General features: G+C 36.5%; 57 protein-coding genes (1 of these 57 running past the window's edge). 2 read left to right on the plus strand and 55 right to left on the minus strand.

The annotated features are described in order from the left end of the window. Positions 1–189 precede the first annotated feature (189 nt). From K5Q14_RS04875 to gmk, 5 genes are all read right to left on the minus strand, one after another. A complete protein-coding gene (locus tag K5Q14_RS04875) occupies positions 190–558 on the minus strand; it encodes a hypothetical protein (RefSeq protein ID WP_220734713.1) in 369 nt (122 codons plus the stop codon). 10 nt (positions 559–568) lie between these two features. Next, entirely contained in the window at positions 569–949 is a 381-nt protein-coding gene (locus K5Q14_RS04880) for a CvfD/Ygs/GSP13 family RNA-binding post-transcriptional regulator (RefSeq protein WP_220734714.1), read from the minus strand. A 41-nt stretch (positions 950–990) separates the two neighbouring features. Beyond that, a complete protein-coding gene (locus K5Q14_RS04885) occupies positions 991–1500 on the minus strand; it encodes a peptidylprolyl isomerase (RefSeq protein WP_220734715.1) in 510 nt (169 codons plus the stop codon). Between the two features lie 103 nt (positions 1501–1603). Next, positions 1604–1816 (minus strand): DNA-directed RNA polymerase subunit omega, encoded by a 213-nt coding sequence (rpoZ, locus tag K5Q14_RS04890; protein ID WP_220734716.1) that lies wholly within the window; start codon positions 1814–1816, stop codon positions 1604–1606. 11 nt (positions 1817–1827) lie between these two features. Continuing rightward, a complete protein-coding gene (gene gmk / locus K5Q14_RS04895) occupies positions 1828–2424 on the minus strand; it encodes a guanylate kinase (RefSeq protein WP_220734830.1) in 597 nt (198 codons plus the stop codon). Positions 2425–2679: 255 nt separating this feature from the next. On the opposite strand from gmk, the gene K5Q14_RS04900 reads away from it, so the two are divergent. Then, on the plus strand, positions 2680–3006 hold the full coding sequence (locus K5Q14_RS04900; RefSeq protein WP_220734717.1) for a hypothetical protein: 327 nt from the start codon (positions 2680–2682) through the stop codon (positions 3004–3006). Positions 3007–3089: 83 nt separating this feature from the next. Here the strand turns inward: K5Q14_RS04900 and K5Q14_RS04905 are convergent, their stop codons facing one another. The 27 genes from K5Q14_RS04905 to K5Q14_RS05035 form a co-directional block, all read right to left on the minus strand. Continuing rightward, on the minus strand, positions 3090–4163 hold the full coding sequence (locus K5Q14_RS04905; protein WP_220734718.1) for a metaphase chromosome protein 1: 1074 nt from the start codon (positions 4161–4163) through the stop codon (positions 3090–3092). A gap of 47 nt (positions 4164–4210) precedes the next feature. Further along, positions 4211–4561 carry a hypothetical protein gene (locus K5Q14_RS04910; RefSeq protein ID WP_220734719.1) on the minus strand — a complete coding sequence of 117 codons (351 nt, stop codon included), beginning with the start codon at positions 4559–4561 and terminating at the stop codon, positions 4211–4213. A 222-nt stretch (positions 4562–4783) separates the two neighbouring features. Then, positions 4784–5368 carry a hypothetical protein gene (locus tag K5Q14_RS04915; RefSeq protein WP_220734720.1) on the minus strand — a complete coding sequence of 195 codons (585 nt, stop codon included), beginning with the start codon at positions 5366–5368 and terminating at the stop codon, positions 4784–4786. Continuing rightward, positions 5369–5782, minus strand: a complete 414-nt coding sequence (locus K5Q14_RS04920) for a DUF948 domain-containing protein (protein ID WP_220734721.1) — start codon at positions 5780–5782, stop codon at positions 5369–5371. Positions 5783–5887: 105 nt separating this feature from the next. Beyond that, the gene (rny, locus tag K5Q14_RS04925) at positions 5888–7444 is read right to left on the minus strand and encodes a ribonuclease Y (RefSeq protein ID WP_220734722.1); all 1557 of its coding nucleotides are present in this window, start codon (positions 7442–7444) and stop codon (positions 5888–5890) included. A 99-nt stretch (positions 7445–7543) separates the two neighbouring features. Continuing rightward, positions 7544–8008: an SsrA-binding protein SmpB gene (smpB, locus tag K5Q14_RS04930; protein ID WP_220734723.1), complete on the minus strand. Its 465-nt coding sequence runs from the start codon at positions 8006–8008 to the stop codon at positions 7544–7546. Positions 8009–8099: 91 nt separating this feature from the next. Further along, on the minus strand, positions 8100–10424 hold the full coding sequence (gene rnr / locus K5Q14_RS04935) for a ribonuclease R (RefSeq protein WP_220734724.1): 2325 nt from the start codon (positions 10422–10424) through the stop codon (positions 8100–8102). 73 nt (positions 10425–10497) lie between these two features. After that, complete coding sequence (gene secG, locus K5Q14_RS04940) at positions 10498–10734, minus strand: preprotein translocase subunit SecG (RefSeq protein ID WP_010388644.1); 237 nt, start codon at positions 10732–10734, stop codon at positions 10498–10500. A 147-nt stretch (positions 10735–10881) separates the two neighbouring features. Further along, complete coding sequence (locus K5Q14_RS04945; protein WP_220734725.1) at positions 10882–11655, minus strand: TrmH family RNA methyltransferase; 774 nt, start codon at positions 11653–11655, stop codon at positions 10882–10884. A gap of 70 nt (positions 11656–11725) precedes the next feature. Further along, the gene (yidC, locus tag K5Q14_RS04950; RefSeq protein ID WP_220734726.1) at positions 11726–12643 is read right to left on the minus strand and encodes a membrane protein insertase YidC; all 918 of its coding nucleotides are present in this window, start codon (positions 12641–12643) and stop codon (positions 11726–11728) included. A gap of 51 nt (positions 12644–12694) precedes the next feature. Continuing rightward, a complete protein-coding gene (locus tag K5Q14_RS04955) occupies positions 12695–12967 on the minus strand; it encodes an acylphosphatase (RefSeq protein WP_220734727.1) in 273 nt (90 codons plus the stop codon). Beyond that, on the minus strand, positions 12945–14051 hold the full coding sequence (locus K5Q14_RS04960) for a sensor histidine kinase (RefSeq protein ID WP_220734728.1): 1107 nt from the start codon (positions 14049–14051) through the stop codon (positions 12945–12947). The genes K5Q14_RS04955 and K5Q14_RS04960 overlap by 23 nt, the downstream gene beginning before the upstream one ends. 9 nt (positions 14052–14060) lie before the next feature. Beyond that, on the minus strand, positions 14061–14750 hold the full coding sequence (locus K5Q14_RS04965) for a response regulator transcription factor (RefSeq protein ID WP_220734729.1): 690 nt from the start codon (positions 14748–14750) through the stop codon (positions 14061–14063). Between the two features lie 96 nt (positions 14751–14846). Beyond that, positions 14847–15392, minus strand: a complete 546-nt coding sequence (locus K5Q14_RS04970; RefSeq protein WP_220734730.1) for a DUF177 domain-containing protein — start codon at positions 15390–15392, stop codon at positions 14847–14849. 33 nt (positions 15393–15425) lie between these two features. After that, positions 15426–16610, minus strand: coding sequence for a nucleotidyltransferase (locus tag K5Q14_RS04975; RefSeq protein ID WP_220734731.1), 1185 nt, complete (start codon positions 16608–16610; stop codon positions 15426–15428). Continuing rightward, positions 16607–17365 carry a class I SAM-dependent DNA methyltransferase gene (locus K5Q14_RS04980; protein ID WP_220734732.1) on the minus strand — a complete coding sequence of 253 codons (759 nt, stop codon included), beginning with the start codon at positions 17363–17365 and terminating at the stop codon, positions 16607–16609. The genes K5Q14_RS04975 and K5Q14_RS04980 overlap by 4 nt, the downstream gene beginning before the upstream one ends. Positions 17366–17418: 53 nt before the next feature. Further along, positions 17419–17790, minus strand: a complete 372-nt coding sequence (rsfS, locus tag K5Q14_RS04985) for a ribosome silencing factor (protein WP_220734733.1) — start codon at positions 17788–17790, stop codon at positions 17419–17421. A gap of 36 nt (positions 17791–17826) precedes the next feature. Then, the gene (gene yqeK / locus K5Q14_RS04990; RefSeq protein WP_220734734.1) at positions 17827–18408 is read right to left on the minus strand and encodes a bis(5'-nucleosyl)-tetraphosphatase (symmetrical) YqeK; all 582 of its coding nucleotides are present in this window, start codon (positions 18406–18408) and stop codon (positions 17827–17829) included. Then, positions 18401–19039 (minus strand): nicotinate-nucleotide adenylyltransferase, encoded by a 639-nt coding sequence (locus tag K5Q14_RS04995; RefSeq protein WP_220734735.1) that lies wholly within the window; start codon positions 19037–19039, stop codon positions 18401–18403. The genes yqeK and K5Q14_RS04995 overlap by 8 nt, the downstream gene beginning before the upstream one ends. Positions 19040–19057: 18 nt before the next feature. After that, complete coding sequence (gene yhbY / locus K5Q14_RS05000; RefSeq protein WP_220734736.1) at positions 19058–19372, minus strand: ribosome assembly RNA-binding protein YhbY; 315 nt, start codon at positions 19370–19372, stop codon at positions 19058–19060. Next, complete coding sequence (gene yqeH / locus K5Q14_RS05005) at positions 19372–20520, minus strand: ribosome biogenesis GTPase YqeH (protein ID WP_220734737.1); 1149 nt, start codon at positions 20518–20520, stop codon at positions 19372–19374. The genes yhbY and yqeH overlap by 1 nt, the downstream gene beginning before the upstream one ends. Beyond that, the gene (locus K5Q14_RS05010) at positions 20510–21046 is read right to left on the minus strand and encodes a YqeG family HAD IIIA-type phosphatase (RefSeq protein WP_220734738.1); all 537 of its coding nucleotides are present in this window, start codon (positions 21044–21046) and stop codon (positions 20510–20512) included. The genes yqeH and K5Q14_RS05010 overlap by 11 nt, the downstream gene beginning before the upstream one ends. A 131-nt stretch (positions 21047–21177) precedes the next feature. After that, on the minus strand, positions 21178–22416 hold the full coding sequence (locus K5Q14_RS05015; RefSeq protein ID WP_220734739.1) for a PTS sugar transporter subunit IIC: 1239 nt from the start codon (positions 22414–22416) through the stop codon (positions 21178–21180). A gap of 82 nt (positions 22417–22498) precedes the next feature. Beyond that, complete coding sequence (locus K5Q14_RS05020; RefSeq protein WP_220734740.1) at positions 22499–23494, minus strand: D-2-hydroxyacid dehydrogenase; 996 nt, start codon at positions 23492–23494, stop codon at positions 22499–22501. 195 nt (positions 23495–23689) lie between these two features. Continuing rightward, entirely contained in the window at positions 23690–24292 is a 603-nt protein-coding gene (locus K5Q14_RS05025) for an ATP-dependent Clp protease proteolytic subunit (RefSeq protein ID WP_220734741.1), read from the minus strand. Between the two features lie 116 nt (positions 24293–24408). Then, complete coding sequence (gene whiA, locus K5Q14_RS05030; RefSeq protein ID WP_220734742.1) at positions 24409–25353, minus strand: DNA-binding protein WhiA; 945 nt, start codon at positions 25351–25353, stop codon at positions 24409–24411. Next, entirely contained in the window at positions 25353–26327 is a 975-nt protein-coding gene (locus K5Q14_RS05035) for a gluconeogenesis factor YvcK family protein (protein ID WP_220734743.1), read from the minus strand. Before K5Q14_RS05035 ends, whiA begins: the two co-directional genes overlap by 1 nt. Positions 26328–26596: 269 nt before the next feature. Here K5Q14_RS05035 and K5Q14_RS05040 point away from each other — a divergent pair, with 269 nt between their 5' ends. Beyond that, positions 26597–26719: a putative metal homeostasis protein gene (locus K5Q14_RS05040; protein WP_010015310.1), complete on the plus strand. Its 123-nt coding sequence runs from the start codon at positions 26597–26599 to the stop codon at positions 26717–26719. Positions 26720–26781: 62 nt separating this feature from the next. Here K5Q14_RS05040 and uvrA read toward each other — a convergent pair whose 3' ends face one another. From uvrA to rlmD, 23 genes are all read right to left on the minus strand, one after another. Next, a complete protein-coding gene (gene uvrA, locus K5Q14_RS05045) occupies positions 26782–29652 on the minus strand; it encodes an excinuclease ABC subunit UvrA (protein WP_220734744.1) in 2871 nt (956 codons plus the stop codon). A 114-nt stretch (positions 29653–29766) separates the two neighbouring features. Next, the gene (gene uvrB, locus K5Q14_RS05050; protein WP_220734745.1) at positions 29767–31773 is read right to left on the minus strand and encodes an excinuclease ABC subunit UvrB; all 2007 of its coding nucleotides are present in this window, start codon (positions 31771–31773) and stop codon (positions 29767–29769) included. Positions 31774–31842: 69 nt separating this feature from the next. Further along, positions 31843–34008 carry an LTA synthase family protein gene (locus tag K5Q14_RS05055; RefSeq protein ID WP_220734746.1) on the minus strand — a complete coding sequence of 722 codons (2166 nt, stop codon included), beginning with the start codon at positions 34006–34008 and terminating at the stop codon, positions 31843–31845. Between the two features lie 73 nt (positions 34009–34081). Next, the gene (locus K5Q14_RS05060) at positions 34082–34345 is read right to left on the minus strand and encodes a YkuJ family protein (RefSeq protein WP_220734747.1); all 264 of its coding nucleotides are present in this window, start codon (positions 34343–34345) and stop codon (positions 34082–34084) included. A 1-nt stretch (position 34346) separates the two neighbouring features. Further along, complete coding sequence (locus tag K5Q14_RS05065; RefSeq protein WP_220734831.1) at positions 34347–35378, minus strand: lysylphosphatidylglycerol synthase transmembrane domain-containing protein; 1032 nt, start codon at positions 35376–35378, stop codon at positions 34347–34349. A gap of 24 nt (positions 35379–35402) precedes the next feature. Continuing rightward, positions 35403–36410: an LTA glycolipid anchor biosynthesis glycosyltransferase, IagA/BgsA family gene (locus tag K5Q14_RS05070; RefSeq protein WP_220734748.1), complete on the minus strand. Its 1008-nt coding sequence runs from the start codon at positions 36408–36410 to the stop codon at positions 35403–35405. Beyond that, entirely contained in the window at positions 36411–37640 is a 1230-nt protein-coding gene (locus tag K5Q14_RS05075) for a glycosyltransferase family 4 protein (protein WP_220734749.1), read from the minus strand. It abuts the gene before it with no gap. A gap of 146 nt (positions 37641–37786) precedes the next feature. Continuing rightward, positions 37787–39568 (minus strand): ABC transporter ATP-binding protein, encoded by a 1782-nt coding sequence (locus K5Q14_RS05080; protein ID WP_220734750.1) that lies wholly within the window; start codon positions 39566–39568, stop codon positions 37787–37789. 2 nt (positions 39569–39570) lie between these two features. Further along, the gene (locus K5Q14_RS05085; protein ID WP_220734832.1) at positions 39571–41289 is read right to left on the minus strand and encodes an ABC transporter ATP-binding protein; all 1719 of its coding nucleotides are present in this window, start codon (positions 41287–41289) and stop codon (positions 39571–39573) included. 176 nt (positions 41290–41465) lie between these two features. Continuing rightward, positions 41466–43448: an ABC transporter ATP-binding protein/permease gene (locus tag K5Q14_RS05090; protein ID WP_220734751.1), complete on the minus strand. Its 1983-nt coding sequence runs from the start codon at positions 43446–43448 to the stop codon at positions 41466–41468. A gap of 31 nt (positions 43449–43479) precedes the next feature. Then, on the minus strand, positions 43480–43980 hold the full coding sequence (locus tag K5Q14_RS05095; protein ID WP_220734752.1) for an NUDIX domain-containing protein: 501 nt from the start codon (positions 43978–43980) through the stop codon (positions 43480–43482). A 57-nt stretch (positions 43981–44037) separates the two neighbouring features. After that, positions 44038–44688 carry a YfbR-like 5'-deoxynucleotidase gene (locus K5Q14_RS05100; protein WP_220734753.1) on the minus strand — a complete coding sequence of 217 codons (651 nt, stop codon included), beginning with the start codon at positions 44686–44688 and terminating at the stop codon, positions 44038–44040. A gap of 75 nt (positions 44689–44763) precedes the next feature. Beyond that, a complete protein-coding gene (gene mprF / locus K5Q14_RS05105; RefSeq protein ID WP_220734754.1) occupies positions 44764–47316 on the minus strand; it encodes a bifunctional lysylphosphatidylglycerol flippase/synthetase MprF in 2553 nt (850 codons plus the stop codon). Then, positions 47303–48040, minus strand: a complete 738-nt coding sequence (locus K5Q14_RS05110) for an alpha/beta fold hydrolase (protein WP_220734755.1) — start codon at positions 48038–48040, stop codon at positions 47303–47305. Before K5Q14_RS05110 ends, mprF begins: the two co-directional genes overlap by 14 nt. Positions 48041–48091: 51 nt before the next feature. Then, a complete protein-coding gene (gene yajC, locus K5Q14_RS05115) occupies positions 48092–48448 on the minus strand; it encodes a preprotein translocase subunit YajC (RefSeq protein WP_220734756.1) in 357 nt (118 codons plus the stop codon). Between the two features lie 84 nt (positions 48449–48532). Beyond that, positions 48533–49750 (minus strand): tRNA guanosine(34) transglycosylase Tgt, encoded by a 1218-nt coding sequence (tgt, locus tag K5Q14_RS05120; protein WP_220734757.1) that lies wholly within the window; start codon positions 49748–49750, stop codon positions 48533–48535. 96 nt (positions 49751–49846) lie between these two features. Further along, positions 49847–50458 carry a JAB domain-containing protein gene (locus tag K5Q14_RS05125; protein WP_220734758.1) on the minus strand — a complete coding sequence of 204 codons (612 nt, stop codon included), beginning with the start codon at positions 50456–50458 and terminating at the stop codon, positions 49847–49849. A gap of 27 nt (positions 50459–50485) precedes the next feature. Further along, the gene (locus tag K5Q14_RS05130; protein ID WP_220734759.1) at positions 50486–51886 is read right to left on the minus strand and encodes an MFS transporter; all 1401 of its coding nucleotides are present in this window, start codon (positions 51884–51886) and stop codon (positions 50486–50488) included. Beyond that, a complete protein-coding gene (locus tag K5Q14_RS05135) occupies positions 51874–53064 on the minus strand; it encodes a bifunctional folylpolyglutamate synthase/dihydrofolate synthase (protein WP_220734760.1) in 1191 nt (396 codons plus the stop codon). Before K5Q14_RS05135 ends, K5Q14_RS05130 begins: the two co-directional genes overlap by 13 nt. A 125-nt stretch (positions 53065–53189) precedes the next feature. Continuing rightward, the gene (gene cshA, locus K5Q14_RS05140; protein ID WP_220734761.1) at positions 53190–54803 is read right to left on the minus strand and encodes a degradosome RNA helicase CshA; all 1614 of its coding nucleotides are present in this window, start codon (positions 54801–54803) and stop codon (positions 53190–53192) included. 42 nt (positions 54804–54845) lie between these two features. Beyond that, positions 54846–56015: a serine hydrolase domain-containing protein gene (locus K5Q14_RS05145; protein ID WP_220734762.1), complete on the minus strand. Its 1170-nt coding sequence runs from the start codon at positions 56013–56015 to the stop codon at positions 54846–54848. 27 nt (positions 56016–56042) lie between these two features. Then, positions 56043–57368, minus strand: coding sequence for a UDP-N-acetylmuramoyl-tripeptide--D-alanyl-D-alanine ligase (locus tag K5Q14_RS05150; protein ID WP_220734763.1), 1326 nt, complete (start codon positions 57366–57368; stop codon positions 56043–56045). Between the two features lie 118 nt (positions 57369–57486). Further along, positions 57487–57671 carry the end of a 23S rRNA (uracil(1939)-C(5))-methyltransferase RlmD gene (gene rlmD / locus K5Q14_RS05155; protein WP_220734764.1) on the minus strand. 1192 nt of this gene lie beyond the right edge of the window, so 185 of the gene's 1377 nt are visible here — the last part of the coding sequence; the start codon falls outside the window, past its right edge; its stop codon occupies positions 57487–57489.

Here is a 57671-nt window from a genome sequence, read left to right on the forward strand (position 1 = left end):
TCAATGTGCTACACGCTATCTCTCTGAGACAACTATATTATCTTACCACGCTCATTCTCACTTGTCAACTACTTCTTGCAATTCTTTTTTAAAGCCTCACAATTTTCGTTCCCTTGCACTTCGTCTCGCGTATCAGACAACTATTATTACTATACGCTCTTTTTCTTCTTTGTCAATACTTTCTTTCCCTTATTCTTCAAATCGTACAAACGCTCGCGTTTGCACGCTTTCCAACAAGCCATGTAACTCGTTAGCTGGTATAAACATGAGTTTATTATTAAGTGTTTTTTCTATAAGATCCATGTCAGATACCTCAAAAGCGTATAAAGACATCAGCGTATTGTCGTTTTTGACACTTGTTAACTCTCCTAAGCGCCATTGATCAAAGTTAATGGGTCCCAATGTTTTAAAGGCACGTAAAACCGCCCCTAGGGACGTATCGTGATTATGACGATGCATTTTTGCCGTAAAAAACTGATAAGTTTCACTGTTTTTTTCAACTAAAAAATATGGTAAATCATCTTTTACTGCAATTGCAGTTGCCGCAATAAGTGACATTATTTCTCCTTTACTTACTGATACGCTTCAACGCCTCTGTTACCCATTCGTCACGGTGACTTGCAATGGGATCAAACCCGTAATTAAGAAAATTATTAGTCCAAAAATGTTTTCGTAAACTTGTATTTTTTTTAAGTAAACCCTGCTTTAACATTATATCATCTTGACGCAAGGATAAACTAATTTTATTATTATACTGTTCAATATCTAAGACAGTCACCACAACTTCTTGCCCAATCTTTAGTTCATTTTTCAGTTCCCGAACAACACCTGATTTACACTCTGAAATATGTATTAAGCCTTGTACATGATCATCCAGCACAACAAATGCGCCATATGGCTTAATACCTGTAATATATCCGCTTATTTTTTGCCCAATATGATAATCCATAATTACATTCCTCAATACCATTATAACAAAAAAGCAGACATTTAGTCTGCAATCTCAATTGTTTCAATTGTCACATCTTCTCGAGGCTTGTCAGACATGTTAACACTTACCTGACCAATTTTGTCAACAACATCAAGGCCTTTAATAACCTGTCCAAAAACTGTGTGTTTACCATTCAGCCATGGCGTTTCTTTTGTTTGCACAATGAAAAATTGTGAGCCATTAGTATTAGGTCCAGCGTTAGCCATCGACAAAGCACCACGAACATTTAATAACTTATCTGAAAATTCATCTTCAAAGTTACCACCCCAAATACTTTGACCGCCCATACCTGTACCATCTGGATCGCCACCTTGAATCATGAAATCACGAATAACACGGTGGAAGATACCATTATCGTAGTACCCATTTTTAGCATGAGTCGTAAAATTTTCCACTGTTTTAGGTGCAATATCAGCAAATAGCTTAACTTGTATGTCACCTTGATTCGTTTTGAATATTGCTACCGGACCTGCATAGTTTTCCGCATCTTGTTGTGGATAATCTGTCATGTCTAAACTCCTTTTTATTTACTTCATAAGTCTAATATTAAAATAATTGTCTTTCAGCTAATTAAACCGATTATGCCGGCACTTTAAAATCGACAAGTTTAGTTTACACTTGATCTTCCATATCAGGGTCAATAATCACATCCCCATTTTCAATTTCTTCCAATGCTTGACCGACTGATTTATTAGAGTTAAATGTTTCTCTTGTAGCAGGTAAGCCAGCATCTAATTCTCGAGCGCGTTTGGCACCTAATGCAATTAATTTGTAACGTGAATCAACTTTTTCTAGCAATTTATCAACAGATGGATAAAGTAACATAAGTATTCTCCTTATAATGTTTTTTCAAAAACCCGTGCAACACGTAACCGTTCAGCAGTAATAATTGATTTAATACGTTCAACGGCGAACACAACTTGATCATTTTCTACAGCATAATCGTAATTAATCATTTGTTTCAATTCGTCACGTGCAGCTGTCACACGCTTTTCAATAACTTCTTGAGAATCAGTACCACGACCTACAAGCCTTTCGCGTAAGTTAGTCAAGTCAGGTGGCGTTAAGAAAATATAAACCCCCTCGGGCATTTTTGATTTCACCTGTAAAGCACCTTGCACATCAATTTCAAGAAAAACGTCACGTCCACTTGCTAACGTTTGGTCAATGAAACTTTTTGGTGTGCCGTAATAATTATTAACATACTGTGCGTATTCCAGCATGTCACCATTTGAAATTTTCTCTTCAAATGCCTCACGTGATACAAAAAAATAATCTTCACCATTCACTTCGCCTACTCTTGGTTGACGAGTTGTGGCTGAAATAGAGTATTGAAAATCAATGCCTTCTTCTTCAAAAATAGCTTTGCGCACTGTACCCTTACCAACGCCTGATGGGCCAGATAGCACAATTAATAAACCCCGCTGTGTCATCATTTTTCCTCTTTATGTACTAATGAGAGTATTATACCTATTTTTCACAACAGATACAATGGTAACATACAATTTCAGATAATTAAGAATATTTGTTCCCATGGACAACTATTGTGGTTATCAACAAAATCCACTGCTTTATCAACAACAAAATCGAACGACTCTTCAAGAAATAGTAAAGAGATTTTAAAAAATTTGCTTTTTTGAACGTTTGTTCGTATGATATAGATAACGAATCTCTTAAGGAGTAAACTGATGCAAAATTTTCTAACACAACATCCCATTGAATCTCATGTGCAGCAACTTATAACCCTAATTACAAAATTCTCAACACCTAAAAAACATGTTCCTTTAAAGCAACAACTCTCAGCTGATGAAATTATTGCTCGCTTAGAATTAGCACTAAATGCCAACTCACCAGCAACTATTCAAATTAATGATTCATTACTCAGTGAAGATGTATCTAATCTATTTGGTTATATTTACCAAAACAACCGAGGACAAATTTTAGTTCAATCACCCCAAACACATCAGATGACAAGCATACTACCAGGGACTATACGACATCTCTCAATTTTATAAATCTTAAAATAACGATTAAACAAAGGATACACTAAGGCTTTAAAACCCTCGTACATCCTTTTTAATTTTTTGTAATTATTCATTTATGCTAACTTTTCAAGTCTTTCAGATGACATTTGTGCCAACAATTTGTTTAATGCCGTGACGTCAATATAGCGATCAATATCAGATGTATCTGTCACTATTTTCCCTAGGCCTTGAATGGCCTTTTTTTGACTTAAAAAATTCAAATAAGATTTTACTTCGCCACCAATGCCATCTAAATTATCCCAAACTGGCACCCAATATGACATTAAATGTGACATAGCAAAGGTGTTTAATATGTCTGCATCCCATGAGTCATGAGTTACATTATATTCTTTTGCCATTCCTTCATGAAAAGCGTGCAGCATACCCATCACATTTTCACTAACAACGCCTTTTATAGAAGCCTCTTTAAATTGATTTAAACTTTTATTAGCATACAAGATTTCATCTGCTATCGCTGTTGATGATAACTCATTTAATTTAGACACGTTATTTCTCGTTTTTAGCGGCTTAATTTTTACCGCTAACCCCTTAAAGGTTTCAGCAATAATTACTAAATTAAAATCATCATTATTTTCATTTTCTGATAAAAATTTAAATTGCAGTTCATCTATTGCTTGCGATGTTTTCATCATTTGAGCAACATCTTTTCCCTGCCATTTGAAAAAATTAATTGCCATTACTGTTCTCATAATCATTCGCCAGAAATTAATATCAAATTTTGGTGCTTGTGCAACATAACGTGCGTTAACATTGCCTTCTTTTACAATAAATTGCTGCATATCATACGATACTGGTACTAGCAGAACAAAATAACGCCAATCCTTATCATCGCTATTAACCAATGCTGCTTGCATCACCTCATTTAAATTTACAACAGCGCGTTCATTACTGGTGAATTTTGTAAAATTTTGGTTTACCATCATAGCAATAACATCATCCAAAAAAAATGATGCCACTTCAAAAGTCTCTTGAGCATATTTATCGTTGTGCGTTAAGTAATAACGTGCGCGTAAAAAACCAGCAAATTCATTATAATTGAACTCTGGTAATTTATTTCTAGAAGTTAATTTTTGCTTCCGTTGTACTTGCTTCATTTTTTTAATTTGCGCTGTTTTACCTTGCTTCATAAGTTATAGGTGTACAAAATGCTGTACTTTTCCTTTCCAATTCTTTATTAAATACTCAAATCCAAGCTATACTTGCCATTGCCAAACTCATGTAACCGAAATTGAAACACTTGATTATCACGTTCTAAGTTAGCTGTTTTAACAGTTGCCTGTTGTTTTCCCTCTAATTCAGCAATCTCAATTGCACCATTTACTGATGACATAACAGAGGCAAATTCTTTGGTATCAGCTGATACATAAAACATTTCTGCGTTACCATAAGTTGCTGATTTGCGAACTAGATTTACAGATACCTTGTATCGATTTGCTTCAAATATGATATGATTAAAATTAAAATCGTGCGCGTAATGAAAAAGTGAAGATAAAAAAGCTGTTGCGTCAAACTTTTCTTTTGCCATAGTTACCGTGCGTTCTCTGAAGAACGTATTTCCTTTTAATTTAAATTTATTCTATATACCATTGTACCTATAAAAAAGCCTTGTTGCTAGCGCTTTATTAAAAATTGTATAGGTGTCTTAAAAATGGGTCATTCAAAAAATAGCATTATTATATTATCACTATAAAAGAGGTTCAAATTCGTTAGAAAAAATCTAACGAATTTGAACCTCTTAGTTTTTAAATCAATTTTTTACGTCATCAATCTTGTTGTTTACATCGTCAGCTACTTTATCAAGTTTTTCTTCGACAATATCGTTCGCGTCTTTAGCTGTCGCCGTGACTACTCCAGTTGCTGCTTGAGCTTCTTCTTTTGCCTCTTCGGATAAATCCTGTAAAGCTTCTTCCAAAGTTAAATCATCTTGCGTCAATTCAATATCTTCATTACTAAACTTTTCACGTAAATCATCTAACGAATTGTGCGCTTTATCAACATAAGTTGTTGCTATGTCTTTGGCTTTATCAACATAAGGTGACGCCTGATCAGTTAAATTTTTAACATGATCAGCAGCCATATCAAGTTGTTCTCCGTACTTACTTTGACCTTTTGATTTCAATTCAGAAGCTTTTTCTTTTGCCTTATCAGTAACATCCCCTGCTAAATCAGCTGTTGCATATGCTACGTCATAAGCTTTATCACGCAGGTGATCACCCGTTTGGCTTGCCTTTAATTTCAATTCATTTTGCTTATCTTTTGGTAAAGCCTTAAAAGCTGCAATAGCAGCGGCTCCTGCTAAAATTCCTGCTAAAAATCCTTTTACTTTTGACATTTACTTGTTCTCCTTTTTAGTTGATTTTTTGTTTTTATATCTACCCATGGCAGCTTTGGTTGCCTGTTTTGCAACAGCCGCAGCAACGCCACTGGCCCCAAAACTTGTTGCTGCTTTTGCAGTTGAAAATTTATTTGTAACATTTTGAATAGTTGCATTTAATTGCGAAACAGTCGTCGACATGTCTGCCACTGCCTGCACAGTTGGATCCAATGTCTTAACTTTACCATTGACATCATTTAGTAGCGTATTGGCATTGCCAAGAATTTCATTACTTGATCGCGCAATACTGTCGACATCTAATGTAATAATATCTAAAGATCTTGTCAGTTTAAGCAAGAAAAAACCAATGAACAATACTAACAATAAAAAGGCTACCGCAAAAATAATGAGCGCTAATTGTCCTGGTGCCATAAAATCCTCCTAATATTTAAACAGAAATTATTGAATTATATGAAAAAACAAATTTCATATAATTCAATTATAACAAAAAAAGTTACTCAACGAGTAACTTTTTGATTAATGCGCATAATCAGTTGCGCGTGTTTCACGAACAACTGTAATTTTAACATGACCAGGATATTCAAGTTTCTCTTCAACATCCGTTTTAATATCATGTGCTAAAACTGTTGCTTGTAAATCTGTTAATTTTGTTGGTTCAACAATAACCCGGACTTCACGACCAGCTTGAATAGCAAATGATGCTTCAACGCCTTCGTAATGATTTGCAATTGCTTCCAAATCTTTCAAACGCTGCACATAATTTTCAAGTGATTCGCTACGTGCACCTGGTCTTGCTGCACTAATTGCATCAGCAGCGGTTACCAATTCTGAAATTGGTGAGGTTGCTTCAACATCCCCATGATGCGATGCAATAGCATTGATAACTACCGGTTTTTCATTAAACTTCTCGGCCAAGCGAACGCCTAACTCTACATGCGAGCCTTCTACTTCAGCGTCAACTGCTTTGCCGATATCGTGTATTAATCCAGCGCGCTTCGCAAGCGCGACATCCATTTTAAGCTCTGCTGCCATCATTCCCGCAAGTTTTGCGACCTCGATTGAATGCTGTAGCACATTTTGACCATACGATGTTCTATAATTCATTCGGCCAATCATTTTAATCAAATCTGGATGAAGACCACGCAGTCCTAATTCAAAGACTGCTGCCTCCCCCTTTTCACGTATTGTTTCATCAATCTGTCGACGTGATTTCTCAACCATTTCCTCTATACGAGAAGGGTTGATACGACCATCTGCTACTAAGGCATCTAATGCCATTTTAGCGATTTCACGTCGAATAGGATCAAATCCACTCAAAACGACTGATTCAGGTGTATCATCAATAATCAAATCTATACCTGTCAATGATTCTAATGTACGAATATTGCGACCTTCACGGCCAATAATACGACCCTTCATGTCTTCACTTGGTAAATGAACAACAGATACAGTAATATCTGCTACTGCATCTGCTGCCGACCGTTGAATTGCTTGCACAATAATGTTTCGTGCCCGTTTTTCAGCTTCACTAGTTGCGTCTTCTTCCGATTCCTTAATTAGTGCTGCACGTTGGCGTACCAAACTTTGTTTCGTTTTGCTTAAAATTTGTTCTTTCGCATCAGCAGGCGTTAGTTGAGCAATATCTTCCAACTTATCCTTTTGATCCGTTACCAAATCATCTGCTAATTTATGTTTCTGATTAGCATCATCCAACCGTAATTGTACTTGGTTTTCTTTTTGAATCAATTGTACATCACGTTGATTCAAGGCCGCATCCTTTTTGTCGAGGTTCAAGACGCGGTCTTCAAGCCGTTGTTCCTGTTGCTGCAACTGTTTCTGACGATCTTTGAAATCAATGTCCACCTGATTACGGTAATCTTGGGCCAATTCTTTCGCGTCAGTTTTTGCTGCACGTGTTAAACTTTTAGCTTCATTGTTTGCTTGTTCAAGAATGTTACCTGCAATTTGTTTCGTTGAGGTGATTTGCTTTTTGTCCTGTGACAAATGTAAATAATAACCAACAGCGATACCAATTGCAATTGCGAAGAGCGCCGAAATGAGTGTCACTACCATGAGCTTCTTTCCTTTCAGCTTGTGAAATTTTAATACTTCACATATATTAAGTATATCTATAAAATGAGTTAAGGTCAAACAAAAAAAGCCGTTTGGCTCTTAATGTTTTAAACGTCTACCCAGCTCGCGCTCTTGGTCACGCTTTTTGATATCTTCACGTTTATCATATTTCTTTTTGCCACGTCCTACACCAATTAATACTTTAGCAAAACCATGTTTCAAATATACTTTTAACGGCACAATTGTTACTCCTGGTTCAGTTGCTGCTTTATTGAGTGTAGCAATTTCACGTTTATGCAATAATAGTTGCCGTGGACGTAACGGATCCACATTAAACTGGTTACCTTGTGTATAAGCTGCTATATTAACATTGGTCAGTATAGCATTACCATTATGAATTGTAATAAATCCATCACCAATCGTTATTTGACCAGCACGTACCGACTTTATTTCTGTTCCGGTAAGGGATATACCAGCCTCAAATGTTTCTTCAATAGCATAATTAAACCGTGCTTTTCGATTTTGAGCCAGATACTTGCCCACATTTTGTTTCGTTTTGGCCATGCTTTTTAACCCCCATGACTTAATTTAGCGTAACATTGTTACCCATGTTATGTCATAAATAATTCGCTAAGCGCCCACTAAACAACTTGTCTTAAAAATTACGCTTCGAATCACGTTTTTGTCCTTGTTTAGCATCTAATGGTCCACGTCTTTGCTTTGGTCCTTCTGATTTACCACGACGTTCATTTTTTCGACGTTCATCGCGATTACGACCAACACCAAATTTACCATTGGACTTTGAGGCAACACGAATTTCCGTTGTTGGGGCACTATCTATATCAATCAAGACAAAATCAACGGTTCTCTCTTCCTTGTTAACACGTAATACCTTAACCCGCACTTTTTGACCAATTTGGAAAATACGATGTTTTGACCGCCCAATCAAAGCAGCGTGCGACTCATCATATTCATAATGATCATCAGTTAAGTTAGAAATATGAACCAAACCTTCAACTGTATTATCTAAACTAATGAACAATCCAAATTTCAAGGCAGAATTAACAACACCATTAAAATCTAAGCCGACCTTGTCCAACATATATTCAGCTTTTTTAAGCGCATCAACATCTCGTTCAGTATCAACCGCACGACGTTCTCTTGTACTGGTATCCTCTCCAATTTTTGGTAATTTATCAGCATATTTTGCTTGTGACTCAACGCCATAACCATGTTTTTCGTACCACTTAATTAACCGATGAACAGTTAAATCAGGATACCGACGAATTGGAGATGTGAAATGTGTGTAATACTGTGCGCCTAGGCCAAAATGGCCAACAGGCTCTGAAGAATATTTGGCCTGTTTCATAGCACGTAACATCATTGTTGAAATCATCTGCTCAGCAGGATCACCAGCGACATCAGCCATCAATTTTTGCAACATGCTTGGTGTTACTTTACTTGGATCACCATAAACTGGATGACCTAATGCTTTTGAAAATTCAAAGAAAGACTTAGCACGTTCTTCATCTGGTGTTTCATGGATACGGTACAAAAATGGTACTTCTAATTTATCAAAATGCTCAGCAACTGTTTCATTAGCAGCTAACATAAAGGATTCAATCATGCGTTCTGCAGTACCACGTTCACGCAATTTAATGTCAATCGCTTTACCTTCAGCATCTACAATAATTTGCGCTTCTGGTGCATCAAATTCTATCGCACCACGTTCTTTGCGCATTTTATACAGAATATCATGCAGTTCACCCATGACTTTAAACATTGGTGTTAACTGTGCATATTCTTCTTGCACAAATACATCACCTTCTAAAATTTTATTAACTGCATCATATGTCATCCGTGCATGCGATTTCATTACTGATGTATGCAAGCGGTGATTCACTATACGTCCTTGCGGATTAATCTCCATTTCAGCAGACATTGCTAATCGAACAACGTTTGGATTTAACGAGGCAATACCGTTAGAAATATTACGTGGCAACATTGGTATGACCCTATCCGTTAAATAAACGGACGTGCCACGCGTATAAGCCTCATTATCTATGGTCGATCCTTCAGTGACATAGTGCGATACATCTGCAATATGAACACCCAAATGATAATTACCATTATCTAACTTCCAAGCAACCACTGCATCATCAATATCCTTTGTATCGGCCCCATCAATAGTCACAAGCGTTTGTTCAGTGATGTCTTCACGTCCCGCCCATTCAGTTTTAGGCACTTCTACAGGGATCTTGGCAGCATCATCTAACACTTCTTGTGGAAATTCACTTGGTACTTTTTTGGCATAGACAATTTGTAAAATATCCATTCCTGGTTCATCTTTATACCCAAGCGTCTCTGTTACATGTGCAACGAGTTCACGTGGATGAATTTTATCAGGAAATCTTGTCACTTCAGCCACTACAACTTGACCATCGTTTGGCGTCAAACCATTCGAATTAACTAGCACTTTAAAATTCATGGCCTTTTTATCACTGATTCTAAGCTCACCTATCATGCCTTTAGCTTCAGAACCTAGTGAAAATGTGCCCACAATACGCTCATAGGCATGCTCAATAATTTCTTCAATTTTACCTTCCGGCCCACGATCGGGTGATGGCGATGGTTTGATGATTGAAACAGACACTTTATCCCCTTGCATAGCTTGCAAAGTATTCTCGGGGTTAATAAAGAAGTCCGGTAGTTCAGCATCATATTTCACAAATCCAAAGCCCTTATCATTGGCGCGATAATCACCTAACGTGAAACCTGCATGCTCATTATGTTTATATTGCCCATTATCATCAAGGACATCGCCATCACGTACCAAAGCATTCAATGCATTAACAACTGCTTGATATTGACTGGCTGAGTTCATTCTTAGTCCGTCAGCCATATTTTGTGCTGTGAAATGCTGCAACTGATTAGCTTTCAAAAAGCCATTAATTTGAGATTTTAATTGTTCAATTTCCATTTATTTATTCTTTCTAAAATTTTCCAAAATAAAAAGTCAGTCTACAAAAAGAGCAAACTGACCATTATATTTTTTAATGTGCTGATAAATACATCAACGCAAAACCAATAATAAACCACAGTCCACCTAAAATAGCAGTTGAACGGCGCATTACAGCTTCAAATCCACGTGACTTACGTTCCGCGAACAGATCACCAGCCCCACCTGATAGTGCTGATAAAGCATCTTGTTGTTTACTTGGTTGCATCATAACTGTCACAATGAGCAAAAAGCCCACGACAATCAAAGCAACGGTGAGTGTTTGTTCCACAGTTATGCCCTCTACTCTAAATCTTTAAGTATTATTATAGCAAAAAAACGTATCTTTTGCATAAAAAAACTTTTGTTTGTAAGACAACCCACTGCACATGCATAGTGAGTATCTTAATTACTTTAACCTAACGTCTTATTATTAAGACTAATTACCAGCTGCTAAACTGAACATCAAGATGCCACCGGCAATAGCTACATTCAAACTCTCAGCTTGACCCTGAATTGGAATATATAAATTAGCTGTTGTTTTGGCAGCTAATTCATCTGACATACCTTGACCCTCATTGCCCACAATTAGAGCAAATTGTGTACTAGATTCAATGTCACGATATGAACGTGCCGCTTCGTTTAGTTGCGAACCATACACTGACAAATTATTAGCAGTTAAAGCATCTGTCCATTCAACCAAGTCGCCTGTCAAAACTTCTAAGTGAAATTGTGATCCTTGCATCGCACGAACAACTTTTGGTGAGTAAGCATCAGCTGTTCCTTCACCAAATACAACGCCTTTAAAACCGGCAGCATCTGCTGTACGCACTAAAGTGCCAACATTACCTGGGTCTTGAATTTTATCAAGTAACAACCAAGCACCATCATGTACATAACTTGGGTCGAATGTTTTGTCTGGCAATGAAATCTCTGCAAAAATGCCTTGCGGTGTATTTGTGCCAGCAATATGCTTAGCAACTTCTTCGCTAATTTCAAAAGCTGGGACACCATGTGGTACATCTGGTAAATGCGTTTGCATTTGTTCTTCTGTGGCCATAACAGCATGAAACTTAGCATTCGCCTTAACTGCTTCTTCAACTAAATGCCAACCATCTAACAAGTAAGTACGATTTTCTTGACGTCCTTTTTTAGTGGCCAATTTAGCCCAAGCTTTGACACGATTATTTTGATTTGATAAAATACGATCCATTTTTTAATTCTTCCTGTTCTATTATTTAGAACTGACAAAAGTACGTCAAATATTTTGACGTACCTAACTATTAACGATTTTGCTTTCCAGCATTACGTTGTTTCTTATTTTTGTTCTCGTTTGATTGCACTGTTCTTTGCTCACTATCAGTAGCTGTTACTGTACTCTTCGCTTTCGAACTTTCTTGCATTAAGTCATCAGCCGTTTTTTTGATTTTAAATTCACGTGCAACACGCTTTTCGAGACCTGGTCGCTGATAATGTTGTATTAGTGTTTGAATAAGCGCAAACAAACCACCGATTACAAAATAAAGGCCAATTGCGCCACTAGCAATCATAGCAAAAACAAAAATCATTATTGGACTAACAAACATCATCATTGCCGATGTTTTCTTTTGTTCTTCGGGCATATGTTGCATAGCTAACCATGCTTGAATGAGGTAAATAATACCAGCCGCAATAGCAAAAACAATTTGTGGCTTACCTAAATCAAACCCTAGAAATTGTGCACCTTTCAATGCTGGGGCATGCAAAATAGCAGAGTAAAGCCCGGAAAAAATAGGTAACTGCATAGCCATAGTTAAAAACGAAATACCACCAATAACACTGACATCATTTTCACGGTATAGTGACATCATGGCCATACTAGCTTGCTGCTGTTCTTGAGTTGTGCCCGCCTTACGTGTCAATGCCTGTAATTTGTCAATTTCAGGTTTTAGCGTTTGCATTTTAATTTGGTTAATTGTGGTATTAACTTGTTGATTCAAAAAGAAAGGTAATAATATCAAACGCAAAATAGCCGTGATGATAATGATTGCCCAGCCAATACCGTTGACCCCGCCAATGATATGTGCAATATCAGTCATACCATTAGCTAAAGGATGCCCAATCCAACGATACATTTTACTATGTTCGTCATAGCCACCAGTAATTAAGATGATATCTAATATTACAAAGGCTGCTGTTAGAACCCGCTTTAATTGTTTCATGAGTTTGTTTTTTCTCCTGGTTATTACAGAAGTCCATTATACCAAGATTTCTTACTTAATAGCAAAATTATTCGATTCAAACGGCGCAACTGGTTGTTTTAGTACTCTATCGACACGGCTAAAATGGCCCGGTCCTTGATTAATAGCCTCAATAAAAGCTTTAATATTGCTTTCTTGTCCCTGTACTCGCATTTCAACGGAGCCATTAGAATTATTACAAACCCACCCGACAATATGATATTTATTAGCCGTTCGTTGTGTAAACCAACGAAAACCAACGCCCTGAACAACCCCATAGACATCAATTCGATAACTTTGTATCATTTGATTTTCCTTTATAAAGTGGCAAACGTATGGTGAAAACTGATCCTGATCCCAATGCACTTTCTATTGTAATTTCACCGCCATAGGCCTCAACGAGACGTTGAGCAATACTCAAACCTAAGCCATTACCACCTTTAGCGCGCGAACGTGCCTTATCAACACGATAGAAACGATCAAACACACGCACAACTTCTTCACTAGACAGTCCTTCACCGAAATCTTGAATGCCAATTTCGACCCGATTAGTCGTTTGTGACAACGCAAAATGAATTTCTTTACGATCAGACGAATACTTCACCGCGTTATCAGCTAAAATGATTAATATTTGTTCCATATGATCTTGACGTACTTTAACATTTGCATCTTGCATTAAATCATCATCAAGCGTAAAAATGAAATCTGGGTGTATCATCTTGAAATTATCAAAGACTCTGTGGACTAAACCACCCACCTCTGTAATATCTTTAACGTTTTCAATTGGAATTTGTTCCGCACGAGTTAAGTTAAGCATCTCATTAATTAAGTTTTCCATGCGTTGCATTTCAGACAAAGATGACACAATCGAATCATTCAAAACATCTGGTTCATCTTTTCCCCAGCGATTCAGCAAGTCCATATGTCCTTTAACAATTGTCACTGGTGTACGTAATTCGTGAGACACATCTGACACAAACTGTTGTTGTGCAGCAATAAGACTTTGCAACCGATCAATCATGCGGTTTAACAAACTAATCAAATCAGAAAACTCATCATTTGAACGTGTTTTTTCTGCACGAATTGTTGTCATTGGATCATCTTCAAAAGCTTCTATAGTTGTTTCAATTGACTTCACTGGGCGCAAAATATAACGTGTTATGATGAAAGTAAATACAAAAACAGCCATACCACCTAAAATAACAATAAGCCATAAGTACTGATAGAGTTTACTTGGTAGATTGCCGTAATAGTTTTTAACCAATTCAGTTACAATAACAGCAAAGACACCAAATATAACAAAAAAACCAGACGCCATTCCCAATGAAAGTTGCCAGCTCAATGAGAAACGACGAGAGGTTTTTTTAATTGTTTTTATTTCTTTAGCCATAATATCTCATTAGCTACGCATAACATAGCCAGTACCACGAACTGTCTGGATATAAGATGCTTTACTTTCTGGATCATCAATCTTATTACGTAAGTATCTGATATAGACATCAACAACGTTGGTTTCAACTTCTGAATCAAAGCCCCAAACCTCTTTTAACAACTGCTCACGTGATTGAACAACGTTAATATTTTCTACCAATGTCAACAACAAATCATATTCACGTTTTGTTAAATTAATGATTTGATCATCACGACGGGCAATACGATTCTCTTTTTCAATACGCAGGTCTTTAAAATTAATGATTGAACGATGCTTATCGTTAGACTCTGTTTCAATCGCAATACGACGGAGCAATGACCGTATTCGTGCTAACAGTTCTTCAATAGCAAATGGTTTAACTAAATAATCATCAGCGCCATAATCTAATCCTGAAACACGATCAATAACTGAATCACGTGCAGTCATCATGATAATTGGTGTTTTCTTAGATTCCCGTAAGCGACGAGCAACCTCTAACCCATTTAATTCTGGTAACATCAAATCCAGCAAAATAACATCATAGTTATTTTCTAGCGCCGCATCTAATCCTGAACGACCATCTAAAACAGTCTCAACTTCATAACCTTCATGCTTTAATTCAAGGCCGACAAACTTTGCCAAATTTTCTTCATCTTCAACAATCAATACTTTACTCATTATTTATCCTCAATATTTAGATCGGCGACTACCGAATAAATTTCTTATTACTTCTCTATAGTTTAGAGTAATTTTTGAATTTTTGCAAGTATTTTCTCATTCTTTGAAAAAATCATCTAATTTAGCAAATCTTGGATCTAAATTCGAATTATTATCGCCTTTTTTCTCATTTTCAAATGCTTCTTCACTGACCACATGCCAATCTTTTCCAGCAGGCAATTTGTCATTTGCTATTTCTGCTGTTGTTAAAATTTGTAATGGTAATTCTGCAATAATATTATCAAGTATAGCCTCATCAACATCTAGTGTATCGTTTTCTAATACAAAAACAGCCTCTGTTTCGTCAAAATCTTTTAATCGTTGTTCATCTTCAATATAACGTTCGTCAATTATAAGATGAATAGCCCGTGTAACAGGTAACAACGATCGTGAGGAAGGTACCGTAATTTTCCCAGTAATTTCGGCGTGAAGACTGAGGTCCTCGTTATCATAATATCGAATATTGCCTTTTACTTCTAACAGTGACAATGCTAAAACTGTATTTGGAAAACGTTTTTTTGCATTGTCTTCTAAATCAAGTTTTTCATTAAAGTCCAAAGCATTTTGACGATACTTTTGCAATTGATTCTTATTATATTTCATTTTTTCTCCTAAGATATCGATAATTACATTGCGCTAAATTTGCTTTTTACTTGCAACATAAATTGGTTTACGCGCCACATCTTGTTGCTGACCGGCATTATTTGCCAGCATTTGCCACAATTTACCAGCTTTAAAATCTAACCGCAGATTAGTTTTAGTCAAATTTTGATCAACTTTACTAATCAATGGCAATGTGGCTGTTTTTTTAATGCCATTTAAATATTGCTGACCAACATCTGTAAATCCTAAAACACGTAAATAAGGCTCTTGCATAGCAGATTGCATTTGATCCACTTTAACATTTAACAATGTGTATAATAACGTGCGTTGCATTCGCGCAAATGTATACCGCTTTGATTTCACTGATTTGATAAAATTTTGATAGTTTTGTGGCCCTGGTTCACTTACTGCGATAGTTGCTAACCGATGTTCTAGGCCTTCAGCCATTTGATAAATCTGGCTTAATTGCCCTACTGTATCTGTTATTAACCGGTATTTTAACAAGGGTAAGAATTTTTCTTCAAAATCAATTGTATTATTCATGGATTGTACATTTTTTAAAGTAACATCTGGCACAACATTTTGTATTTTTTCCAACTTATTTTTATGTAACGCTAAACGAATTGCTGATGCTGATGCAATTGTTTGCGTATCTGAAAACATTGTGTCATGATAGCCCGCTGTCACTCTCTGAATAGCATGTAATTTAATATCTGCAGATAACGCTACAACAGCCTTAGCATATCCAAGTGCTAAAATATCATTAGGATCTTCTAGTTTAAAACCTGTTTCAGTTTCTAAAAGGTTAGCATACGCACTGGCAAAAGTTTGGTTTTTATCTTGTGACTCTTTTCCTTGTGTCACACTAGGCGCTTGTTTTGCCAAAGATAAAAAATCAACATCAGCATGTTCACTGCCAAATACCATATCCTTAACTCCCAGAGCTGCTAATAATTTAACTGCCCCTTCGGCAAATAAATGACTCGGCTGTACTGCATAAAATATTGGTAATTCAATAACTAAATCAACACCATTTTCTAACGCTGCTTGCGTACGTGTCCATTTGTCAAACAGCGCTGGTTCACCACGCTGTACAAAGTTACCCGACATAATAGCCACAACAACGTCTGCCCCTGTTTCCTTTTTTGCCTGTTGTATATGGTAAATATGGCCATTATGAAAAGGATTATATTCTGTTACTATACCAACTGCCTTCATGATTTCACCGCTCTAAAAAACCAGCGTTCTGTCGTGTCATTAATATTTTGCTTACCAAAATCAGCCGATACGGTTATATTTTCGAACCCAGCTAATTCTAATTCACGTTGAAAAACAGACAAAGCATAAGTTTGTTCATGATGAATTTCACGTAAAATTTTAAACCCATCAATTTTTTCTTCATAAACAAAAAATTTCAAATCATGATCAACACTATTGGGTGTTTCTCCTGGGTAACTTGTCCACATAAAAATATTTTCTTCATCATCATCGTTATTATAATAATAATTATCATATAATACATTAATTTGGTACGGGGTAATAACATCAAACAAAAATTGTCCCCCCGCTTCAAGATGATCATGTACCTGCCTAATCGTTGCTTTAAAATCATTTAAATTTGGTAGGTAGTTCAATGCATCAGCAAAGCTGACTATTGTCGGATAACGATAATCCCAATCGGACCATTCACGCATATCTGCTTGCAGTAATTGCACGTCCACATCAGAATCGGCAGCATGCTTCTGTGCCAATGCTAACATCTCAGTAGATATGTCTAAGACATCAACATTATAATTTTTTTTGGACAGTAACACGGCCAATCTACCTGCGCCACCACCCAAATCGAGTACGCGACCTGGTTGTGTGTTATTTACAACATAGTTTGCCCATTCGTAATACATCTCATCGTTAAATAACGTATCGTATTTTTCAGCAAATGTTGAATAATTATCTTGTATGTTTTCATTAGTCATATTCTATATTTTAACAGAAAAAGAGATGAGCTGCTGCCCATCTCTAGTTTTCATTAGTCAGTCACAAGAAATTTTGTTAAATCTACATAAGGTGCATCATCCCATAAACGTTCTAAATTATAAAATCCTCGTTGTTCTGTAGAGAAAATATGAACAATAACATCCCCTAAGTCAATTAAGACCCAATCTGCAGCTTGGAACCCTTCAATTAATTTAATTTCACCACCAGCAGCCAGAACTTGGTCTTTCACTTCAGTGGCTATCGCCTGTACCTGACGATTTGATGCAGCATCTGCAATGACAAAATAGTCCGCCATTAAACTCACTTTTCGCATATCAAGTGCTACAATATGATTTGCTTTTTTATTATCAACTGCTTCTACAGCTGTTTTCAAAACTGTTATTACATCTAATGCTGTTGTCAAAATTTTTTCCCACGCTTTCTTAAATCAATTTTTTAATTACGCTCTAGTTAGCCAATAATTGTACGTTGTAATACTTTTAGGATAGATAGCCGTTTCCTTTTCAACAAGTCGCCGCACTGTATGCACAATTTGATACCTGACACCTGCTGCTAAAGATTGGTCTGTGATTTGTCGTGCGATTTCAACACCCGAAAAGTCACGACCAACTTCAAGATAATCAGCCATAAACAAAACTTGTGATAACAGCGTCATTTCTGCTGCACCACCAGTGGTATGTTCACGTACGGCGTTTAAAATATCTAAATCTGTCACACCAAGTTCATCACGGATCATTTCAGCACCAACCACACCATGCCAAATATAGTTACCCCAATTAATTAAATCAGGATCCATATTTTTACGCGCAATGACAGTTAAAAAATCATCGTCTGATCGTTCTTTAGCATAATCATGAACCAAAGCCGCAACTTCGGCTTTATCAGTATCAACACCGTTTTTAAGTGCTAATTTAACTGCGTAATCTCGAACACGTAAAATATGTTGAAACCGATAATCGGATAGTCCAGCTGCAATTTTTGTCTCTAATTCGGCAATGCTACCGTTAAAATATTTAGTCATATAAACCTCGATACAAATTATATTCTGCTATAAACAAGGCTTCACGCTCAGGTACAAGGTAATTAACGCTTTGCTTCATTCGTATCTTTGTTCTAATTTCTGAAGAAGTAATTCGAATATCTGGTACATCGCACCACAACGTCGGATAATTAGTTTGCTTCTTTTGGTCACCATGAACACCCACTGCAAACGTGACTAAGTGTGAGAGTTCTTCAATATGATCCCATGTTGGTAGTTTTTCAATTTTTTCACCACCAATAATAAAATAATAATCATTTTCAGGGTGCATCTCAACTAACTCACGCATTGTTTGATAAGTATATGATTTACCACCATTACGTACCTCAATAAGCTCAATATCAAAAAAAGGATTACCCATAATGGCCATTTTAACTAATTGAACACGATTTGATGGTGATATTGCACTTGCGTGCGTCGCATCAATTGGTTGTGCATTAGGCATCCAAAATACTTTTTCCAAACCAAGCTCTCTACCAACAGTTTCGGCCAATACTAACTGACCAATATGTGGTGGATTAAAAGTGCCACCAAAAATGCCGATTCTTCTTTTTGTTTGACTTGGTCGTACTTCTGATTGTGTTTGAGTTGAGATCGTATACACACCGTTCATTACAATGACCGCCTTAAATTAAATTTTAGCTAATTCAACTGAAATTCTCTTATACTTATCTTCTTGCGCTGGTAAAAACAAAACCAAAGTTCGGCCAATTGTTTGTGCAACTGTAATATCAGAATGTGCTTGTATGAATTCTGCCACGTCTTTAGCTGATTCATCAGCACTCTGTTGTAAACTAATTTTAACGAGCTCGCGTTTTGAAATAGCTAAAACGAGTTCATTAACCCACACTTGTGTTAATCCATTTTTTCCTACTGAAAAAATTGGTGATAGCGTATTTGCTTTTGAACGCAAAAAACGTTTTTGCTTACCTGTTAATTGTAACATTAAATCATTGCCTTTCGAATAAGGACAGAAACGCCCTGTGGTGCCCAACCAGCGATTTTAATACCGGCAGGAATAGAGATCCAGCCTAAGCCTGCAAAAACAATATCACTTTTCTCAGTAATATTGAATTCGTGCCTAACCAAATTTGTTATCGTTGCATACTGTGGAGATGGTGTTAATAGTGTTCCAGCATGTTTATCATAAAAATCATCTGCACCACTTAGTTTAGTCCGATGCAAAGATAAATTATTTTCAAAGTAAGCCGTTATAGGCGTGCGTTCGCCTAATTCAAAATCAAAACGAGCTAACCCGCCAATAAAAATTGTTTGCTCAGCATTCAATTGATAAGTACGTGGCTTAATTTCATTTTTTGGTAATGCGTACTTTAAATCTTTATCCGCCAACACATGAGTAATTTGATCACGTTTAACGATTCCAGGCGTATCAATTAGCTGCTTACCATCAGCTAATGGTATTTCAATACGATCTAATGTAGTGCCTGGAAAGCGTGATGTTGTAATCAAATCCTGAACACCTGTTCCTGATTTAATTATTTGATTGATTAACGTTGATTTACCAACATTGGTCACGCCTACGACATAAACATCACGGCCTTCACGATAACTATCAATCGTATCTAATAAGTCATCAAGATTTTTTGGATGCGTTGCTGACGTTAAGAAAATATCAACTGGTTTAATCCCTTGGGCTTTCAATTCAGCTTGCAACCAATTTTTTAAACGATTTTTATTAAGCAATTTTGGCAATAAGTCAACTTTGTTCGCAACTACCAAAATTGGGTTATCTTGCCCAACAAAACGTGGTAAACCAGCTATTTCAGAACCTGTGACATCAAAAACATCTATCACATAAACGATCAATGCCTTTGCATCTGAAATTTGATGTAATAGCCGCGCAAAATCATCATCTGTTAGTTCAACAGGCTGAATTTCATTATAGTGACGCAACCTAAAACAACGTTGACATAATAATTCTTCGCTATCAATCGATTTTTTTAGTGCACTCATCGGTAAATAACCCGCTTTTGATGAATCTAATACTTGCATAATGGCGCCACAGCCGATGCAACGTAATCCTTCATTTAATTGTTCTTGAACATACTCGTCCGTTATTAATTCAGTCGTCACGAAGTGTTTTCTCCCATTTTAACTGTGGATGTGATTTAAAAACAATTTTTTTCACTTGTTTTTCAATACTACGATTTATCCACGTTTGCCACATATCTGATTCAATTAATCGTTGTACTAATACGCTTCTGACACCCGCACCATGTGCAGCCCAAATATCCGTTAACATTTGGTCACCAACCATGATAACTTCTTCCCGCTTCAAGTGATGCGTTCTAAGTACATGTAAAATACCTCGTGGTAAGGGCTTTAATGACCATGACACAAATTTAACCCCAAGCGGTTCGACAGCTTTTGCCACGCGTTTTGTCGTATTATTGGATACAACAATTACCTCAATGCCACCATCGCACAAATCAGTTAACCATCGTCGTAATTCAGGTGTTCCCTCTGGGTTATTCCATGCAAGTAACGTATTATCTAAATCTGCTAGCACTGTTTTTATCCCGTGCTTTTTCAAATCTTCAACTGTTAAATCATATATTCGTTCAACCATATAGGTTGGCGTAAAGTGCTCTAAGCGCATTAAGACCATCATCCAATTTATTTATTCTATCTTATTATACACTACAATCGCACAAAATTTAAACTGACTCTTAATTTATTCGAAAAAAAATAATATGAAGACTACTGACGGTCTTCATATTACTTGTTAATTTATAGTTCTTGTTGAAAGTCTGACGGTGCATATAATTTTAATAATTTGCTAAAGATATATTGTGCAATAAATCCTGCCACAATTGGTACAATTAACCAAGCCACTATAGCAATCATCGGATTAATAAAATGACTCATAACAGATGCCGGTACATTGGGATCTTTTACCATTGATTGAATAGGTGAAACTAAACCAATATAACCAAACCCAGCTGTTGTTGGCGTACCTTGAATATTAAACAAGGCAACTGGTATAGCAGAAATTGCTGCTGTTAATAAAAACGGCAACATCGTCACTGGTTTAGCAAAGACTGAAGGCATCATGCCTTTCATGGCACCTAATGCAATAGCAACTGTGACACCAGGCTTATTAACCCGCCATGAATTAATTAACAATACAATTGTCGTAGCGACAACACCCATCGCTGCAGCACCAGAACCAATACCAGATAAGGAAATTGCTAAAGCAATACCCACAGTTGAAACTGGCGTAATAATAATAATCGCAAAAGCCATAGAAATTAAAATTGCCATGGGTATTGGTGCAAGGTTAGTAAATGTTTCTACAAGATTGCCTATCCAAGTAGTGACATCACCAACATAGGGTGCAATTGTTTTCCCAATTAAACCTACGCCACCACCCACGATAATTGGGCTCAATATAATCGCAACGGAACCAAAACCTTTGAGATAGCGAGACACTAACCATGTTACAAATACTGCTATAGCAGCTACAATCATTGCATTAATGACATCCCCAGCACCACTAGCAATATAGATATTAGCTGGCGCTACTGAACGTAGCCCAGTCACTGGGTTTAAAAATCCAGTTGGCGCCTGTGCCCATCGGATTGAACCAGAAGCAACTGCGGTTGCGATTGCCACAACACCAACATCTAAGCTTTTCATTTTAAATTGCAGTGCAACTGCCATACCAATCAAAAATGGAATAAGTGATGTAAATAAAGTTAAAATAGCACTTAAATTTGAACCAAATGCTGTGGTTCCTAAGCCAGAATACTGAATAATATACTTCATGACTGCAGCTGGCAAAACACCAATTAGTATCCCCTGTGCTGATCCTGATAGTACTTTAAAGAAAAAATCTTTCAACTTCAGTTCTGTTGTACCACTAAAGGTTACTGGTGTGTTTTCTGAAGCTTTGCGTGCGTATTCTTCATTGCGTTTAGCTTGTGACTCTTTTGTGGCCCATTGTTGGCCATCTGCTTTAATATTCATAATTTTCCTTACTAATTCTACCTACATAACCTTAATTGTTTAACAATAATCAGCCATAATAAAGGTCGAAAACATCCTGATATTAATATTTAACAGCAATTGAAGGTGTTTCGCCATTAGCAAAAGCAACAGCAGCATCCATTGATTGATGAACCATCTCAAGTACCGCTTTTGTTGTATAAAAGGCCGTATGAGGTGTAACCAAAACATTCTCACGTGAAATCAAATCAGCGATCTTAGCATCAGGGAAATCTTTACCTGACCAATCTTCGTTGAACAAACCAACTTCTTCTTCATAAACATCCATACCAAAATCAGAAATTTTGCCAGAATTCAAACCATCGATAATAGCATCGATATCCATCAGATTACCACGAGATGCGTTCATAATAACAACGCCATCTTTCATCTTTGAAATAGCTGCTGCATCAATCATATGGTGATTTTCAGGTACACCTGGTACGTATAGTGACACTGCATCAGCCTGTGCATATAATTCATCTAATGAATCAACATACAAACCTTGTTCTGCAATTTCAGCATTTGGAAACTTGTCGTATGCAACCACTTTTGCGCCAAATCCTTGCAAAATTTTAATTGCAACACGGCCAATATTACCAGTACCAATAACACCAACTGTTTGCATACGCATTTCACGGCCAATTGTTGGTGCCCAACGTAGATCGTGTTTAGCAATTTTTGCATCAAGCGCCTTTGTGCGACGTAACAAACGTGATAATTGAATCATCGAGTGTTCCGCAATAGCATTTGGTGAATATACTGGCACATTTGAGATATTAAAATTGAATTCTTTGGCTGCTTCAAAATCAATATTATCAGTTCCAACGTTTCTTAATGATAAGTTAGTAACACCCACTTCAGCCAAAGCTGTCAAAGCTTCACGTGTATAATCAAGTTGCTGATAAACCACAGCTGAAACTGATCCCTTAGCTAATGCTGCTGTTTCAGCTGTTAGCAATTCTTGTGTATAGCCAACCTCAATATTTGGATGAGCTGACTTCCAATCTTCAAGTGATGGCTTCTCGTCATCACGTATTCCGTACGCAAAAATTTTCATAATATCCTCCATATTTTATACTGCACCTTCATTTTACCTCATTTTGTGCAGTTTTGCACGTAAATAAATGAAATTATTAAGCTTTTGACTTAGTCATATTTTCTAATAAAAACCCTGAATACTTTTATCGTATTCAGGGTTAAATAATCAAAATGACACTATTAAATTAACTATCACAATAATTTTTAATACAACTTACTTTGTTACTGGCTTTTCACCAGCTTTTGATAGAATGCCATCAATAAAGCCATATGCCAAGGTTTCTTCAGCACTCATCCAATTATCACGTTCTGTATCATGAGCAATTGTTTCTAAATCTTTATTCGATGCATCAGCTAAAATTTTGTTTAATTTAGCACGTGTTTTAGTCAACTGATCAGCGATAATAGACATATCAGTTTGTTGTGTTCCACCAACTGCACCACCCATGGGCTGATGAATCAAGTACTCAGCATTAGGCAACATAAACCGATGTCCTTTTTCACCAGAACTGGCAATGATTGTGCCCATTGAAGCGGCTAAGCCCATAACAATTGTTGTCACTGGTGCTTTGATAAAATTCATCGTGTCTGTAATTGAAAGACCAGCCGTAACAGACCCACCTGGTGAATTAATATACATTGAAATTTCTTTTGTAGGATCTTGGGCTTCTAAAAATAGTAATTGGGCAACAATTGAAGTTGCCATACTGTCTTCAACTTCACCTTGAACCAAAATAATACGATCTTTTAGCAATCGTGAAGGTAAATCATAACTTTCACGTCCGTTAGCTGTTTGTTCTATAACTCCTGGCCACATAGTTGTTAGGCTCCTTAATTTTCAAATTATTTTGTTCCCACATGTACTTACCTTAAATAAGCAGATGTGCTTATTTCTATTTTAGCACAAACAGATGTAGAGTGCTAAAATTTATTTCATAATTTTGTTAAATCATATTGAATGCCATCGTGAATTAGTTGTGAAAGCTCTTTTATTTTACGCATACGATGATTAGCACCTGATTTGCTAATTTCTAAACGCTCACCTAACTCTGCCAAGGAATCATCAGGATATTCTAACCGCAATTTGGCAATATCTCGTATTTTTTTTGGTAACAAATCTAAATCACCAATTTCATTTGCAATAAATAATATTTGCTGCACTTGTTTGTTCGCCGCATCTGCAGTTTTTTGAATATTAGCCATTTCTGCATTGGTCATACGATTGACTGAATTACGCATATCACGCATCATACGGATATCTTCAAATCGCAGCATTGTTTGCATGGCTCCAATAGTTGAAAGAAAGTCAACTATTTTTTCTGCACGTTTAATATAAACAATAAAGCCGCCTGAATGATCAGTTATTTTAGCTGGTAAATCAAACTCTTTCATGATATTTAACAATTGTTCCGCTAGTTCTTCATGCGTTGTAAAAATTTCCAAATGATAGTTCGCCTTTTCTGGAGAATTAACGGATCCAGCTGCTAAAAAAGCGCCACGTAAAAAAGAACGTCGTTTATCTACTTGATTCAAAATGCGCGCTGGAATTTCTGGGTGTAATCCAAACGGATCAACTCCTAAATCAGTCATGACTTCAGTCACTTTATTTTTGAGTAGCACACCATATGATTTGTGTTGCGACATATGATTATGATCCGCTACCCTCACTTCAACAATAATGTCCGCATAATTTTGTGTCAGTAAAGTATATATACGACGGGCAATGGCTGCGTTTTCTGTTTGAACAGACACTGTTTGATCTATCCCTAATGTGCTTACACCGTTCATTCGCATTAATGCCGACAATTCTGCCTTTGCATTGCCATTATGAACCAGTAGACCCGTTAATTCTTTTTTAACATCTGCTGCGTAGGACATTATTTTCGCTCCAAAATTTGCAATAATTCTTTCATTATTTTTCCACCATCATGAAACGCACCGGCATCACGCAACTGCAAGAAATCACCAGCTATCTGTATGGCACCTTGCACATTAACAGCAGCCTCATCTAGTTTAACCTGGTTAGAAATTTCATCCCATTTTTGAAAATCAACAAAATCATTTGGTACAACAGCATTATTGGCAACCACATAATCTACTACGGGCGCACCGATATGTGAATTCAAAGCTAATAAATGTTGTGCATCAGTGTAAGCATCTGTTTCACCTTTTTGAGTCATTATATTTGAAATATATACCTGCTTTGCCTGTGTAAGGCGTAGCGCTGCGCTAACTTCTGGCACCACAACATTAGGTAAAATAGAGGTAAAGAGGCTTCCCGGACCATATACAATCATGTCCGCATTTATAATTGCCTCAACTACTTCTGGTGCTGCTTTGGGTTCCTCACCTGGTTCATCACCGGTTACCCAAACATGATCAATTGTTTTGTGAGCATGGGTAATTTCTGCTTCTCCTGCAATCACATCACCATTTTTAAATTCAGCATGCAACACTAATGGTTCATTAGAAACTGGATAAATTCGGCCACGTACGTTCATAAAACGAGCCAAATGTTGCACTGCATCAAAAATATTCCCATGCATTTCTGTCATAGCTGCAATAATTAAATTGCCGACTGCATGTTTAGCAAAAAAATCATCTTTAGCATCAAAACGATATTGCATGACCTGTGTAATTTCAGGATCAACATGAGACATTGCAACAAGAATATTACGAATATCACCTGGTGGCACAATATTAATATAATTTCGTAGCAATCCACTGGATCCGCCATCATCTGCAACTGTAACAATTGCAGTGAGATCGATATTCTTTTTAACTAACGGCTTAATAATAACTGGCAAACCCGAGCCACCGCCAATAATAACAATTTTTGGTCTATCTGGCATATTATTTAGGTGTTTAACTTTTTCAATCAAAGTGATGTAACTATAATTTACTACCATCAACATTGTAAATTGAAAGAAAAACACATTTACTTTCTTAAAATTTCTTACTATTATTTTAACGCATATTTTAGAAGGATGTTTACATTTTTTTAAAAATAGGTATACTTATCTATTGTAAGTAAGATTGCTAGTGTAAATGTCAATTGTATCATCAAAACATTTAACACCGTCCCTATTTGCGAAAAAAATCAAATTGGAGATCTCCTATCATGACAGAAAAGTTAGACATTGCTTCAGCGGCTCGAAAACTAAAGAGTCCAAACATCAAGACGCGTAAACGCGCATTGAAGGCTATTCATGATTTAGCCAAACAGGTTAAAATTTCTAAATAGTCAGCACAGTCATTTTAAAAGCATCTATGAGCAATTTTATTAACTCATAGATGCTTTTTATATTATTTTAATGCTGCTGCACGTGACAGATCGCGTGCCATAATGGTTTGTAAATATTTTCCAGTATATGAGAGATCGTTTTTAATAATTTTTTCTGGTGTACCCGTCACCAAAACGTTACCGCCACCTTCACCACCTTCTGGACCCATATCAATTACCCAATCAGCAGATTTAATGACATCCAAATTATGTTCTATCACTATAACTGTATTTCCCGAATCAACTAATCGCTGTAAAACAACAAGTAACCGAGAAATATCGTCAACGTGCAAACCAGTCGTTGGTTCATCCAATATATACATTGTTTTACCATTTGTACGGCGATGCAATTCAGATGCTAACTTCATTCTTTGTGCTTCACCACCCGATAAAGTCGTCGCCGATTGTCCTAATCTAATATATCCTAATCCAACATCATTAATTGTTTGAAGTTTACGCGCAATTTTAGGTATTGGTGCAAAAAATGCCAATGCTTGAGAAGCTGACATATCTAGAATTTGAGAAATGTTAAATCCTTTATACGTCACTTCAAGTGTCTCGGAATTATAACGTGTACCATCACAAACTTCACAGGTGACATAGACATCTGGCAAAAAATTCATTTCAATTTTAATGACACCATCACCACGACAGTTTTCACAACGGCCACCCTTGGTATTAAACGAAAAACGTCCTTTGTTATATCCTCGCATCTTAGCTTCATTTGTTTGTGCAAATAAATCACGAATGTCATCAAATACGCCCGTGTATGTCGCTGGGTTAGAACGTGGTGTACGTCCAATAGGAGATTGATCGATATCCACAACTTGCTCAATATTTTCAACACCATCAATACTCTTGTACTTACCAGGCTTTTCTGAATTATTATTTAGTTTCTGTTTCAAAGCGCGTTTTAAGATTTGATTGACAAGTGTTGATTTCCCCGAGCCAGAGACGCCAGTCACTGCCACAAATTTACCTAAAGGAAATTTTGCGGTCACATTCTTAAGATTATTTTCCTTAGCACCTTTGATTGTAATATAAGTGCCATGGCCCTTACGTCGCTCAGTAGGTACTGGTATAAATTGCTTTCCAGATAAGTACTGACCGGTTAATGATTGTTTGTTATTGGCAACCTCTGCTGGTGTTCCTGTGGCTACTATCTCACCACCAAGTGTTCCTGCACCAGGACCAACATCAATGAGATAATCTGCGGCAAGCATTGTATCTTCATCATGCTCAACAACCACTAATGTATTGCCCAGATCTCGCATATGACGCATTGATTGGAGTAACATATCATTGTCGCGTTGATGTAAGCCAATTGACGGCTCATCCAAAACATATAAAACACCAGATAAATTAGAACCAATTTGTGTCGCTAAGCGAATACGTTGTGATTCACCACCAGAAAGCGTGCGTGCTGAACGTGATAATGTCAAATATTTTAATCCGACACTTTCCAAAAAGCCTAACCGATCTTTTATCTCTTTAAGTATTGGTTTAGCGATTATTGTATCTTGTTGTCCTAAAATAATATCATCAAAAAAAGCCAATTCTTTATCAACAGGCATTTCAGAAACTTCGCCTATATGACGCCCATTAATTTTAACTGAGAGTGCGGCCTCGTTTAAACGATAACCATGACATGCTTGGCAAGGTAATTCCGTCATATACTTAGACATTTGATCACGTGTATAATCTGAGTTGGTTTCATTGAATCGTCGCGAAACATTATTAATAACGCCTTCAAATGGTATATCGACGTCACGCACACCACCAAAATCATTTTGATAATGAAAATGAAAATCACTTGTACCTGAACCATTCAAAAGCAATTCTTGGTGTGATTTTGGTAGTGATTCGAATGGTATATCCAAATCAATGTTATACTGTTCGGCAAACTGGCGCAACATTTCTGGATAATAATTCGATGAAATAGGATTCCACGGTGCTATTGTTCCTTCACGTAATGTTTTGGTAACATCAGGGACAATTAAATCAACATCAACTTCACGTGTAACACCTAGCCCTTGGCATATTTGACAAGCACCAAGTGGCGCATTAAAACTAAACAATCTTGGTTCCAATCGACCTACTCTAAAATCTTGTAGTTTGCCAAGGTAATGATCTGAGAACTTCAAAGGTGCTATCTCTAGTTCGTCATTACGTGTGACAACATCCAATTGAACTAAGCCACCTGTCAATCGAATAGCCGCTTCTATTGAATCAAATAAACGCGAACGCGAGTCAGCACGTAACACAATCCGATCAACCATCACATCAATATCATGTGCCTTATTTTTATTTAAATTAATATCTTGCGTATCAATTTCCACTATTTCACCATCAACACGCGCACGAATATAACCTTGTTTACGCATATTTTCGAAAGCTGTTTCATGTGACCCACGTTTGCCGCTAATAATTGGTGCAAATATTAGTAACCGTACCCCAATTGGCAGCTGTTGAAAAACAGACGCAACCATTTGATCAATTGTTGTCATAATTTTGGTGCCGTCTTTTGGATCTTCTGGTCGACCAACACGCGCATATAGCAATCGGAAATAATCATTAATTTCAGTGACTGTCCCTACTGTTGACCGCGGATTATTAGACGTTGTTTTTTGATCAATTGAAATAGCTGGTGATAACCCATCTATTGAATCAACATCGGGTTTATCCATTTGCCCTAAAAACTGACGTGCATAAGATGATAAACTTTCAACATAGCGACGTTGTCCCTCTGCATAAAGCGTATCAAATGCCAAAGAAGATTTCCCTGACCCAGATAAGCCAGTAACTACCGTTAGCTTATCTTTGGGGATATCTACGTCAATATTTTTTAAATTTTGCGCGCGAGCGCCACGTATCTCAATATTAGTTTTTGCCATGTATTTAAAGCGATTGTACTCGTATATTATTTCAAATATACGACAACTGCATTCCTTATCTAAAATTTTTTGATCCTATCGTCATGACAGTAACAACTTACAAATTAAGCCGACTTACAATACTGCTTTTAACGTCATAACACTATCGCGCAATTGCGCTGCCTCTTCAAAGTCCAAAGCTTTAGCTGCCGCTTTCATTTGTCCCTCCATATTAGCAATAATATTTTGTTGTTCATCTTGAGGAAGATCTTTAAAAGCGACTTGAGTAAGATCAATGGTTGTTTTGCCATCCGTTGAAACTGAACGAACAGATATTAAATCGCGTATTTCTTTTTTAATTGTTGTTGGTATGATATCATTTTTGGCATTATATTGCATCTGAACTTCACGACGTCTGGCTGTTTCATCAATTGCTTCTTGCATTGATTTAGTTATTTTATCAGCATACATAATAACATGTCCATTGGCATTACGTGCCGCACGTCCTATTGTTTGGATCAATGATCGCGGATTACGCAAAAATCCTTCCTTATCAGCATCTAAAATAGCGACTAGAGATACTTCAGGCACATCAATGCCTTCACGCAACAAATTAATGCCAATTAATACATCGTATTTACCTAGACGTAAGTCGCGTAAAATTTCGGTACGTTCAAGCGTTTTAATATCAGAATGTAAATATGCGACTTTAATACCGACATTTTTAAGATAATCTGTCAGATCTTCTGCCATACGTTTTGTCAAAGTCGTTATGAATACACGTTCATTTTTTTCTGAACGCGCATTAATTTCTCCAACTAAATCATCAATTTGTCCCATAACCGGACGCACTTCAATTTCTGGATCAAGTAATCCTGTTGGCCGTATAATTTGCTGCGCGATATGATTATCAGTCACACGTTCCAACTCATAGTCCCCCGGTGTAGCAGACATATAAATAATTTGATTAACGTGTTTTTCAAATTCTGGTAACTTCAACGGTCGATTATCCAATGCCGAAGGTAATCGAAAGCCATAATTAACTAATGTTTCTTTTCGTGCGCGATCGCCATTATACATGCCACGAATTTGTGGCATTGTGACATGACTTTCATCAGCTACAATCAAAAAATCATCTGGGAAAAAATCTAGTAAGGTAAATGGCGGCTCGCCTGGGTTTCTACCGTCCATCCAACGTGAGTAGTTTTCAATACCACCGACAAAGCCCATTTCTTCAAGCATCGCCAAGTCATACTCAGTCCTTTGCTTAATACGTTGCGCCTCAATTAGCTTACCCTCTGTTTCAAACTGACCGACTTGTTCAATCATTTCTTGTTTAATGCCAGCAAGTGCAGTATTCATTTGGTCGTCGTTAGTCATAAAATGTTTGGCTGGATAAATTGAAACAAACTCACGCTCTACTGACGTTTCACCTGTCAATGAATTAATATCACGAATACGGTCAATTTCATCGCCGAAAAATTCAATACGCAGAGCCGTTTCATCTTCTGATGCTGGAAAAATTTCCATAACATCACCTCGTACACGAAAAGTGCCACGATGAAAATCAATATCATTGCGTGTAAATTGAACATCAATTAGGTCCCGCATCAATTGATCACGTCCATATTCGTTTCCCACACGCAAATTGATCACATGTTCTTGGTACTGATGTGGATCACCAAGCCCAAAAATAGAACTAACTGATGCCACAACTATAACGTCCTTACGAGATAAGAGTGAACTAGTCGCAGAATTACGCAGCTGATCAATTTCGTCATTGACTGCTGAATCCTTTTCAATAAACGTATCAGAACTAGGAACATATGCCTCTGGTTGATAATAATCGTAGTAGGATACAAAATATTCAACCGCATTATTTGGGAAAAATTCCTTTAATTCACTATATAGTTGTCCGGCCAAAGTTTTGTTATGACTGAGCACTAATGTTGGCTTTCTAACAGTTTTAACTACATTAGAAATCGTGAATGTTTTACCCGTTCCTGTAGCGCCAAGTAATATTTGCTCTTTGACGCCAGCATTAATACCTTTGACTAATTGACTGATTGCTTGCGGCTGATCCCCAGTTGGTTGATATTTAGAGACAACTTCAAACTCACGATTTGTAACATTTTCAGGCATATTTTTTTCCTCAGTCTACTTTATTTCATTATACAATAAAACGAACAAACGTTCTATCGTTTGCTCGTTTTATTTTGATGATGTATCTGCGCCACTGGTTTGATCATCAGAAGATGAGGAGGTATTAACTTCCGGTGCATCAGTTTTGTACAAATTTGTTGTCGATTTGTTTTTATTTTTGGCTAAGACACTTGACGGATTTGTTTGTTGTGCAGCTTTTAGTTTAGCCAAACCTGCACTTCTTTTGTAGTCAAAGTCTTTTTTATTGACGGTATGAAAATCAGAGCGTGATTGATCAAATCGCAATAGGTCACCCGTAATGACTGAGTCTGAATATTCTAGGACCTTATCCACATAATCTTGTGTCTTTGCAGCCATTTTTTTAAGCGTTGCATCTGATGACAAAGTTACTTGTTCACCTGTTTTCGTATTAAAATACTGATTATTATATTTCATATAGGTTGGTGTTACCCAATCTCCATCACGAAATGGTACAACCCCTTCATATTTCGACGATAACATATCTTGTCCAAACATAGTCATATTATCATCTGGCACACCAAGGAGGTCTAATAATGTTGGTAGCATATCTATTTCACCACCGTAGGTATGATCAATACCACCCTTTAAGCCATTTGCATGAATCATAAAGGGTACCTTTTGAAATTGTGCTAAATCGTAATTGGTTACTTTTTCTTTACCAAGTAATTGTGCAATGGCAGGTTGATGATTTTCAGAAATACCATAATGATCGCCATACAATACAAAAACCGAATTATCATATAGTCCTGCTTTTTTTAAATAATCAGTCAATTCGCCAAATGATTGGTCCAAATAATGTGCCGTTTGTACGTAGCCATCGACCGTTTTATCTCCAGTTTTAGTCGCTGGAAAATCAATGTTTTCCTTATCTAATTCGTATGGATAGTGATTCGTTACAGTCAATAATTTGGCATAAAATGGTTGTGGTAATTGTTCTATATAGTGCGCACTATCTTGCAAAAATATTTTATCTTTTAAACCATAGCCCACATTAAAGCTTGGCTTATTAGCATTAGAATAATACGATTTCGAAAAGAAATAATCGTAACCAAATGATTTATACGTATTGTCACGATTCCAAAAGCTAGCAACATCACCATGAAAAGCAGCTGTTGTATAACCACGTTGTTTTAAAATTGCGGGCAATGCTTCAAATGTATTATTTGTGCCATATTTCACCATGGCCGAACCAGTCGAAAGACCATACAATGAATTTTCTTGCATCATCTCTGCATCAGATGTTTTACCCTGACCAACTTGATGATAAAAATTATCAAAACTCATTGTATTTTGATCATGGTAAAACTGATTAAGATTTGGCGTTACTTCACGTCCTTCAACTTTGTAATCTATCAAAAATTGTTGAAAGGATTCCAAATGAATCATGAAAACATTTTTGCCTTTTTGTGTCCCATAATACTGAATATTATCTGGCATTTTTTGCTTCGAGACAAATTGCTTAATTTTAGCTAAATCTGCTGGTTTAGCACGTTTTCTACTCTCTGTTTGATTATACGTCTGCACCCCATTAAATACAGCGTATTCGTTCAATCCTAAATACTTAACAATATAATTATTATCAAATGAACGTGTCAGTAATCCTGTACGATCAGTTGAAGCGATACCATAATCTACTAACATCAAGACTACGCCCAAAAGCGTTGTTAAAATAGCAAATCGTTTTTGAACACCTTTTCGATCTATTGTTAATTGCTTAAACACAACGAGTGCAACTAAAATAATAAGATCAATAAAAACCATATAGTCAGACCAATGAATAATAGCAGCAATTGATTTACTTAAATTATTGCCAGTTGAGCTACCAGAACTTAATATACCCATGGACAAAAAATCAGAAAATTCACGATAATATAAAATATTAGCGAATAGCCATAAAGATTGAATAAAATTAAACAAAATTGCAATCCAATAACTTAACGCGCCTCGAAAATACAGCGCAATACTTAAAAATATAATAGCTGTAGGTATCGGGTTTAAGAATAACAAAAACTGTTGCGTTGCACCTTCAGCCCCAAGGTTAAAATTCATATGATAATTAACAAATGTTTTAAACCATACTAGAACAACGTTTAGAACAAAAAACCACACCAATGGTGCTGACGTGTCCATAGTTTGCCTAATTTGTCGCCAAAAAAATTTGGGACTCGGAATTTTCTTTAAGAGATTCTTCATTTTATTTTCCTTCATAACATATTGACATTCAAAAATAATAAAGGAGATGCCATTTGCTATTTATATTATACTATTAGAATATTAATTTAAAATCATGTAAGACATCATATATTTCAATCGCTACCAAATCAATATCGTCAAACTGAAATTGTCTGACTTCACGATGCTCATGAATTGTCCAAATTTTAGTTAATTGATCATATTCGACTCGCAATGCTTCAATTCCAAACGCGTCAAATCGTCGTGCTTGATATTGATTATCATTTGAATCAATCATAGCACGCAAACGATTTAAAATTTGGTTTAAATCACTTGTACGTGGTTCTTCAAGTGCCATTTTAACGCCCTTCCTTTATTTTTTTAGCAGGTAACAGATAAGTAATAATGCCTGCAAACAAACCAAAGTAGTAGGTGATTAAACGCCATAATAGAATCACCAAGATCATTGTAGCTGGATTATTAACAAAAGGTGAAAAAAGCAGTTGGAAACTCAATTCAGCGCCACCGACACCACCAGGAATAGGAAATAGCGAAATAACCATTACAATCATAATGTTCATAGTGACGATTAGCCAAGGATTCACATTTTCGTAGCCAAAAGCACGAATAACAAAATACGGAATCATATAAAAAACAATCAATTGCAGAATAGTAAAAATACTCGCACCAACTAGTGACTCCCAGCTGCTAATAACACGACGAGATTCCTTATGAAAAGTATCAATTTTTTGTTTTATACGTATAATTAACCGGTCATGACGTTCAGGTGACATCATTTTTTTAGCCAATGGTGAGAGGATGTCGACTAATCGTAGTGTCACAGCTGGCCAAAACATCACTAATGCAATCCCCAGAATAACAAAAGCATGAATGGCAATTGCAAATGGAATAAATTGTGCAAACGTTGGATCTACTTGGGCATAAATAAAATGTTCTGCTGAAAAATAGGCAACAATAAAAAATAAAACAACAACAACCTGGTATACCAAAAACTTCATAAGAATAACCGACAGTGCCCTACCAGATTCAATACCTGCTCTTGTCATGCCAAATAATTGTGCAGGTTGTCCACCAGTAGCAAAAGGTGTGACCCCTGTGCCTAAAAGATTCAATAAGGGCACACGCAACAAAGACAATACTGAGGTTTGCTTACGATCAACCTTATTTAACATAACATAAGTTGCGGCTGCTTCTAAAAAAATTGATAAAATCATCATTAATAAACCAAAAAATAACCAACGCCAATCTAAATGTTTGAGCGCAGCTGCTAACTGCTGACTTTTGCCATGCAACTCATTTGTTAAAAAATAGACGACAACTGCAGTTAAGACAACCACGATTATCGTTGATATTTTATCGATTTTTGACATCATTCCCCCACTCATTGGTTGACGCTATCCCTTTAGTACTGTTTCGTAGACTTGTTTCAATTGCTGTCCAATTGCTGGCAAATTTCTAGCTACTGCTAATTGGTATCCTGATTGCGTTAAATCAGGTAATTCATTATTTATAATTTGAACCATTTTAGCATCAAAATCATCTAAATCGTTGGCTTGATAACTGTTAACACCATCTTCTAGCCATTGATGATAGACTGGAATATTTCTCACTAACACTTTTTGTTTTGAGGCTAAGGCCTCTAATACGACAATGCCTTCTGTTTCTTCATACGAAGGATAGAGAAATAAATCAGCACCTTGATAGGCACCTTGAATGACATCACCTGTAATATAACCTGGAAAGATGAGATTTCGTAGGTGATTTTCTTTCACTAACTGTCTTATTTTTTGTGGTACCAATCTTAAATCTGTATAGCCAAACCAAACAAACAAATATTCTGGATGTCTTTTAGCTAATTCAACAAAATCCAAAATACCCTTTCGTTCAAAAAAAAGGCCAACACTCATAATAACTTTTTGACCGTCAGATAAATTGAAATACTCGCGAAAAGCTCTGACTTTATCATCATTTTGCGCATATTTCGCTAGTGAAATACCATTTGATATTGGCGTTATTGGCTGAGTTAACTGGTATCCTCTCAATAATTTTTTTGAATATGGTGTTGGTGTGATCAATGCATCAGCTTTTTGATATAACGATACCAGATAATATTTGAATAATGGTGCAATCATATTAGACCCAGTAAATGAATTTCTAAAATCTTCATATGTTGAATGACCGTGATAGATAACTTTTTTACCCATTTTATGTGCTTTTCTCACCATATTTTTGCTATTAATACCATACGTATTAATATGCAATATGTCGTAATCAACACACTTAGGATCGATTGTTACCTCAACATCAGTGTAGGCTAACGCTTGTTGCTGTAATTTCAAAGCGCGACCAATACCTGATTTAGCAATTAATTTTTGATTTTCAAAATAAAGTAAAACTTTCAATTAATTTCTCCTAAATGGATTTCGTAAAATACGCTTCATGTAACCCACTTCATCGGCTGTTGGGTTTTCATCGTCAGATATATCTGTGTCATGGTAATCAGCTAATACTGTCTCATAGAAATCCAGTACACGATGTGCAAAAGTATTGGCATCAACATCTTTCATTTTTTTAGATCGTATCATTGCATCAGTTTCTGAATTTGGACGGCGTAAGTATTTTTCAATTCCAGCCAGTAATCCGTCATAATCTGACACTAACGTACCAATAGCTTCATGATCTACAAGGTTATCTAAATACGGCGAATGTATGGCCACAAAAGGCCTATTTGCAGCCATTGCTTCAATAAAAGTCAACCCCTGTGTCTCCGTATCAGAAGAACTAACAAACACATTACTCATCTGATAATAATTAATAATGTCATCATGATTCACCATACCTGCAAATATAACTTGTTTTTCTAAAGCAAGTTCACTAACTTGTTCCTCGAGCGACTTTCTAGCAGGGCCATCTCCAGCAATAACTAACCTAGCATCTGGCCAAGTTTGTAATAATTCAGAAAAAGCAGATATTGTTAACGCAACATTTTTTTCAAAGGCTAAGCGACCAAGCGACAAAATAATAGGCTCCTCTAATGAAAAACCATATTCTTTACGTAGATTTTGGTGAGCAACACCAGTACTTGGCAATGATACACCTGTCGGGATAATACGTATTGGCGCTTTAATACCATATCGTATTAATGTTTCTTGAACAAGCTGAGATGGTGCAATGACACCAACCATTCCCGACATATAAGCTTTCATCAATGTGCCAACGCCTTTAGGACCAATTAAAAATCCCCTAGCAACGTAATGTGTATAATCTTCATACATCGTGTGATATGTATGAATCACCGGAATTTTAAGTTGACGTGCCACAAATTTTCCTAGTAATCCTAAAGAAAATTCTGTTTGTGTATGTATAATATCTAGTTGCAATGATTTCGCAATTTCAACAGCTTGAATCAATCCTCGAAAAGCCAACCGCCTATCTTTAAATCCAGCATAAGGTACACTAGAAAAACGATAAATATGCGGTTCAAATTTATTTTTCGAAACTTTAGGGTCAGTTGATGTAAATATATATACTTGATGCCCTTGCGCCTCTAGCGCTTCTTTTAACGTTTTAATCGAAGTAGCAACCCCACTAACTTGTGGGAAATACGTATCCGTAAAGAGACCAATATTCATTGTGTCCTCCAAAGTTTATATGAACATTAAAGAAATTCCATAATGACAATACTGCTATTATACCATAAATTTAAAATTGTCCCGCATACGCAAAAAGCATGCTGCAACCCCAATCGATGTCGTTGCAGCATGCTTTAATTTTCTGATTAATCAAACACCATCTGATTATGATACAACTCAGAATAAAATCCACCTTTTTTAAGAAGAGACTCATGAGAACCTTGTTCGATAACTTTACCGTCTTTAAGCACAATAATTTTATCAGCACCCAAAATTGTTTTCAAACGATGGGCAATCACAAAACTTGTTCTGCCTGCAATCACATTATCCATGGCAGCTTGAATACGAGCCTCAGTTACCGTATCAACATTTGAAGTCGCTTCATCCAAAATCAAGAAAGCAGGATTTGTTAAAATAGTTCGTGCTATCGCCAGTAACTGTTTTTGCCCAGTTGAAAATACCGAATTTTCATCATCTACTATCGTTTGATAACCTGCTGGTAGTGAGACAATAAATTCATGAATATTTGCCTGTTTTGCAGCATTTACCATGTCTTCTTCTGTCGCCTCAGGCGCCCCAAATTTGATATTATCGGCTACAGTTCCACTAAACAAAACTGAATCCTGTAGGACAATACCGACATGATCACGTAACGATTTCAAATCCAAATCGCGTACATCAACCCCGTCAAATTTAACGGCACCATCATCAACATCATAAAATCTATTCAATAAATTCATGACAGTCGTTTTACCTGATCCAGTTGGCCCAACTAAAGCTACCATCTCACCTTTGTTAACCTGAATTGACACATCATGTAAAATTTCTTTTTCAGCTGTATACCCAAAACGAATATTTTCTAGTGTCACATCAGACTTTATTCCGCTTAATTTTTGACCATTGGCTGGATTTATTTCTTCATTTTGATCATGTACATCTGATAAACGACGTGCACCAGTTACCGCTAGCTGTAACATATTATAAATTGATGTAATTTGTGTGATTGGTTGGTAATATTGCTGTGAATAATTAACAAATACAACAATTAATCCTAACCCAACTGCCTTGTCCATGCCTTCAGAAACAATTAACCATGATCCAAAAAAGATCACAATTGCCAAATTCAACAAAGATAACCCTTGCATCAAAGGAAACAACATACCAGAATATACTTGCCCTTTAAAAGTAGCTTGTTTCACTTCTTCATTGTGAGGCATAAATCCCGCAATTGATTCTTCTTGTAGCCCTTGGGTGATAATAATTTTTTCACCATTTATTTGTTCGTTGATGTAACCATTCATGCTACCTGTTGCATCTTGCTGTGCATCAATAAAATGACGTGCTCGAGAAATGATAACCCAAGCAACAAGGATGGCTACAGGCGTTGAAGCCATGGTAACCCATGCTAATTTAACATTTTGATCAAACATCATCCAAATAATACCAACAAATAAAGCAAACTGCGATAGAAGTTGGAAAATTGCCTGATTCATGGCATTAAAAATATTATCTAAATCTGATGTAAATAAAGATAATATTTCGCCATCCCGATGTGTATCAAAATATTTGATTGTCATTCTTTGCAACTTAGCAAATAAGCCAATCCGCATGCGACCAGACGCTTGTGCTGACACGCGAGAAGATAAAAAGCTCGAAATAAACATCGTAATTGCAGTTAAGATAAAGAACAACATCATTGATTCAAATGCGTGATAAAAGGGTGTTTTACTAGCGATTGCACGTGTAGCTGGATTCATATATTGTCCAAGATAATTTGCCAACTCTGTAATTGCTTGACCCATATAAGATGGTGCTTTCACTTGAAAATAAGTTGAAATAATCGTTATCACCACAACAAATGTTAAACTAATCCAGTATTGTTTCAAGTAACTCGCAAAATATTTAATAGCACGTTTTACATCACTCATGTTCAGTTACCCCCTTTCGCTTTTTGCGTTTCATAAATCTCAGTATAAATTGGCGATGATGCTAATAATTCTTTATGAGAACCAATGCCGACTAATTTGCCATCGTCTAATACTAATATGCGATTTGCATGAATAACTGAGCTAATTTTTTCAGCAATAACAAAAGTGGTTGTTTCAGAAAGTTCATCATTTAACGCTTCTTGCACAAGTTTTTCTGATCGTGCATCCAAAGCAGATGTCGAATCATCTAAAATTAAAATTCGTGGTGACCCCACTACACCACGTGCAATAGATAATCGTTGCTTTTGTCCACCTGACAAGTTAGCTGAACGTTCCTCTACCAAATGTTCAAAACCGTCATCATATTGATTGATAAACTCAGCCGCTTGAGCAATTGTCGCTGCTCTTTCTAATTCTTTATTAGTCGCTGCCTTTTTACCTTGACGCAGATTATCTGAAATTCTACCACTAAATAACAGGGCACGTTGTAAGACAAAGGATACTGTAGCTCGTAAGGATTTTTCGTTGACTTCTTTTAAATTGACACCACCTACACTTATCTCACCTTCAGTCGGATCATATAATCGTGGAATCAATTGTGCTAAGGTCGACTTTCCCGATCCAGTAGCGCCAACAATACCAATCATTTCTCCAGATTTAACATCAAATGAAATATTTTTAAGCGCTGGTTGCTCATCCCCTGGATAAGTGAACGAGACATTTTTAAATGAGACATCACCAGACAATTCCTTTTCTGGTGCATCAGAATTATAGGTAAGATCTGCCTTTGTATCCAAGACTTCCTTGATACGACCAAGGGATACAAATCCACGTGAGGCAAATGTCGACATCATGCCACCAATCATAATAGCAAAAAATATTTGCATCAAATATGAAATAAACGATGTAATCGCTGCTAAATCATCTGGATTCTGTACAATATTTCGACCGACAAATAAGACAGCCGCGCCAATAGCTAAATAAGAAATTAACATGAACATCGGAATCATTGTTGAAAACAAATAACCAATGGTCGTTGTCACGCCAGTCAAATGATCTGAATTCTCAGTAAATCGTTGCTGCTCATTTGCTTCTTGATTAAATGATTTAACAACACGCACACCTTGCAAATTTTCTTTGGCAAGTGTATTTGTCTTATCAATTAAATTTTGAATTTGAGCAAAGTATTTACCCATTTGTTTAAAAACGATTTGAGATGCCAATGCAATAAGAATGACCATTAAGATAACAATCCACCAAAGTTTTGGTAAGGTAATTAATGCCAAAATAAATGCCCCAATAAACAGTATTGGAATACGAGTTAAAGATTGTAAAACCATCATAATCAATTGCTGTACTTGGTTAATATCATTGGTCATTCGCACAACTAAATTGCCCGCTGAAAAGTTTTCAATATTACTAAATGAAAACGATTGAATTTTTTGATACTCATGTGCTCGTATATCGGCCGCAATACTTTGTGAGATCTTGGCCGCAAAAATTGTATTAACAACCCCAGCAATCAAACCAATTATCGCTAAAACAATCAACTGTATGCCGTACACCATCACCTTGTTTTGATCATCGGCAATAATCGCTTTCATGACACTTTGCAACAAACGTGGCTGCCATAAAGATGCACCAGCCATAATAACAACAGCAATAATCGAAAAAATAATATCTCGCAAATAAGGTCGCGCGTGTTCCTTTAAAATTTGCATCATAGCTCCTTTTTAAATGATAAATTTTCTAAAAAATGTTACAACATGTATCATTATATCAAATCATCGTGTTGCAGATGTTTTTTGTAAAAAAAAAGCCGCTTTTTTATGAATGGTTCACATTTCACAAGCGACTAAATTTTTTGGTTTACTATTCAACTCACCGATAAATTAAATTAATCAGCAGCTAACGCATCAATTGTATTTAGTTTTGCTGCCCGTCGTGATGGCACAAAACTAGCAATTAATGCAATTAATATTGAAATAACGACTGCAAAAATAACATTACCAACCGATACCTGTACAATACTGAAATGTATTAACCCATTTAAGGCGGCATTCATTACTATTTGTCCAACATAGGCCATCGTAATACCCACTATGGCTGATATGATTCCGATTAGCAAGGCTTCATTTGTAAATAGACCTCGAATATCTTTAGCTCTGGCGCCAAGCGCACGAAGCACACCAATTTCACGTGTACGTTCGGAAACAGACATATAGGTGGTTACAATTATCATAATAGCTGAAACAAGTAATGATATACCAGCAATGGCAGCTAACACATATGATGCCAAACTTGTAATTGTATTAATCGTACTTAAAATATCAGTCATTGAAACGCCAGCATAACTTTGCATACCATTACTTTGTAATTTATTAATACGCTTCATGGTTGCACTAACCGCTTTTGTATCATTTATTTCAACTGCAGCTTGGTTCGCATCTGTTACCGCATTGTTTTTCTTCAAATCATTTTTCATTGTTGCCCAATTTTGAATAAACATTGCCCCCGATTGACCACCATCAGTCATGCCAGCAATTTTTGCTGAAGTGGCAATGACAACTGGGCGATTTGATGAATCAAACGCCATATAGCTAAATGAGATTGTTTTCCCAATCAGCGCTTTATAGTTACTTTGGATTTTTTTAGCGTATGACTGATCAATCAGCACTTCACCAGATTTTGCTTGATGCCCAGCTTTAATTGTTTTTTTAGAAAACTGTGGTGACCATGATTGTATTTGCACTGGTTGTGATTTGACATTGCCATACGTAAATATAGCATTACCAAACTGACCACCAGCATATACCGCGTCAACGCCCTTCACATTATCTAAACGATCTAACATGGCTTTATCCATTGTTGTAGACGAATAGTTTGTTGTCATAGCTCGTGCTGTTGCTTGCATACGTTCTGCCGTACTAGCATCTTTGTCCTGCGTCGTATTACGAACAACAGACTGATAATTTGGATTGACAAGAGAATCAACTTGATTGGCAATATAACCTTTAATGCCATTACCCAAGCCCAAGAAAATAATAACCGAAAACACACCAATTGCTGAGCCTAATATAATCAAGAAATTCTGAAGTTTTTTATACTTTAAATGATCAAATGCCATATCCCAAATTGATGACGCTTTCAAAGGCCTTGATGTTAAACGTTTGGTCACTTCTGGTACTAAAAATTTATCCTTCAAGTACTTTTCTTCATCAATTTTACCATCAGCCATATGTAAAATGCGCGTCCCATATTCTGCAACTGACTGTGAATGCGTGACAACAATAACAAGTTTGCCTTCTTCTGCAATTTGTTTTAATAGCTCAAGCACTTCAATAGTATTCACAGAATCAAGTGCACCAGTTGGCTCGTCGGCAATCATGATATCTGGGTCAGAAGCCAATGCGCGTGCAATAGCGACACGTTGTTTTTGTCCACCTGATAATTGCGATGGATATTTGTTAATATGCTCAGCCAAGCCAACTTTGGTTAACAATACTTTTGCTCGCTCTTTACGTTCAGCAGCTGATAGCGTTGTCATATTCAAACTTGTCTCAACGTTTTCTAAATTAGTTTGATAATTAATTAAATTAAAGCTCTGGAAAATATAACCAATTGTTTCACGACGATAAACATCAAGCTTTTTTTCTTGTCTATGATCAAGCTTATCCCCGTTGACTTCAACTAATCCTTCAAAATTACGATCTAACCCACCAATAATGTTCATTAAAGTCGATTTACCGCCACCTGATTCACCAAGAATCGAAACAAATTCTCCTTTGTCAAATGACAAATCAATGCCATTGAGAACGGGAAATTCTTCTTTACCCAAGTAGTATGATTTTTTAATATTCTGGAGTTCTAAAAATGCCATATTTTCTCTCTTTCAATGATGTTAAATTAAGTCATTCGCCATGTTCACGAATCCAAGGTTTGTCGCTCACTTCATTTTCTGTTAAAACACTATGTATGGTCTTTTGTGCCTGTGGCACAAACATTTTTGGTTCAGGGGAAACTGAAACATATTCTAGCTCAACTGTCTCTGTACCGTCCTTACGTAAGATACCACCAACACAGCGTACTTCAAAACCAATACCAATGGTCTCTTGTGCATCACCCCACGAATTTTTATCTGTGATGTTGGTCGATAACCCTAACATACGCACCACTTCAACATCCAAACCCGTTTCTTCTTTAAACTCTCGAATAACTGCTTGTGTCGGTGAATCACCGTACTCAAGATATCCTCCCGGAAATCCCCATCCGACGTCAGAATCCCAACGTTTTTCAAGTAAAATTTTATCATGTTGTTCATTCCATAAAACGCCATATGCTGATACGAAAATCATGCCTTCATGGCCAATTTTTTCTCGCATACGTGCAATATAATTTTTTTCTAGTACCATTTTTCCCCCACTAACTCATAGATTGACATATCATTATTTTTTAACCTAACCGCTCTGTTATTTTTGAGAAGCGGCAAAATCTGGTAACAAGCTTTTAGCTAAATCATATAACTGCTCTTTACTGATAAAATTTTCCTCAAAAATATCTGGTAGGATATCTGTAGCAATATATTTAACACTTGCCATATCTTTAAATTCGGCTAGCGCTTCTAAACTACTCTGAAAAATATTAACAAACACCGGTTCCGGGTTGAATTTTTCTAATTCCCCATACGCTTCATACATCAAATCCACTTTATCAGAGATAGACAAAATTCGTCCCTCAATACTATCATCCTTGCCTTCGCCAAGTCGTCGCATATAGGCCGATTGAAATTGACGTGGTATTTCAGTTTTAATAAAGTTTTCTGTCATTGAATCTTCGACATCCGCTAACATAGAACGTAAAGTAGACGTTGCATATTTAACTGGTGTTTTAATATCACCAATAAAACGTTCAGTGTAATCATGGTTCAATGCCTTCTCATAGACAAGTTGCCAATTAATAGTAGCCCCATTTTGTTCTTCAACGTCTGCTAAAAATTGTGCTACTTGTGCTACTTTCCACGAATGTGCTGCGACATTATGTGGTTGATACTTAAAAAATCCTGGTGCGCGATTAATTAATTCTAATTGGGTCATCCCCATAAAAAATTCATGCATTGGCATAGTCAACTATCATATATATGACCAACCGTATCTTCATTAGATTAAACGGCTGATATATATTTTCCCTCCTCATATTTAAAAAACGTTATCTTTATCATACACGACTTTTATCTCAGGTGCACGCGCAACTCCCTTATTATTAATTTTCAACAGACCAATCATGACCATTAAAATCCATGATTTTCTAGAATAAGCAACATACATCGGTACCCAATTTTTTGTGAATTTACTTTTATAATGATGTAAACCTTCAAATGAATATACCTTTGATCCAAATTGATAAACCAAGTTAGCTAAGCGCTCTCGTCCGAAACTTTGACGGTGTTTTCCGACATTGGCCAAAGGCGACATCCCAAGATTAAGCGTTGTTAACCCTTGTTCTTTAGCATATGCAATCGTATTGACAAACAAAACATCCATCACGCCATTGGGTGATTTTTTGGTAAAGCGCATCAAGTCAACCGCCATCTGCTGCTCTGTATACGATGTTACAAGTGTGGCAAATGCTTCAATCTGATTATTTTTTTCTAAAATAGCAATTGGATACCTCTGAATATATTGATCATCATAAAAACCTAACGAATAGCCTTTTTCTTCTCGACCTGCGAGCCATTCATTACTAATTGTGCGCAATTGCAGCATGATGTCTTGACTAAAAGGCGGTTGTAATACATGAAATTCAAAGCCACCACGCGTTGCTTGATGCATGACTGAACGTATATTTTGCATCTTTTTACCAGACGTCGAAAATTGCTCAAGTATCACGCGCGCTTCCTCACCAAGTTTAAAGAAATCATATCCAAACTCATGAGCCAACATAGCTATACGTTCACTCACTTCATAAAATACTGGCATGTATCCTAATATATCAGCATCTTCTACAAATTGTTGCATACCCTCAGCGTAGTAATTAGCATCACCAAATGGATCTCCCATCACCATAGCTTTATTATTAATAATTCTAAATTGAATGGCCAATACATCTTTATTATTTACCTGATAATAGTAGAGCCGTTTGTCACCAAGAAATGCCAAATTGGTATAATGTGTGTCCCCAACTGCTAGAATGTTATTTAACCGTTTTTCATCAAAAGTCGAGCCAAGTTGCTGCTGATGCGCATGTAAATATCGTAGTAATAATATACTAAAAATTGATACCATTAGAATAACTGTCACACCCATAATCCACCAATGTACCGATGGCATAATCCCTGTATGTTTTAAATTATGAAAATGCTGTTGAACAAACGGTGCATGAGCAACACCTAGTAATAGATAACTGACTATTAATGTTCCCCAGATAATACCATCAACTACTTGTTGTTCCCAAGAATGAATAAACTGCTGACGATATAATGTTTTTTGGCTCAGAATAAACGCAATGAGTAAAACAGTGACGAAAATCACAGGGGCTATATGTTGATAACTAATTAATGTATAAACAAAAACTAAAATCAATACTAAAATTGTTGATTTATAGGCACGAATCACCTGATTGGCTACACCACGTGCACTAATTAACAGTAGAAATCCTAATATAATGTTTGGTGACTGATTAGCAATGGCATAACCACTTGGTAAAAATAATAACCGATTGAGACCCATAACTTTTTGCGCAACATCTGGCATTGTCCCAGACAACACGAGTAGAAAGCCCAATAAATAAAATGTAATAGTAATCATGCGATGTGTTACAACTGCCGCTACATAGTGAGGAACACCACGATAATCTACATTTAACTTACGCGATAATCTATACACAAATAAGACTAATGCGCTGAACAATGGTAGTATGTTATAGAAAACGCGGTACAATATTAACCAAACTACTGCTTTGCCTTGAGAAATGCCAGCATTTGATAACAATAGCAATATAGCAACATCAAACGACCCCCAACTGCCGGGTGTCATTGATACAAAGGCAATTGTGCTAGCAATAACAAATAAAACCATCATCATACTAACCTGAATTGACGACACACCAATTGTAATGCCAATAATGATAAACAAACCCATTTGCAATATCAATGCTAAGCACGAAATTCCTATAAATTTTTTTGCGACTACACGCTTCATACCTAGCCATAACTGTAATTTAGGAATGAACGATATCATAACAATAATACTAGTCATCATTAAAATGGCAGCTAACCATGCCATGGTACCGTCAACCGTCGGCGTAGCTTTTAAAATTAATGCTACAAAAGCAAAAATACTTGTCAATAACAGGCCTGTCAAACTCAATACATACATTTGAAAATAAGGCTTTAATTGATTTGGTTTATTTTGATCAAAAAAAAGTATGCGCCTTAAAAGCATACTAACAGTACCTGCAAAACCAGCATTTATATTAAAAACATTGATTAACCATGCACGTTGATATAACTCAATTTTTTCAATACGATATTTTTGCCATTTGGCCAAAATAATATCATTGTAGGTGGTCACTAAAACAGATAAAAATCCAAATATTATCAATAATGCCGCTTGCCACCAAGCAACCTCATTAATTGTTGCTATAATCATGCGCCATGTAATCTCACGTGTCATAAATATCAATTGCATGACAAGAATAATTGTTGTCGTTGGCACAATTAATCGTGATAAAATATGTTTAATCTTTGTCATTAACTATTCCTCTACGTAAAAATGGCATAACCAGCTGGCTAAATTTTTTGGGATTAGTATATGTTACAAAATGACTATGTCGTTTTATAATCATAATCTCCGAGTTTTGTATCGCATGTGCAATATAATTAATATGACGCCGCTTAACTAAATCAAACTCACCAATTACTATCAACGTAGGTGCCTTTACAAAAGCCAAATCTGCTAATGTGATTTCTAACGATTCACTCATGATATGTAGCTGTTCATGGCGTCTTCTAGCATAATTACTGGCATGTGCAAGCACACCAGTGAAAAATTGTGCCATACCATCAATAAACCAAAATATTTTATAAACACCATCTTTTGATACATTAGGTGCATTAAGCACCATTCTCGTGACATTTTCAGGATAAAGCGTTGCATATTTGATTGCAATATTTGCGCCATCACTATAACCCAACAAAAAAATGTGATTAACGCCTAATTTTAAACGTAAGGTGTTAATATCTAATATAATATCCGTTATTTTAATGCTTTTTTTTGCATTAGAAGAGCGACCATGTCCACGCGTATCAATGGCTATTACATGAAATAATGTTTCGTATTGTGTTATTTGACGACGAAAATATCGCGCTGAACTACCATTTCCATGTAATAAAAATAATGTTTGATGATTTAATTGACCATATTCATCATACACAATTTTAGTATTATCACTCATGATTAGTGACTTTGTTATCATTTTATATTACCATCCAAAAAAGAGAGCAACTCGCTCTCTTCATTATATTGCCTATTTTTCTGAAGGTTTATCAGAATCAACCGTAATTTTTTCAACAGTATCTTCAGAAGGCTTCAAGTCTTCAACAGCTGTCTTTGGTTCAGTCGTTTCAACTTTTGGCTTAATTGTTCGAATAGCTGCCATATCAAATGTTAAAATAACACCCTCAGCATCCAAATCAACTGTTTTGTTAGCAGCATCTACACTGCTAACAATCGCATGCAAGCCACCAATTGTTACAATTTCTGACCCTTTTTCTAAGCTATTTTGACGTGCTTCTTGTGTCGCACGTTGCTTCTTTTGCTGACGGCTCATAAACCAAAACATACCAACAATTAGAATAACTGGGAAAATCAAACTCAAGTTCATATTAGTATTTCCTACTTTCTTAACTGTGTGAACTGTTTAATAATCACACTATACATTAATTATATCAAACTCTGCGACTTTTTTTTAAAATAAACGCGCATTTGGCTTATTATAACCATATTCTTCCATAACTGTCTCGCGAAATTCCAATAATTCGTCATTTTCAATCGCTGTTCGCATATCTTCCATAAACTGTAATAAATAACGTAAATTGTGTTGTGACGCTAACTGTGCCCCTAGAAGTTCGTTGGCATTAAATAAATGATGTAAATAAGAGCGTGTTAAATTTTGAAAGGGATTGTAGTTGGGATTATCAAACTGGCTTTGATTACCAAATTGATTTGTTCGAATTGGGTTAGTTGAATAATAACTCAAATCCGGATCTAAAGGTGTAAAGTCATTTTTATACTTTGAATTTTTAATAACCACACGGCCATGACGTGTCATTAGCGTGCCTTTGCGGGCAATACGTGTTGGCAAAACTGAGTCAAACATATCTACACCCCGGATAACTCCGTCTATCAAAGAATCTGGTGCAGCAACACCCATTAGATAACGTGGCTTATCTTCCGGCAATAATGGCATGGTGAAATCTAGTACGCGGTTCATTTCTAACTTTGATTCGCCAACTGAGAGGCCACCAACCGCATATCCCGGCAAATCCATGCCTACTAAACCATTGGCTGACTCTGTACGTAAAGCTTTAAATCCTGCGCCTTGAACAATGCCAAATAATCCCTGCGAATCTGGGTTTTTATGAGCTACTTGTGCGCGTTCTGCCCAGCGCAGTGATCGCTGCATTGACTCCTTAATATAATCATAACTTTCAAAATAAGGAATTGCCTCGTCAAGTTGCATCATGACATCCGAACCTAAATTGTTTTGTATTCGCATAGCCACTTCAGGTGACAAAAACATTTTATCACCGTTAACGTGGTTCTGGAATGTTACACCCTCTTCTTGCAACTTACGCGCATCAGATAATGAAAACACTTGGAATCCACCAGAATCCGTTAAAATTGCCTGATCCCATCCCATATATTTATGTAAGCCACCAGCTTGAGCAATCAATTCATCTCCTGGACGCACCCATAAATGATAGGTATTACTTAAAATAAATTGCGAACCCATATCTTTTAGCTCTCGTGTTCCCACACCTTTTACTGCACCTTGTGTACCAACAGGCATAAACATTGGTGTTTCGAAGGTACCATGCGGCGTATGAATGCGACCACGGCGTGCACCTGTATGTTTTTCAGTATGGAGATGTTCGTACCATACTGCTGGTTTTTTATTTGTCATTTTTTCCTCGTTCATTATACAATTTCAGTCCACTCCATTTTACCAGTTTTATCTATACAAAAAAAGATTTTACCAAAAATAATAGCAAAACCTTTTTTAGACAATACTTTTTAATGGCGCGTTTTCCGACATACTCCAGTAACTATCACGTGTTACGATAAACGAATCTAACATTGGCACTGTCATTTGTTCACCAAGCAACTTTAATCGTTGACTAAATTGCACATCAGCATCCGATGGTTTCAAATTCCCACTCGGATGATTATGCACAATCATAAATCCCAGTGCATTGGCACGCAAGGCACGTTGGAAAATTTCACGTGGCGAAGCTTGGACATGCGTTAAGCTGCCTACAAAAATCGTCTCCCAACCAATAACACTTAGCTGTGCATCAAGCAACGCAACACACAATTGTTCTTGAGGCAAATGACCAATTTGTCGTTGCGCATAGTAACCAATTTCTTCTGAAAATTTAGCGCTTAATAATTTTGGACGTGTTGCCATAGCAATATGTTTACCAATATCTACACCAATAAGTAACGCTTTATTTTGTGTTGGATTTTGTGAAATAAAATCTTCTGCAGCATCGTGCGTCATTTCATTCAAATCATAATCATTTGGAAAGTGATGTCGTAATTCTGTTAATGCGTTTTTGCCATTTTGACCAAGTACTGTATAAAAATTTTTTATTTGTTCATTTAAAGTCATTATTCACCTCTAAGAGATGATACGTAATTAACCTTTTTTATTCACAATTGTTACAGCACAAACAGAAATAATTGCTGCTAGCACAATTAACAAAGCATCTAGTCTAAATAACCATGTCGCACCTAAGTGGGTGGCGATAATTAATTGTTTGGCAGAGTCTGCATGCTTTTGGAAAATTGAAATGATGCCTGCAGCTAAAGCAATACCAACTGCCGCTGAATAATTATTGGTAGCTGTAAAAATCGAATTTCCTGCACTTTGATAATCGGTGGGTACATGACTAATTGCATAGGTCATATTATTACCAAACCAGAAGCCCGCGCCAAGTTGAATAACCATAAAACTAAATAGCATACCGTATAAACTAATTGGCAACATCGCCATCATAATTGTGCCAATAAATATCAGTACCAAACCAATTATGATTGGTAGTCTTGCACCATAGTGATCATAAAGTCGACCTGATATAATCGCCATTAACGCATAACCTAAAGCGCCTGGTAACAGGGCCAGACCTGCAACCTGTGAATTTTGAAATAAAACCATTTGTATTGTCATGGGCAATGCATAATTAAAGGTTAAATTAACAACTTGCGTTATAAATGAGGCAGTGATGCTTAACGAAAATATATTGAATTTGAAAATATTTGGATTTAACAATGGATTAACAACATGTTTGGCATAAAACAAATAGCCAATAATACCACCAAACATAATCAAAAGCAAAATCATACTCGTAATATTTGTCACACCGTACGTACTAATACGCTCAATAACAAAAATTCCAGCTACAAAGAATGCACTTAGCAATAACCACCCAACTAAATCCAATTTTTCTTTTGTTAAGCGTGACACTTGCCTAATAGTAAACCATCCAAGAATCAACGACCCCATTTGAACTGGTAAAACAACCCAAAAGACTGTACGCCAACCAAAATTCTGAGTTAAATAACCACCAAAAGCTGGCCCAATTGCTGGCGCAAACGAAATAATTAGTGATCCTATCCCAACCATTGTGCCGCGTTTGTTTTCAGGTACTTGTTCAAAAATAACATTGTACATAAGCGGCATACCTACGCCACCACCAATACCTTGTAATAGTCGACCAAATAATGTTAATTCAAAATTACCACTCACAGCATCGATCAGCACACCAACAATTGAAACCACTGTTGCCACCATAAATTGGCTTCTATTTGTAAAACGTTGTTTTAACCATGGTGATAAAATAACTACCATACTTGTCAATAAGATAACGCCAGATGTCAGCCATTGCACCGTACTAGATGTCACATTAAATTCTGTCATTAATAGTGGAAAACTAACATTCAACGCTGTTTCCAGCATGATGTCAGAAAATCCCAACAACCCTATTGCCACGACGCTAAGAATTAAACGTGTTGATAATTTTCCTTCTAATTTTGGCATATCTCTCCTCGTACTTCACTAACAAAATATAAAGAACCGGTAAAAATCGTCATATCTGTGTTGCGTTGATGATATGCTTCGTGCCAATTATGAGCCACTTTAACACCATATTTTTGTGACACTGTCTCAATATCTAAGCTATGACGCCCATTTGGACCAACAAAAGGCACCAATATAATCTGGAAACGCTTATTTTTCAAAATATCATCAAAAGCAAATACAACATTTTTATCGCTTAAACTGCCAATAATTAAGGTCATTGTCATTGCTTGATAAACAGGCGTATTCAGTGACTGATAAAGTTCTTTTAAGCCTTGAGCGTTATGCGCACCATCAATCATAACATCTGGCTTAATGAGTTCAAAACGTGCTTCAAAATGGCTCTCTCTTAATCCCTGTTGAATATCGCTAGTTTTAATATTACTATCAAAAGCCTCGACAGCTGCTACTGCTGTCGCAGTATTTTGAATTTGATATTTACCTGGTAAACCTTGTTCAAACACGTTCAGTTGCCCTTGAATCAAAGCTACTTGTGCACGCTTAGCAATCACTCGACGGGCATTTTCAGGTAAATTACCAACGACAACCGACATATTATTATGAATAATACCTGCTTTTTGCCATGCAATTTCTTCAATTGTATTACCCAGTAATACTTGATGGTCTAAGCCAATACTCGTTATTACAGCTACTTGTGCATTTGGCATAACATTAGTTGAGTCCAACTGCCCACCAATACCGACCTCAATAACTAGTGCATCTAATTTTTGTTGTGCAAAATAGGTAAACATAACTGCTGTCAATACTTCAAATTCTGTCGGTATATCTGGGGCCAATTGTATATCTACTTTTTTTAAAGCTTCAGTAACTTTTTTTGTCATGGTTACTAAATGTGCTTCAGGAATCATCTCATTATTAATTTGAATACGTTCACAAAAATCAATAATATAGGGAGAAACAAATAAACCGGTTTTGTATCCTGCCACACGTAAAATATTGCTTGTCATGGTAGCTACAGAACCCTTACCATTTGTGCCTGTTACATGTATAGCAGGTGGTAACTGATCTTGTGGATTTCCTAACGTTTTAAGTAATGCGTACATTCGATCCATTGATTCTTTTCGACTGCCTTTTGGCCGCCCATGTATAAAGTTAATGGCATCTGCAACTGTTTTCATTTTAGTCTCCATATTTATAGCAAAACAATGAAAAAACCACCCAAATGTTGTTTGGACGGTTTCATCGCATGTGTTTAAGCTGTCATACTTTATTAATAAGAACTCGCTTATACACTTTCTACTAATTAATCTTTTTCACGTACTGTAAATTCACGACGTTGACGCGGTGCGCCACCATTGTTTGAATGACGTTCTGTTGAGCGACCATCACGACGCTTGTAATCACTGAAACGACGTTCTCCGTTTGATCCTGAACCACCGTCACGTGATGATTCACGACGTTGTCCGCCGCCACCATTACTAGAACGTGAATCACCATTACCACTTCGACGATCACGGTTACCTCGATAACCACCACCGCTGTTTCCACCACGACGGCGATCACCACCACGGCTACCACCACCATTACCACGGCGTCTTGGTAGTGGTCGTTCACGAGTAATTTCAACTGGTGTATTTTGCTTTTCTAGATCAGCAACTGATGATAACAATGCAGCAGCCAATTGTTCAGATGAATACTGTGCTGTTAATTTATCAACTTCTGATTGAATTTCTTTGGCATTAGCTGCCTCAACAATTTTGCTAACTTCACCAGCTGCGTTTTTGATTTTGCCAACACGTGCATCTTGTAGTGAAGCAGGTTCCAATGCTGTCATACGTTTCTTTGTTAGGTCTTCAACAGCGCGTAAGTAGTCCATTTCATTAGGAGAAACAAACGTTACTGATACACCCTTAGCTCCTGCACGACCAGTACGGCCAATACGGTGTACATAAGATTCTGGATCTTGTGGAATATCAAAGTTATAAACGTGAGACACATCTTTAACATCCAAACCACGAGCCGCAACATCTGTCGCAACTAAGATATTAATTTCATGTGACTTAAATTGCGCCAAAACACGCGAACGCATTTGCTGAGTCAAATCACCGTGCAAACCAGAAGCATGATACCCACGAGCTTCTAGGCCACGAGCTAATTCTTCAACACGGCGCTTTGTGCGACCAAACACAATCGCCAACTTTGGTGCTTGCACATCAAAGATACGCGTCATTGTATCAAATTTTTCATTTTCACGCATACGAACAAAATATTGGTCAACCAAATCTGTTGTTAATTCTTTGGCTTCAATTTGAATATGTTCTGGATTCGTCATAAATTTGACACCAATGCGCTTAATTGCTGGTGGCATTGTTGCTGAGAACAATAACGTCTGACGTTCAGCAGGTGTGTTCTTAATGATTGATTCAATATCTTCTAAGAATCCCATGTTCAACATTTCGTCGGCTTCATCCAAAACTAATGTTTTAACATGTTCAATTTTAACAGTCTTACGATTGATATGATCAAGTAAGCGACCAGGTGTGCCAACTAAAATTTGTGGATGTGACTTCAAATTTTGAATTTGACGACGAATATCTGCGCCACCAAAAACAACTTGAACATCCACATGCTTATCACGGCCCAATTTTTTTAATTCTTCAGCTGTTTGAATAGCTAATTCACGTGTAGGTGACACAATTAATGCTTGAATATTTTTGTTATCTAAATCAATGTGTTCCAATATTGGCAAACCAAAGGCAGCTGTTTTACCAGTTCCTGTTTGCGCTTGACCAATAACATCTTTACCAGCAAGTGTTAAAGGAATCGTTTTTTCTTGTATCGGTGTTGCTTCGACATAACCATGTGTTGTAATGGCATCTAAAATATCTTGTGATAAACCTAATTCACTAAACTTCAAAATTTTTCTCCTCTGCGCTCTTTGGCGCGTAAGCGATTAAAATTATTTTATGATTTTAATCGCTGTCATTTGTGCAAACAGCTGTTTAGCTAACGGTTGCCAGCTTTGCCCTTTTACATTTTCATTACTCATCAAGATCACAGCATCTTGACCATTTTTTGTCATTATGACTGTTGGCTCAAACCCTAATATAAAACCATGTGCTGTGCTGTACTCGTCATAATGATACATACCAGATGCATAGTGGCTGGTTACAGGATGTTGCCACATCGTGTTCAATGTGTTTTTATTTAACATCACATGATCAATTAACAAACGATAAAAAGTATACAAATTACCAGTTGTCATCGCCATATTGCCAGTGCCAGTTTCAAAAGCATAAGACAGTGCACTTTCTGATGCTAATTGGCTATAATCAGCATTTTTATAACCAATAGTCCGATGTTGATTTCTCATAAAATCTTTATAATCTGATACATTCAAATGATACTTTTTATTGAACGCTTCATTGAACAGTTCCGAATAAGTTTTATGTGTGATTTTCATCAGAATACCAGCCAATAAGCGATAATTAATTGGTTGGTATGACCACTTGGCTGAGTTTATAACTGTTGTATGTTCAGCATCAAACGCAACATTTTCAGCTTCCGTAGTGAATACACTGGCATTCGCTTTTTCTGTTAATCCACTTGTCATTGTGAGCAATTCTTTGATTGTCACTTTATTAGCATCAGGTATGTTCGGATAGTATTGACTCAATAACGTATTGAGTTGCAATTTTCCTGCATGAATCTGTTGCATAATTAAAGTCGCAGTAAAACCTTTTTGAATTGACGCAATTTGGTAAAGAGATTGTGCATCATTTAATCGATTTTTCTTTTTATCAGCATAACCAAAACCTTTTTGTAAAATCACATGATTATTTTGAACGACTAAAGCTGTACCAATAAAACCTGATTCCTTTAATTGTGTATTGAAACTAACCGACAAATCATTATTTTCCAAAAAAACATTTTGGTTTAAGCCTTTTATGACACCTTTAGATGCTGGTTTATCTGCTTTTTTAACTACCTTTGACTCGGGTTTCGAAGTCACTGGCTTATGTTTTATCAGATATAAACTGCAGATGCACAAAATAATGACAGTTAATAGAATTGCACAAATTCGTTTCCATCGTTTAGATTGCAGGCGATAATGCTGTGTCCGTTTCATTATTGCATCCCCAATTCAATAAAAAACTTATGTCATTAATGCGTTAACAACGGTTTCTAGATGTATACCATGACTTGCCTTTAACAAAATGACATCATCTTTCTCGCCTAGCGTTTGTAACTCTAAACGTAGTCGGTCTAGCTGATCTATTTCATATTGATGCAAATCTACTGAATCAACATGTGCTTGTATAATTGGCGCCATATTTTTATTCATTAATGGACCAACTAAATAAACACCGTCAACATCTGAATCCAATACCTTTTGTCCTAAATTAGCATGCAATGTATTTGCTTGATCGCCTAATTCTAACATATCACCCAGTACCACATATTTGTGTGGTGCTGGTATTGCTTTCAATGTCGCCAAAACTGCTGCCACTGCCGTTGGATTTGAGTTGTACACATCACTAATCAAAACAACACCGCGAGCTGTAACGAGCCTTTCTGTGCGATTTTTAGTCAAATCAAATGTTTGTAGCGCCTTTACGGCTTTTTTTAAGTCAATATGTAATAAGATACCCGCTGAAATTGCTGCGAGCGCATTCATAATATTATACCTACCAATTAAAGGAATTGCAAACTGACTATTGTGATAAACAAACATTGTGTGATCTGAAAACGCTTTTATGTCATGAACGTCTTGTCCAAACCGAATGATTTTTTGTTGAATCACTGCCTTTGTCAACAAGGGTTCGTCAAACGGAATAAACAATACGCCATCATTTTTTAAACCACTAACAATTTCTAACTTTGCACGCGCAATATTTGCACGTGTTTTAAAAAATTCAATATGTGCTTCGCCAATCATGGTAATCACAGCCACATCCGGTTTAACTAGATGAGACAAAATAGTTAACTGTCCTGGACGATCCATCCCCAACTCAACCACTAAAACTTCCGTATCCTCTGGCATCGTAAGCAGTGTCATTGGTACACCAATTTCATTATTGAAGTTTTCTGGTGTCTTAAATGTACGATGCGATGTAGCCATTATTGAGAACAACATATCTTTGGTAGTTGTTTTACCATTAGAACCAGTAATAGCAATGACTATCGGATTAATTTGATTACGTTGATATTCTCCCAACTGTTGTAAGGCAGTTAGTGTATTATCAACTATAATTGCTGGTATTTCAGTATTTATGACATGTTTATTGTCAACTAATACTGCGGCAGCGCCGTTATCTAATGCATTTTGAATATAGTTGTGCCCATCGTTATCCGTAACCAATGCAACAAATAAGTCACCTGTTGTTACCTGTTGCGAATTAAACGCGACACCTGTTATTAACCCATTTCCCTGAGTTGGCGCTTTTAATATACGGCCAATTTCTGTTATTTCATAGTTCATTTGTTCTCCAAAATAAAAGTGCTTTGTCGACCTACTATCGATACTTTCCCAGTTGACCGTGAGTAGTCATACAATACGCTAACAAGTAATCACTGTTTTTTACTATACAGCCATTATATCAAGAATTTTTCTTGAATATTGTAATACTTTCAACATGAGATGTTTGTGGAAATTGATCAACTGGCACAATAGGGTCATCAATATGGTAGCCATTTTGAATAATTTCAGCTGCATCACGTACTAATGTTACCGGATTACAACTAATGTAAACCAATTTATCTGGTCCCATTTTAGTTGTTGCCT

The sequence above is a fragment of the Leuconostoc inhae genome (genome assembly GCF_019656015.1).
Classification (GTDB): domain Bacteria; phylum Bacillota; class Bacilli; order Lactobacillales; family Lactobacillaceae; genus Leuconostoc; species Leuconostoc inhae_A.

What these genes read in the sequence shown, in the direction of transcription:
- K5Q14_RS04875 (WP_220734713.1), bottom strand. Translation starts at nt 558, where the DNA reads ATGTCACTTATTGCGGCAACTGCAATTGCAGTAAAAGATGATTTACCA.
- K5Q14_RS05080 (WP_220734750.1), bottom strand. Translation starts at nt 39,568, where the DNA reads ATGAGTGATGTAAAACGTGCTATTAAATATTTTGCGAGTTACTTGAAA.
- K5Q14_RS05135 (WP_220734760.1), bottom strand. Translation starts at nt 53,064, where the DNA reads ATGAAAACAGTTGCAGATGCCATTAACTTTATACATGGGCGGCCAAAA.
- K5Q14_RS04880 (WP_220734714.1), bottom strand. Translation starts at nt 949, where the DNA reads ATGGATTATCATATTGGGCAAAAAATAAGCGGATATATTACAGGTATT.
- K5Q14_RS05145 (WP_220734762.1), bottom strand. Translation starts at nt 56,015, where the DNA reads ATGAAACGGACACAGCATTATCGCCTGCAATCTAAACGATGGAAACGA.
- K5Q14_RS04945 (WP_220734725.1), bottom strand. Translation starts at nt 11,655, where the DNA reads ATGGATCGTATTTTATCAAATCAAAATAATCGTGTCAAAGCTTGGGCT.
- K5Q14_RS04915 (WP_220734720.1), bottom strand. Translation starts at nt 5,368, where the DNA reads ATGTCAAAAGTAAAAGGATTTTTAGCAGGAATTTTAGCAGGAGCCGCT.
- K5Q14_RS05100 (WP_220734753.1), bottom strand. Translation starts at nt 44,688, where the DNA reads ATGCCAATGCATGAATTTTTTATGGGGATGACCCAATTAGAATTAATT.
- K5Q14_RS05060 (WP_220734747.1), bottom strand. Translation starts at nt 34,345, where the DNA reads ATGGCACTTGAAGAACCACGTACAAGTGATTTAAACCAAATTTTAAAT.
- K5Q14_RS05090 (WP_220734751.1), bottom strand. Translation starts at nt 43,448, where the DNA reads ATGGCATTTTTAGAACTCCAGAATATTAAAAAATCATACTACTTGGGT.
- uvrB (WP_220734745.1), bottom strand. Translation starts at nt 31,773, where the DNA reads ATGCCTGAAAATGTTACAAATCGTGAGTTTGAAGTTGTCTCTAAATAT.
- K5Q14_RS04995 (WP_220734735.1), bottom strand. Translation starts at nt 19,039, where the DNA reads ATGAACGGTGTGTATACGATCTCAACTCAAACACAATCAGAAGTACGA.
- K5Q14_RS05125 (WP_220734758.1), bottom strand. Translation starts at nt 50,458, where the DNA reads ATGACTTTAAATGAACAAATAAAAAATTTTTATACAGTACTTGGTCAA.
- K5Q14_RS04905 (WP_220734718.1), bottom strand. Translation starts at nt 4,163, where the DNA reads ATGAAGCAAGGTAAAACAGCGCAAATTAAAAAAATGAAGCAAGTACAA.
- K5Q14_RS05040 (WP_010015310.1), top strand. Translation starts at nt 26,597, where the DNA reads ATGACAGAAAAGTTAGACATTGCTTCAGCGGCTCGAAAACTAAAGAGT.
- K5Q14_RS04900 (WP_220734717.1), top strand. Translation starts at nt 2,680, where the DNA reads ATGCAAAATTTTCTAACACAACATCCCATTGAATCTCATGTGCAGCAA.
- yidC (WP_220734726.1), bottom strand. Translation starts at nt 12,643, where the DNA reads ATGAAACAATTAAAGCGGGTTCTAACAGCAGCCTTTGTAATATTAGAT.
- whiA (WP_220734742.1), bottom strand. Translation starts at nt 25,353, where the DNA reads ATGTCCTACGCAGCAGATGTTAAAAAAGAATTAACGGGTCTACTGGTT.
- K5Q14_RS04955 (WP_220734727.1), bottom strand. Translation starts at nt 12,967, where the DNA reads ATGATACAAAGTTATCGAATTGATGTCTATGGGGTTGTTCAGGGCGTT.
- K5Q14_RS04920 (WP_220734721.1), bottom strand. Translation starts at nt 5,782, where the DNA reads ATGGCACCAGGACAATTAGCGCTCATTATTTTTGCGGTAGCCTTTTTA.
- K5Q14_RS05020 (WP_220734740.1), bottom strand. Translation starts at nt 23,494, where the DNA reads ATGAAAATTTTTGCGTACGGAATACGTGATGACGAGAAGCCATCACTT.
- yajC (WP_220734756.1), bottom strand. Translation starts at nt 48,448, where the DNA reads ATGAACTTGAGTTTGATTTTCCCAGTTATTCTAATTGTTGGTATGTTT.
- K5Q14_RS04910 (WP_220734719.1), bottom strand. Translation starts at nt 4,561, where the DNA reads ATGGCAAAAGAAAAGTTTGACGCAACAGCTTTTTTATCTTCACTTTTT.
- K5Q14_RS05035 (WP_220734743.1), bottom strand. Translation starts at nt 26,327, where the DNA reads ATGCCAGATAGACCAAAAATTGTTATTATTGGCGGTGGCTCGGGTTTG.
- K5Q14_RS05095 (WP_220734752.1), bottom strand. Translation starts at nt 43,980, where the DNA reads ATGGTACTAGAAAAAAATTATATTGCACGTATGCGAGAAAAAATTGGC.
- smpB (WP_220734723.1), bottom strand. Translation starts at nt 8,008, where the DNA reads ATGGCCAAAACGAAACAAAATGTGGGCAAGTATCTGGCTCAAAATCGA.
- rpoZ (WP_220734716.1), bottom strand. Translation starts at nt 1,816, where the DNA reads ATGTTACTTTATCCATCTGTTGATAAATTGCTAGAAAAAGTTGATTCA.
- K5Q14_RS04980 (WP_220734732.1), bottom strand. Translation starts at nt 17,365, where the DNA reads ATGACTAATGAAAACATACAAGATAATTATTCAACATTTGCTGAAAAA.
- K5Q14_RS04965 (WP_220734729.1), bottom strand. Translation starts at nt 14,750, where the DNA reads ATGAGTAAAGTATTGATTGTTGAAGATGAAGAAAATTTGGCAAAGTTT.
- K5Q14_RS05150 (WP_220734763.1), bottom strand. Translation starts at nt 57,368, where the DNA reads ATGAACTATGAAATAACAGAAATTGGCCGTATATTAAAAGCGCCAACT.
- K5Q14_RS05110 (WP_220734755.1), bottom strand. Translation starts at nt 48,040, where the DNA reads ATGATAACAAAGTCACTAATCATGAGTGATAATACTAAAATTGTGTAT.
- K5Q14_RS05085 (WP_220734832.1), bottom strand. Translation starts at nt 41,289, where the DNA reads ATGCAAATTTTAAAGGAACACGCGCGACCTTATTTGCGAGATATTATT.
- K5Q14_RS05025 (WP_220734741.1), bottom strand. Translation starts at nt 24,292, where the DNA reads ATGTGGCCAGGAGTTATAGAACAAACAGCTAACGGACGTGAAAGTTAT.
- K5Q14_RS05015 (WP_220734739.1), bottom strand. Translation starts at nt 22,416, where the DNA reads ATGAATATTAAAGCAGATGGCCAACAATGGGCCACAAAAGAGTCACAA.
- rny (WP_220734722.1), bottom strand. Translation starts at nt 7,444, where the DNA reads ATGGTAGTGACACTCATTTCGGCGCTCTTCGCAATTGCAATTGGTATC.
- K5Q14_RS04885 (WP_220734715.1), bottom strand. Translation starts at nt 1,500, where the DNA reads ATGACAGATTATCCACAACAAGATGCGGAAAACTATGCAGGTCCGGTA.
- K5Q14_RS05065 (WP_220734831.1), bottom strand. Translation starts at nt 35,378, where the DNA reads ATGTCAAAAATCGATAAAATATCAACGATAATCGTGGTTGTCTTAACT.
- mprF (WP_220734754.1), bottom strand. Translation starts at nt 47,316, where the DNA reads ATGACAAAGATTAAACATATTTTATCACGATTAATTGTGCCAACGACA.
- K5Q14_RS04960 (WP_220734728.1), bottom strand. Translation starts at nt 14,051, where the DNA reads ATGGCTAAAGAAATAAAAACAATTAAAAAAACCTCTCGTCGTTTCTCA.
- K5Q14_RS05010 (WP_220734738.1), bottom strand. Translation starts at nt 21,046, where the DNA reads ATGCGCTTAGAGCACTTTACGCCAACCTATATGGTTGAACGAATATAT.
- yhbY (WP_220734736.1), bottom strand. Translation starts at nt 19,372, where the DNA reads ATGTTACAATTAACAGGTAAGCAAAAACGTTTTTTGCGTTCAAAAGCA.
- gmk (WP_220734830.1), bottom strand. Translation starts at nt 2,424, where the DNA reads ATGACACAGCGGGGTTTATTAATTGTGCTATCTGGCCCATCAGGCGTT.
- K5Q14_RS05075 (WP_220734749.1), bottom strand. Translation starts at nt 37,640, where the DNA reads ATGAATATTGGTCTCTTTACGGATACGTATTTCCCACAAGTTAGTGGG.
- K5Q14_RS04975 (WP_220734731.1), bottom strand. Translation starts at nt 16,610, where the DNA reads ATGAAGGCAGTTGGTATAGTAACAGAATATAATCCTTTTCATAATGGC.
- K5Q14_RS05055 (WP_220734746.1), bottom strand. Translation starts at nt 34,008, where the DNA reads ATGAAGAATCTCTTAAAGAAAATTCCGAGTCCCAAATTTTTTTGGCGA.
- uvrA (WP_220734744.1), bottom strand. Translation starts at nt 29,652, where the DNA reads ATGGCAAAAACTAATATTGAGATACGTGGCGCTCGCGCGCAAAATTTA.
- K5Q14_RS05130 (WP_220734759.1), bottom strand. Translation starts at nt 51,886, where the DNA reads ATGCCAAAATTAGAAGGAAAATTATCAACACGTTTAATTCTTAGCGTC.
- tgt (WP_220734757.1), bottom strand. Translation starts at nt 49,750, where the DNA reads ATGACAAATAAAAAACCAGCAGTATGGTACGAACATCTCCATACTGAA.
- K5Q14_RS04970 (WP_220734730.1), bottom strand. Translation starts at nt 15,392, where the DNA reads ATGAAATATAATAAGAATCAATTGCAAAAGTATCGTCAAAATGCTTTG.
- rnr (WP_220734724.1), bottom strand. Translation starts at nt 10,424, where the DNA reads ATGGAAATTGAACAATTAAAATCTCAAATTAATGGCTTTTTGAAAGCT.
- yqeK (WP_220734734.1), bottom strand. Translation starts at nt 18,408, where the DNA reads ATGACTAAATATTTTAACGGTAGCATTGCCGAATTAGAGACAAAAATT.